The organism is Brochothrix campestris FSL F6-1037 (assembly GCF_000525915.1).
Classification (GTDB): Bacteria; Bacillota; Bacilli; order Lactobacillales; family Listeriaceae; genus Brochothrix; species Brochothrix campestris.
Genome location: NZ_AODH01000022.1, coordinates 57672 through 115342, shown reverse-complemented (window position 1 = coordinate 115342; position 57671 = coordinate 57672). Strand labels below are relative to the sequence as shown.

Sequence of the window (57671 nt, the reverse complement as noted above, 5' to 3'; positions counted from 1 at the left end):
GTGCCAAATATCGCTGATACAAAAACGTTATTTGCGATTTTAAGAGAACTCGGGGGTATCGTTACACAGTTGTCTGCGGGTGTTTTTGAGATTGACCCGCGCCCAATGGTCGCGATGCCTTTGCCTGAAGGGAATGTCAAGAAACTACGTGCTTCTTATTATTTAATGGGGGCGATGCTTGGTCGTTTTCATGAGGCGGTTGTCGGTTTGCCGGGGGGGTGTTATTTAGGGCCGCGCCCGATTGATCAACACGTTAAAGGGTTTGAAGCGCTCGGGGCGAGGGTCACAAACGAGCAAGGCGCCATTTATTTGCGAGCGGAACATCTAGAAGGTGCTCGTATCTATTTGGATACAGCAAGCGTTGGGGCAACGATTAACTTAATGCTAGCAGCTGTTAAGGCGGATGGTCAAACTGTGATTGAGAATGCTGCGATGGAACCGGAAATTGTTGATGTGGCCTCGTTGTTGAACCAGATGGGTGGACGCATTATTGGTGCGGGAACAAATCGTATTCGGATTATCGGAGTTCCCCGTCTCCATGGGTGCGAACATACTGTTATTCCCGATCGGATTGAAGCGGGTACTTATTTAATCATGGCTGCCGCAACGAATGGTGACGTCCGTCTTAACAATGTGATTGCAGAACATCTTGAGCCGGTGGTTGCAAAACTACGCGAAAGTGGTGTGCAGATTGAACGAGGCGAAGATTTCATTAGCGTTCATCCGCGAAAAGCTCCGTTAAAGGCGGTAGATATTCAAGCGATGGCTTATCCCGGTTTTCCGACGGATTTGCAACAACCCTTTTTAACTTTGCTAACACAGGTAGAAGGTACTGCGTTAGTGACCGATACGATTTATTCGGCCCGTTTTAAACAGGTTGATGAATTGAAACGGATGGGTGCGGTTATTAATGTGGAAGGTCGAACTGCGATTGTTCGCAGTTCGCAACGACTTTCAGGTGCCATTGTGACGGCATCTGATTTAAGAGCTGGTGCAGCGCTTGTAACAGCCGGATTGATGGCTGATGGTGTTACAGTAGTACAAGAAATTGCTCATATTGAACGAGGGTATGCACATATTGTTGAAAAATTGAGTGGTTTGGGTGCCGACATTGAGCGGATACCTTTTTGAAAATACTTATAAAGGTGTGAATTGAATGGCAGAGATGTCAATGAGTCAATTAGAACGACAAACGGTGAAGGAATTATATACATTGGCAAAGTCATTTGGCTTATCGAATGTTAGTAAGTTATCGAAACGTGAACTTATTTTAGAAATCATCAAAGTGAATGTTGAAAATGATGGCTTTGCCTTTATGGACGGTGTGTTAGACATTATTCCGAATGAAGGCTTTGGTTTTTTACGACCGATTAACTACGCGTCGAGTGCAGCGGATATTTATATTTCGGCCTCGCAAATAAGACGTTTTGAATTACGTAATGGTGATAAGGTTCAAGGGAAGGTCAGACCGCCGAAAGAATCGGAACGGTATGCAGGTTTACTTAAGGTTGTTGCCGTTAATGGTGAAAATCCTGACGAAGCGAAGAAACGACTGCATTTCCCAGTGTTGAAGGCGCTCTATCCCGACAAACACATGGTGCTTGAATCTGACCCAGGTGCAGTGTCGGCGCGAATGATTGATATGGTTGCTCCGATTGGCTTTGGGCAACGCGGCTTGATTGTCGCCCAACCAAAGGCAGGGAAAACGATGATGCTGAAGGCAATTGCAAATGCTATTAGTGTGAATCATCCGCAAGCCGAGTTAATCATGCTTTTAATTGATGAACGCCCCGAAGAAGTGACTGACATTGAACGGTCGGTTAATGCGGAAGTGGTGAGCTCGACTTTTGACGAATTGCCCGAAAATCACGTGCGGATTGCTGAATTAGTACTTGAACGTGCAAAGCGTTTAGTCGAACAAAAGAAAGATGTTATTATTTTAATGGATAGCATTACCCGACTTGCTCGGGCCTACAACTTAGTTGTTCCTCCTAGTGGTCGAACGCTATCTGGTGGGATTGATCCGGCAGCCTTTCATCGACCGAAGCGGTTCTTTGGAGCTGCGCGTAATATTGAAGAAGGTGGCAGTTTGACGATTATTGCCACTGCCTTAGTTGATACAGGTTCACGGATGGACGATATTATTTATGAGGAGTTCAAAGGAACGGGCAACATGGAACTTCATTTAGCGCGGCAATTAGCTGAACGGCGTATTTTTCCAGCGATTGATATTAAATCTTCAGGTACGAGACGTGAAGACTTATTATTACCGAAAGATAAGTTAGAACAGCTGTGGCAGTTGCGTAAGGCAATGCCGTTTCAAGGCGATAGCTTAGAATTAACGAATCGTTTTATTACATACATAAAGAAAACGAAAACAAATGAGGCTTTTTTTGAACGAATCAACAAAAAATAGCGAGGGTTCATCTTTGTTGATATGATTGTAGAAGTGAAACGTTTATTTGCAAATTTGACGTGCGCATAGTATAATCATATTATGTGCCAATTGGCCGTAAAATAACTCTGTTTCAGATGATTCAGGGCAAAGGAGTGAAAACAATCATGAAAAAAGGTATCCACCCAGCTTATAATAAAGTAGTATTTATGGATTCATCGACGGACTTCAAATTTTTAACTGGTTCTACTCGTACTTCAGATGAAACAATCGTATGGGAAGATGGTAACGAATACCCAGTAATTCGTGTTGAGATCAGTTCTGATTCTCACCCGTTCTACACAGGTAAACAAAAACATGCTGCTGCTGACGGACGTGTTGATCGATTCAACAAAAAATACGGCATCAAATAATTATCGTCTAAGTGATGATAAGGGCTTCTTGCATATAGCCTAATTAAGAACACCTCTTATGAAGGGAGCTACCTACATAAGGGGTGTTCTTTGTTTAGTTTAGTGGGGGAGCCAACAGTGCGTGATGAATAAGGGGTAGTTATCCGTTGCTATAGCTTGTATAATAAAGAACGAGAATAGATGACGTAAGGGGTCGAGAAGATGGCGCAATTATTTTTCAGATACGGTGCAATGAACAGTGGTAAAACAATTGAAATTTTGAAAGTGGCTCATAACTATGAAGAACAACATAAAAGAGTGTTGATTTTAACGTCGAGCGTGGATGATCGCGATGGAGTTGGTTACGTGTCGAGTCGTATTGGGATGAAACGTGAAGCGATAGCTGTGGGTGAAACGACCAATATTTATGACATTGTTAGCGCATTGGGTGAAAAAATATACTGTGTGCTTTTTGATGAAGCGCAATTCGTTACGAAACAACATGTCGAACAAATGGCACGCGTCGTCGATGAATTGAAAATTCCGGTCATGTGTTTCGGGCTGAAAAATGATTCGCGCAATGAATTATTTGAAGGCTCAAAATACTTGCTGGTTTACGCTGATAAAATCGAAGAAATTAAAACGATTTGTTGGTTTTGTGAAAAGAAAGCGATTATGAACTTACGTATCAGCGCCGATGGCCAACCGAATTACGGTGGCGAACAAATACACATTGCGGGTAATGAAAGTTATTATCCGGTGTGTCGACACTGTTACAAGTGTCCACCAATTGATAAAGAAGGAGCGATTAGCTAATGTACGATCGATTACAGATGGTAGAAGACCGTTATGAAGAATTGAATGAATTATTAAGTGATCCAGCCGTAACGAGCGATTCAAATAAATTACGTGATTATTCAAAAGAACAGGCATCACATGCCGAAACGGTACGTGTTTATCGCCGTTATAAAGAAGTGCAAGAACAATTAGCGGGTGCGAAAGACATGTTTAATGAAAAATTAGACGATGAAATGCGAGAGCTTGTGAAAATGGAAGTGGCTGAACTGGTTGAAGAAAATACCGAGCTAGAGCAAGCGCTCAAAATTCTCTTGTTACCAAAAGATCCAAATGATGATAAAAACGTTATTATTGAAATTCGCGGCGCAGCAGGTGGGGATGAAGCTGCTTTATTTGCAGGTGATCTTTTTAATATGTACGCGCGTTATGTAGAGAGCAACGGTTGGAAAATTGAAATCTTAGATTCAAACGAAACTGGTGTCGGTGGCTACAAAGAAGTATCTGCAATGATTACTGGGCAAGGGGCATACTCGCGTTTGAAATACGAGAACGGTGCGCACCGTGTACAACGTGTGCCTGAAACCGAATCTGGTGGTCGGATTCATACGTCGACAGCAACAGTAGCTGTGATGCCTGAAGCGGAAGAAGTCGATATTCAAATCGCTGATAATGATGTACGGATTGATATTTATCATGCAAGTGGTGCGGGTGGTCAGCATGTTAATAAAACAGCTTCGGCTGTTCGGTTAACGCACCTTCCGACGGGGATTGCTGTTGCGATGCAAGATGAACGGTCGCAATTGAAGAACCGTGAAAAAGCCTTTAAAGTATTACGGGCCCGTGTGTACGATAAGATTTCTTCTGAAATTCAAAGTGAAATTGATGAAACACGTAAGTCAGCGGTAGGGACAGGCGATCGTTCAGAACGGATTCGTACATATAACTTCCCGCAAAACCGTGTAACAGATCACCGGATCGGATTAACGATTCAAAAATTAGATCAAATTTTAACAGGTAAAATTGATGAGTTCATCGATGCGTTAATTTTAGAAGATCAAACGAGTAAACTTGAAAGCTTAATGAAATAATGACAGTTTTTGAATGGCTTCGCCAAGCAAAGCAACGGCTACAAGAGGCAGGGCTTGAACAGTCGATGGCCGACGTGCTACTGCGACAACTGTTGGACTGGACCAACACTGAGGTGATGATGAAGCGCGGTGTGGCATTGGTTCACGTCCAAATTGACGCATTAGAGCAAGCTTTATCCCGTGTATTAGACGGTGAACCGGTGCAGTACGTCACTGGTAGTGAGTGGTTTTATGGCCGTCGTTTTAAGGTGAGTCCAGCGGTGCTAATTCCCCGACCCGAAACAGAAGAACTTGTCCAGCTGGTGTTAGCTGAAATGGCAGCGATGCGTCTGGAGACAGTTGTTGATGTGGGTACCGGTAGTGGTGCAATCGCACTGAGCTTAAAAAGTGAGCGCCCGGATTTGTTGGTAACCGCAACGGATATATCCCCAGAAGCACTTGCGGTTGCGCGTATAAACGCAGCTGAACTTGCTGCTGAGGTAACCTTTTTAGAAGGGGACTTGTTACAGCCGCTAATTGATCAGCAACGAAAAGTGGCGGTGATTGTATCTAATCCACCGTATATTGCTGCTGCTGAAACAGCGGTGATGGATCAATCGGTCATCGCGTACGAGCCGCATTTGGCTTTGTTTGCTGCGGATGATGGGCTGGCGTTGTATGAACGGATGTTACAACAACTGCCATTGGTGTTATTGCCAGGTGGGATTGTGGCATTTGAAATCGGTTATCAGCAAGGTGAGGCATTAACTCGAATGGTGCATCGTTATTATCCGACAGCAACTGTAACGGTGTTAAAGGATTTAGCGGGACATGATCGGATGTTGCTAATTAAAGAAGTGTTAACATAAATGGACAGAAATGTTAGGGGAACTCCCCCTAACTTTTTGTTTTATTTGGAGAAATCCACAGGGTTATCCACAACCTAGGTATAACTGAACTAATAATGTTATTTATGATAAAGAGAGACCGTTTTCTTTGGTGGTTTTGAGCAGCTATTAATGGCTTCAAAGTTGGATATAATAGGTTCGTGGAGTTATACACAGTATTATCCACATGCAATTGACAACCGGCCGGAAGTTATCCACAGCCTGTGCATAAGCTGTGTGTATTGTAGGAGTTGTTTGTTAATTCACTGGAATGGTAATTGTTCGTTTTATATCTTTTTATAGTAGTTAAAAACAACTCCTGGAGTAGCTTTTAGTTACTAAACACGAACGATGTCAAGCGTATTAGTTTGGGGATGATGTTTTTTTGGTTAAAAAGACTTAAATTTAGTGACAAATGAAATAATCATCGTTAAAATAGAATGTAGACGAAGGGATGTATGAAAAATGGAGACAGTATTTTTAAAGGCGAGCACAGCGGCGGTTGCGACAGCGGCGCAAACGCTGCAAGCGGGAGAGTTGGTCGCTTTTCCGACCGAAACAGTCTACGGGCTTGGTGGTGATGCGACGCAATCACGCAGTGTGAAAAAAATATATAAAGCTAAGGGTCGTCCATCAGATAATCCACTGATTGTTCATATTGCTGAACGTCATCAGTTAGATGCATTTGTAACGACAGTATCGGACCAAGTGGAACAATTGATGGAGTCGTTTTGGCCCGGGCCGTTGACCTTGCTGATGCCGGTAAAAGATGGGGCGTTAGCACCGGAAGTAACGGCGGGACTAGCGACTGTGGCGGTGCGAATGCCTTCACATCCATTAGCTCTAGCTTTGTTAAAAGAAACAGGATTGCCGATTGCTGCTCCGAGTGCTAATACATCAGGAAAACCTTCGCCCACAAAGGCACGCCATGTTCAAGAGGATTTAAATGGTCGCATCGCTTGTATTTTAGATGGTGGTAGCACGGGTGTCGGTGTTGAATCGACGGTGGTAGACTGCACGGGTGAAAAACCGGTGATTTTACGACCAGGTGGTGTGACAAAAGAGGCGTTAGAAGCGGTTATTGGACCGGTATTAACCGATGCCGGTTTGAAAAATGCCACTGAGAAACCGAAGGCACCAGGTATGAAGTATACGCATTATGCGCCACAAGCACCTGTTTATCTGGTCGATGGGACGTCTGCTTATTTTCAAGCGTGTATCGATCTCTTTCGACTTGAAGGCGAGGTAGTTGGTGTCTTAGCAACAGATGAAACATTAGCGGAGCTTAAAGGTGATGTCCATATTTCAACTGGTCAAGCCACTGATTTAGAGAGCGTCGCAGCCCATCTCTATGATGGTTTACGTGCGTTTAATCATCATGAAGAAGTGACCGTTATTCTAGCAGAGGTATATGATGAAGCTGGCATTGGTCAGGCGGTCATGAATCGTCTCGAAAAAGCGGCAGGGCATCGTTATTTACGGGCCAGCGCACGCTGATAAAAAGTAAACCAAGCTCATCAGGTGAGTGTCTCATGTTCTCGCCGCGCTGATGTCTTGTTACTATAGTAGTCAATAAACGCTCATTGGGCGTAATCCTAAGGAGGAACACATTACATGTCATTTTTATCACAAACTGATCCAGCTGTTTTTGAAGGGATTCAACACGAGCAAGAACGTCAACGCGCAAAGATTGAGCTAATTGCTTCAGAAAACTTTGTTAGTCCTGCGGTGATGGAAGCGCAGGGATCTGTCTTAACGAATAAATATGCCGAAGGTTATCCAGGTCGCCGTTTTTATGGTGGTTGTGAACATGTTGATGTTGTTGAAGATATTGCACGTGATCGTGCGAAACAATTGTTTGGCGCTGAGCATGCTAATGTACAGCCCCATTCAGGCGCTCAAGCGAATATGACTGTTTATTTTGCTGTTTTAGAACCGGGTGATACCGTTTTGGGGATGAATTTGGCGCATGGTGGACATTTAACACACGGTAGTCCGGTAAACTTTAGTGGGAAATACTACAATATTGCTGCCTATGGTGTTGATCCAGAAACAAAGGAAATCGATTATAATGATGTGCGTGAAAAAGCGCTTGAGAATAAACCGAAATTAATTATTGCTGGTGCAAGTGCGTATCCGCGTGCGATTGATTTTAAAAAGTTCCGTGAAATTGCTGATGAAGTCGGGGCGTATTTGCTAGTTGATATGGCACATATCGCTGGTCTTGTTGCAGCAGGAGAACATGAGAATCCAGTGCCTTATGCTGATTTTGTAACGTCTACAACACATAAAACATTGCGTGGGCCGCGTGGTGGTTTGATTTTATGTAAGGAAGAACATGCGAAGTTAGTTGATAAAACCTTGTTCCCTGGTGTGCAAGGGGGGCCGTTGATGCATGTGATTGCAGCGAAGGCAGTTGCCTTTGGTGAAGCGTTACAACCGGCGTTTAAAGCGTATGCTAAACAAGTAATCATTAATGCAAAAGCATTAGGTCGAGCGATTGCTGATGCGGGCGGTGAAATTTTAACAGGTGGTACCGATAACCATCTCCTATTAGTCGATACCCGTTCGTTTAATTTAACAGGAAAAGTCGCAGAACGAATTTTAGATGAGGTTGGTATTACGACGAATAAAAACTCGATCCCGTTTGATCCGGCGAGTCCGTTCATCACGAGCGGTATTCGGTTAGGGTCAGCTGCAATTACCTCGCGAGGCTTTGATGAACAGGCATCATACCAAGTGGGGCAATTGATTGCTAAAGTATTGTTGAATCCTGAAGATGAAGCTGTGCATGCTGAAGTTGCGGCGGCAGTAGCTGAATTGAACAAGACGTTTCCGTTGTACGAGAACGCCTAAAAGTGATAGACCGTTTTAGCAGGGAATACATTGGAAGGCGAAGAGTCTGACTAGTTGCTTTCGCGGTCGTTTAGTTTCAGTCTTATCATCTTGTAGCCAAAGTCGCTTGCATTAACGTTCAAAGTAAAAGTAGTTTAATGCGACTTTTGTTACAATCTGACAGTGAATCCGTGAAGGATTCACTGTTTTTTTGCTTAAAACCGTTCGCTAACAAAGCTGATTATCGTGGTGGTAGGAGCAGGGAAGGGGAGTCGCTAAAATAGTAATTTTATTAGACAAATGCGACTATTCTCTATACAATAGAAAAGAAGATTATTAGACGAACGGAGGAAATGACAATGGGTAAAGGTAAAGTAACGGTGATGGATCATCCATTAATTCAACACAAATTAACGATTATTCGTGACAAGGCAACGGGGACTAAAGTATTTCGGGAGGTTGCGGATGAAATCGCGATGCTAATGGCGTACGAGATTACACGTGATTTAGAGTTGGAAGATACAATGGTAGAAACACCAGTTGTAACGGCAAAAGCAAAAACGTTAACAGGTAAAAAATTAGGTGTCGTACCAATTTTACGTGCTGGTTTAGGAATGGTTGAAGGTGTTGTTAAATTAATTCCAGCGGCCAAAGTCGGTCACATCGGTATGTATCGTGATGAAAAAACGTTTGAACCAGTTGAGTATTTTATTAAAATGCCGTCTGATATTAATGAACGTACATTAATCGTTGTTGATCCAATGTTAGCGACAGGTGGTTCTGCCATCTTAGCGATTGATGCCCTTAAAAAGCGTGGCGCAACTAACATTAAATTTATGTGTATGGTAGCAGCTCCTGAAGGTGTGAAAGCTTTAACAGATAAACACCCTGATGTTGATGTCTTTATCGCGGCTTTAGATGAAGGTTTAAATGAAGATGGTTATATCGTCCCTGGTTTAGGTGACGCCGGTGACCGTTTATTCGGAACGAAGTAAGATGACAAATCAGGTGAAGAAACTCAAGGTCATGACAATTTTTGGAACGCGTCCAGAAGCGATTAAAATGGCTCCTGTAATTGCGGCCTTAAAGACGTGCGACGAGATTGAAACGGTTGTCGCTGTCACAGCGCAACACCGTCAAATGTTAGATCAAGTACTGACGATTTTTGATATTCACCCGCAGTATGATTTGGATATAATGCAAACAAATCAAACGCTCAGCGGTATTACGAGCCGTGCGTTGAGAGGTCTCGAAGAAGTCATTATGCAAGAATGTCCTGATATCATCTTAGTCCATGGTGATACAACAACCACTTTTGCAGCAGCCTTGGCAGCCTTCTATCAAAAAGTGAAGGTGGGTCATGTGGAAGCGGGCCTGCGTACATATGATAAATACTCGCCGTATCCAGAAGAGATGAACCGCCAAATGACCTCGTCATTAACGGATATCCATTTTGCGCCGACAGTAGCTGCGCGCCGAAATTTAGAAAAGGAAAACATACCGGCAGCAGCGATCTATGTGACGGGCAACACGGTAATTGATGCATTAGCGACAACGGTCGCGACCGATTATCAACATGAAGTGCTCGAGCAAATTGCGGAGGCGCCGTATCTTTTATTGACGGCTCATCGTCGTGAAAACCTCGGAGAGCCGATGCGAGCTATCTTTGCGGCGGTACGTGATATTTTGGTGGCGCGTCCGGATGTACATGTTGTGTTTCCGGTGCACTTGAATCCTACTATTGTTGAGGCAGCGCAAACGGCCTTTGGTGCTAATGAGCGTGTGCACTTAATTAAGCCACTCGATGTGTTTGATTTTCATAATATCGCGGCCCGTTCACAACTGATTATGACCGATTCTGGTGGGGTGCAAGAAGAGGCGCCGAGTTTGAATGTGCCTGTGCTCGTGTTGCGTGATACAACGGAGCGACCAGAAGGGATTGCGGCGGGAACATTGAAACTCGTCGGTACCGATCGAGGGTTGATTCGAGCTGAAGCGCTACGGTTGCTGAATAGTGAGGCGGCACATGCAGCGATGGCAAATGTTGCCAATCCTTATGGTGATGGTGCGTCGGCACAACGAATTGTGGCGATTATCCGTTATGCCTTTGGTTTAACAACGGAACGACCAAATGATTTTGTAAGTGGAAAGTAACGAAAACGACGATGTCTGACAAAGAGAAAGCTGTTTGTTAGGCGTCGTTTTTTTAGCGAAAAACCAGTGGTTTATTTGTCATAAATGAGCGCTAAATGCATTTTAAAGATAGAATGTTACCATTACGTTAAACTTTGCGGGATTCCTTGTTATATCGTGTTTAATTATGCTAGTATTACACAAGTAAACTGTCGTAATGAGCGACCCTTTGACAAAATAATGAACAAGCGAACACTTTATGAACAAATTGTGAAAACTTGCAATTGTGGCTGAATTGTGGCAAAGGTGTTATTGACAGAAACGCTCGGTTATTGTAAGCTGATAACATGGGAATTGTAACGCTTTCAACTGATTACAAGGGGATGTGTACGAGATATTGTATGTGTCTGAGGTAGCTGTTGAGGCTAATCAACAACATATGACACTATATTTCCACATGCTTGTTCTCGTGAATTTCTCAGGTAACAGGCATTTTTTGTGTGTAGAAGAAGTGTGATAATACAGTCCCACTTGATTGAGAAAAACACGAACAAGTTAGCTGATTGCAATAATTTAGAGGGGGTGAAAAAGAACATGGAACACGAACAACCCATATATTGGCTGGGTGACACGGGCATAGGATTCAACTTAGCGAACATCTTACCGATGGCAGCAACGTTTATTATTGTGCTGTTAATCGCCATTTTATGCACGAGAAACTTGAAATTAAAGCCAACAGGTAAACAAAACTTTATTGAATGGATTATGGATTTTGTCAAAAATATAATCAAGAGCAATATGGATTGGACAACTGGTGGACGCTTTCATGTGTTAGGAATTACACTCCTATTATATGTGTTTGTAGCGAACATGCTTGGATTATTTGTGAACATAACAATTGATGGCACGCAGTGGTGGAAATCACCAACAGCAGATCCATTAATTACGTTAACGTTAGCAGTAATGGTGGTTGGTTTAACCCATTTATATGGTGTGAAACATCACGGCATGGGCAAGTATTTAAAAAACACATATGCAACGCCATATGTATTCTTATTGCCATTCAAACTGGTAGAGGAATTTTCAAATACGCTAACATTAGGTTTACGGCTATATGGTAACATTTATGCCGGTGAAGTTCTACTGACATTAATCGCAACGCAATTGTCGCATATGAACACGGGTGTTTACATTCTGTCATATATCCCGTCAGTTGTTTGGCAAGGATTCTCCGTCTTTATCGGATCGATTCAAGCCTTTATTTTCACGATGTTGACCATGGTATACATGGCACATAAAGTAAATGACGAACATTAGGCAATAACAAAAAATTTGCAACATAAAATGAGGAGGAAATTTATTATGAGTTTAGGAGTAATCGCAGCAGCAATCGCAGTAGGTTTAGGAGCTTTAGGAGCAGGTATCGGTAACGGTTTAATCGTTTCGAAAACAGTTGAAGGTATTGCAAGACAACCAGAGGCACGTGGTGCTTTACAAACAGTTATGTTCATCGGTATCGCAATGGTAGAAGCTATTCCAATCATCGCAGTTGTTATCGCGTTCATGGTTCTTAACAAATAGTTTGAGAGAACACTTAAGTACTAATTAGTAATTGAAAGGAGTGGACTGCTCGTGTTAGGAACACAATTAACAATTGGGTCAACACCCGGCGTAATGTGGGGAGATATGATCTTCCTTATCGTCAGTTTCGTAATCTTACTTGTTTTGATTCGAATCTTCGCTTGGAAACCATTAATGGATATGATGAAAAAACGTGAAGATCATATTGCAACGGAAATTAATAACGCGGAAACATCACGTGTTGAATCAGCGGCTTTACTTGAAGAACAACGTAAAGTACTGAAAGATGCTCGTATTGAAGCGCATGAATTAATTGAAAGTGCAAAAGGTCAAGGCGCACAAGAACGTGAAAAAATTGTGGCTGCTGCTAAAGTTGAAGCAACACGCTTATACAACGAGGCAAAAGCTGACATCAATAGCGAAAAAGAAAAAGCTGTTACTGAAGTTCGTGAACAAGTTGCAAGTCTTTCAGTATTAATCGCTGCTAAAGTGATTGAGAAAAACTTGAATGAAGCGGATCAAAGTGATTTAATCGCAGGCTACATTGATGGGTTAGGAGATAACAAATGAGCATAAATATTGGGATTGCTAACCGTTACAGTACGGCACTTTTGGAAGTCGCGAAAGAGCGTGGAAACGTTCAAGAATTGGCAACTGAATTAGCAGAAATCAAGGGCATCCTTGAGCAAAACCCTGAATTCGTGTCATTATTAGCATCACCTGTCGTATCAAACACTACGAAAAAAGAGGCTGTCAAAGCAGCGTTCGCAACAGCGGATCAAGCGATTTCAAACTTGTTTTACGTATTGATTGATAACAAACGTGCGGGCTTAATGCTAACAATTATCGACCATTATCTTTCGAGCGTGCATGCCTTTTTAAACATTGGCGAAGCGGATGTTTATTCAGTTGTCGCTTTATCGGCAGCAGAAGAAGCGAAATTGGCTGCAGCGTTTGCGAAATTTACAAATAACAAAGAAATGATCTTACGTAAGCACATTGATGCTTCACTTATCGGCGGCGTAAAAGTTGTGATGGGTAGTGTTGTGTATGATGGCAGTTTACGTGCAAAATTAAATGGTTTAGCACATCAAATTAAGATGTCATAATAGCCGTGAGAGGTGAGACTAAATGAGCATTAATGCTGAAGAAATTAGCACGATAATCAAGAAACAAATTTCGAATTATCAAGCAGACATGAACGTAACAGAAGTGGGTACGGTTACTTATATCGGTGATGGTATTGCACGTGCACATGGTCTTGATAACGCAATGGCCGGAGAATTACTTGAATTCTCTAACGGCACAATGGGTATGGCCCAAAACTTAGACGAAAATGATGTCGGTATTATCATTCTTGGACCTTACACTGATATTTCTGAAGGCGACGAAGTTCGTCGGACAGGACGTATCATGGAAGTACCAGTTGGTGAAGCATTATTAGGTCGTGTTGTTAACCCATTAGGTATTCCAATTGATGGTTTAGGCGAAATTAAAACAACTAAAACACGCCCTGTTGAATTCCCAGCACCTGGTGTTATGGATCGTAAAAGTGTGTTTGAACCATTCCAAACAGGTATTAAAGCGATTGATGCCCTTGTTCCTATTGGCCGTGGTCAACGTGAGTTAATCATTGGTGACCGTCAAACAGGTAAAACATCATTAGCAATTGATGCCATCATCAACCAAAAAGGTCAAGATATGATCTGTGTGTACGTAGCTATCGGACAAAAAGAATCAACTGTTCGTGGTGTTGTTGAAACATTACGTAAACACGGTGCGCTTGATTACACAATTGTTGTATCAGCAAGTGCTTCTTTACCAGCACCATTATTATACTTAGCACCATATGCAGGTGTAGCAATGGGTGAAGAATTCATGTACAACGGCAAGCATGTTTTAGCTGTTTATGATGATTTATCGAAACAAGCGGCAGCTTACCGTGAACTGTCATTACTGCTTAAACGTCCGCCAGGTCGTGAAGCGTATCCCGGAGATGTTTTCTACTTACACTCGCGTTTATTAGAACGTGCAGCTAAGTTAAGTGACGCACTCGGTGGTGGTTCGTTAACAGCATTGCCATTCGTTGAAACACAAGCAGGCGATATTTCTGCATACATTCCAACGAACGTTATTTCAATCACAGATGGTCAAATTTTCCTTGAATCAAACTACTTCAACGCTGGTATTCGTCCAGCGATTAACGCGGGTCTTTCAGTATCACGTGTTGGTGGTGCGGCTCAAATTAAAGCAATGAAAAAAGTGGCTGGTACGCTTCGTCTTGACTTAGCATCATACCGTGAGCTTGAAGCCTTTGCACAATTTGGCTCTGATTTAGATGAACAAACACAATCAAAACTTGAACGTGGTAAACGGACAGTTGAACTTCTTAAACAAGGGTTAAACCAACCGTTAGCTGTTGAAAAACAAGTTGTAAGTCTTTTCTCATTAACACGTGGTCTATTAGACGATGTGCCGGTTAAAGACATTATGCGTTTTGAAGGCGAACTACTTTCTTACATTGGTAACAAACATCAAGCCTTATTTGACACAATCGTTGAAACTAAAGGATTGCCAAATGAAGATGACTTGAAAGCAGCAATTAAAGAATTTAAAGCAACATTTATTGCATCCGAAGCATAAACGGCGCAGTAAAATGAAAAGGTGGTGAAATGTTTTGGCTTCTTTACTTACGATCAAACAACGTATTTCTTCGACTAAGAAGACAAGTCAGATTACGAGTGCGATGAAAATGGTCTCGGCGTCTAAACTTGGTAAAGCTGAACGTAATGCCCGCAATTACGAGCCTTATGCCAATAAGATTCGTAACATTGTCGCGCATCTTGCGTCAAACAATTCAGCAAGCGATCCGATGCTTGAAAACCGCCCAGTTCATAAAGTAGGTTATATTGTTTTAACCGCAGACAGTGGATTGGCAGGTGCCTATAGTAGCAATGTCATTAAAACGGCTGTTAAATTAATTAAGGAACGTCATAATAACAATGCAGATGAGTACGAAATCATCACATTGGGGAATATGGGCTATAATTTCTTTAAAAACAACGGTTATAATGTTGCGTTACAAATTACAGGTATTTCGGATCACCCGAGTTTCAATGAAATTCAAGCGATTGCGAATGATACAATCCAATTATTCGTTAGTGGCAAAATTGATGAGTTACACATGGTGTATAACCACCACGTGAACCCAATCACCAATGAACAACGTGTGGTGCAATTGTTACCAGTTGTTTCTGTTGAAGCAACTGCAACTGACGCATTAAGCGCGTATGAATTTGAACCATCAGAAGAAGCGGTGTTACGTGCGATTCTTCCACAATATATCGAAAGTTTAATCTTTGGCTCTATTTTAGATGCCAAAGCAGCAGAACATGCGGCCCGGATGACGGCAATGTCGAGTGCGACCGATAACGCGCAAGAAGTTATTGGCGACTTAACATTACAATATAACCGTGCACGTCAAGCTGCAATTACGCAAGAAATCACTGAAATCGTTGGCGGAGCTGCCGCTTTAGAATAACGATTGGAACGAAACAAGGAGGAGAAAACATGACTGTAGGACATGTAACTCAGGTAATGGGACCCGTTGTAGACGTGCGTTTCCCTGAAGGTAACTTACCTAAGATTAATAGTGCGCTTCGCATTAAAACTGCGACATCTTCAATTACACTTGAAGTAGCGATTCAACTTGGCGATAACGCTGTACGTACAATTGCAATGTCATCAACTGATGGCTTACAACGTAACGCAGAAGTTGAAGATACTGGTTCACCAATTTCGGTACCAGTAGGTAGTATCACATTAGGTCGTGTATTCAACGTATTAGGCGAAAACATCGATTTAGCAGAACCAGTGCCAGCGGAAGCGAAACGCATGCCGATTCACCGTGAAGCACCAACGTTCGAAGAATTATCAACTCAAACTGAAATTCTTGAAACAGGGATTAAAGTTGTCGATTTATTAGCACCTTACGTTAAAGGTGGTAAAATTGGTTTGTTCGGTGGTGCCGGTGTTGGTAAAACCGTTTTAATCCAAGAATTGATTCACAACATCGCTCAAGAACACGGTGGTATTTCGGTATTCGCTGGTGTTGGTGAACGTACGCGTGAAGGTAACGATTTATTCTTCGAAATGACTGACTCAGGCGTTATTGCTAAAACAGCAATGGTGTTTGGTCAAATGAATGAGCCACCTGGTGCGCGTATGCGTGTTGCCTTAACTGGTTTAACAATTGCGGAATACTTCCGTGATGAAGAAGGCCAAGATGTGTTGTTATTCATCGATAACATCTTCCGCTTTACTCAAGCTGGTTCTGAAGTATCTGCCTCTTAGGACGTATGCCTTCAGCAGTTGGTTACCAACCAACATTAGCAACAGAAATGGGACGTTTACAAGAACGTATCACTTCAACTAAAAAAGGTTCTGTTACATCAATCCAAGCGATTTACGTGCCAGCCGATGATTATACTGACCCGGCTCCAGCAACAACTTTCGCCCATCTTGATGCAACAACTAACTTGGAACGTAAATTAACTGAGCAAGGTATTTATCCTGCGGTTGATCCGTTAGCGTCTTCTTCTCGTGCACTTAGCCCTGGTATTGTTGGCGAAGAACATTATGAAGTAGCAACACAAGTGCAACAAGTCTTACAACGTTATAAAGAATTACAAGATATCATCGCAATCTTAGGGATGGATGAAATTTCTGATGAAGAAAAACTCATCGTTAACCGTGCGCGTCGTATCCAATTCTTCTTATCACAAAACTTCCACGTTGCTGAACAATTTACGGGCCAAAAAGGGTCGTACGTACCAGTAGCTGAAACAATTAAAGGCTTTAAAGAAATTTTAGCGGGTAAATATGATCATGTTCCTGAAGATGCATTCCGTCTTCTTGGTGGCATTGCTGATGTTATCGCTAAAGCGAAAGAAATGGGTGTTGAAGTTTAGAACTTCAACAACAACCTCATTTTAAGGAGGAAATCGTATGTCTACTTTAAAAGTATCGATTGTCACTCCTGACGGTCCAGTTTTTAACGACGAAGCTCAAATGGTTAGCGCCGTTACTAAAAGTGGCGAACTTGGTATTTTACCAGGCCATATCCCGTTAGTTTCACCTGTAGATATTGATATCGTTCGCATCAAGTTGGTGGATGGTACTGAAAAATGGGTGACGGTTAACGGTGGTTTTCTTGAAACCGATGGTAACGAGGTTAACATTTTAGCTGAAACAAGTGAAGCTGACGAGGATATTGAATTGTCACGTGCTGAGCGCGCGAAATCGCGTGCCGAAGAGCGTCTCGTTCAAACACAATCGAATCACCAAGAAATGATTCAAGCACAATTGGCCTTGCGTCGAGCAATCAATCGTATTAACGCTGCCTCGCATCGTTAATCCCTGTGTCTGATGATGTTTTGAAAGTTAGAATAATACTGTAAAATGAAAGTTGGGGGCTAAAACCCCCAACTTTTTTTGTTATGATAGAAGATATAGAGAAGAAGGAGGTGCACGATGGATTTAATTTCGCAAGCTGCTATTATCACGTTAGTGTCTCATCTGCTCTTTATTGCTGTTGCTTTTTTTGCCTTGCAGGCGTTGAATTTTGAAAGTATCCTGAAAAAGAACAAAGTGTTACAGGCGCGTTTGTTATATTTGTTGTTAGCGATAGCTTTAGGTTATGGCGTTAGCGCATTCTTTTTGTCTTATTTACAAGCGTCTCAAAACATGCCGTCTTTTTGACGAAAAGTGAAGAAAATGAAGTGAATGTTGGAATTAAAAGTAGGAACTATGGAAAAAAAAGTGTCATCGTGATAGTATAAAGAAGTTAGAAATAAATTGAAACTTAACTTTAGACTAATAACTATAAAAATAATACAAAAAAGATAATCGATAAGGTTAATTTGCGGAGGGATTTTAAAGTGGAAAAAATTATTGTTAGTGGGGGTAAACAACTCGCGGGTTCCGTGCATATTGAAGGGGCTAAAAATGCAGTATTACCAATTATTGCAGCAACTTTATTAGCGCAAGAATCTAGCGTCGTTTTAACTAACGTACCGAAGTTGTCGGATGTGTATATGATCAATGAGTTGTTACGTTATTTAAAAGCGGACGTTACCTTTGAAGGTGATGTAGTGACAGTTGACGCAACACAAACAATCGGGTCGGAAGCGCCGTTTGAATATGTGAGCCAGATGCGTGCATCAATGGTTGTAATGGGGCCAATGCTTGCTCGTACTGGTCGTGCTCGTGTTGCATTACCAGGCGGTTGTGCAATTGGATCACGCCCGGTTGATTTACACTTAAAAGGTTTCGAAGCAATGGGAGCAACTGTCAAAATTGAAGATGGTTACATGGAAGCCGCAGCTGAAAAACTTGTCGGCGCCAACATCTACTTAGATTTCCCTAGTGTCGGCGCGACACAAAACATTATGATGGCAGCGACGATGGCAGAAGGAACAACGACCCTTGAAAACGTGGCTCGTGAACCTGAAATTGTCGACTTAGCGAATTTCTTAAACCAAATGGGTGCGAAGGTCGTCGGTGCAGGAACTGAAACGATTCGTATCGAAGGTGTTAAAGCACTACATGGTGCGACACATTCAATTATTCCAGATCGGATTGAAGCGGGAACATTTATGGTGGCTGCTGCCATTACAGAAGGTAACATTTTTATAGATAATGCCATGCCGGAACATTCGGTGGCGTTGATTGCGAAATTACGTGAAATGGGTGTGCAAATCATCCCAGAACAAGATGGTATCCGTGTCATTGGGCCAAAGGTATTAAAACCAGTGGACGTTAAAACAATGCCGCATCCCGGCTTCCCAACAGATATGCAATCGCAAATGATGGTTGCACAAATTTGTGCCGAAGGTACGTCAATGATGACAGAAACGGTCTTTGAAAATCGTTTTATGCACGTTGAAGAAATGCGTCGTATGAATGCCGACATGAAAATTGAAGGTCGTACAGTTATTATGAAAGGCCCTAATACCTTACAAGGGGCTGAAGTTTCTGCAACTGATTTACGAGCTGCAGCAGCATTGATTTTAACGGGACTTGTTTCGAAAGGATACACTCGTGTGACACATTTACAATACTTAGATCGTGGTTATACTGATTTCCATTTAAAACTCAAAGGACTTGGAGCAACAATTGAACGTTTTGATGATGCTGAAGTATCTGAAGAAACCGTCGTTGGTCAGCTTCAAACCGTTTAGGTTGTCGTCTGATAGCTGAATAATGTGAGTGGTCACGCGAAAATCTGATGCTGCATTGCGGTGTCAGATTTTTACGTCCGCTCCCATGTTCGGCACAATGTGAAGGACACTTATGTTATAATAATTAGATGTGAAAAGAGAAAACGAGTAGTTATAGGAGGATATTTAAAGATGGCAAAAGATATTGGGATTGACTTGGGAACAGCAAACGTCTTGATTTTTGTGAAAGGTAAGGGCGTTGTTTTAAATGAACCGTCAGTTGTTGCCTTAGATACAGCAACAAATAAGGTGTTAGCTGTTGGTGAAGAAGCTTATCAAATGGTCGGACGTACACCGGGGAGTATTGTAGCGATCCGCCCAATGAAAGATGGTGTGATTGCCGACTTCGACATTACACAAGCGATGTTACAATACTTTATTAATAAATTAAAGGTTAAAAGCATGTTTTCGCGCCCGCGTATTTTAATTTGCTGTCCGACAAACATTACGAGTGTCGAACAAAAAGCGATTCGTCAAGCGGCTGAATCAACCGGCTGTCGTAATGTTTACATTGAAGAAGAACCAAAAGTAGCAGCTGTTGGTGTTGGAATGAATATTTTCGAACCGAGTGGCAACATGGTCATCGATATTGGTGGTGGTACAACGGATGTGGCCGTTCTTTCAATGGGTGGTATCGTTACAAGTGAATCATTAAAAATGGCTGGTAACACATTGGATAACGATATTTTACAACACGTTAAACGTGAACATAATTTATTGATTGGTGAACGTACAGCAGAAGCGATTAAAATTACAATTGGTACTGCGACGCCGATTGAGAAAGAATCAGCAGAACCGGGCGCTCAAACGATGGATATCCGTGGGCGTGATTTGCTGACAGGGTTACCGCGTACGTTAACAATTACAGAAGCTGAAATTCGTGAAGCAATGCGTGAATCAGTCTATTCAATTGTAAGTACAGCCAAACAAGTGCTAGAAAATACACCGCCAGAATTATCAGCTGATATTATCGATCGTGGGATTGTTGTCACCGGTGGTGGTGCACTGTTGAAAGGGTTGGATCGATTATTATCTGATGAATTAAAAGTACCGGTTGCGATTGCCGATTCACCACTAGATGCTGTAGCAATGGGTACAGGAGTGTTGTTAGATCATTTAGTGAAAAGTAAAATAAAATAAACTGGAGGTAGATAACAATGATGACAAGTAATGAAATTAAACAAGCCTTGCCCCATCGTTACCCTTTTTTGTTGGTCGATCGTGTGCTTGAAGTGGAACATGGTAAAAGTGCAACCGCTTATAAAAACGTCTCTCATAACGATCCATTTTTCGAAGGTCATTTCCCGCAGTATCCAGTGATGCCGGGTGTATTGATTTTAGAAGCCTTAGCTCAAACGGCAGGCATCGCGATGACGTCAGTAACAGCGGAACCAACAGAAAAAAACACAATTGGTTTGTTTGCTGGCGTAGATAAATGTCGCTTTAAACGTCAAGTTGTTCCAGGTGATCAATTGCAACTAGCGGCTGAAATCACCCGTCAAAAAGGAACAATCGCGAAGGCTCATGTGATCGCAACTGTGGATGGTACTGTTGCGTGTGAAGCGGATATTATGTTTGCGATGGTTGAAATCTAACGACGTTTATCTTCAGTCTCAAAGCAAAGAAACTATCTTTTCTTTGTCTACAATTAGGGTAGTTACGATGCGTATCGTGACTGCCTTTTTTTGTGACTTTAAAAATAAGTAGTGAAGTATCAGCCCTATTACAGGGTAATTGTTTATCAGATAATGATAATTATGATAAACTAAAGGTGAATATAAGAGAACGGTGGTTGAAAAAAGTGGGACGAACAGTAACTGTATTGGGTATTCCGTTTTATCGAACAACAAAAGTTGAAATGGTGGCAACTTTGACAGAGCGCGTAAGGCAACAACAGCGCACCTTTGTAGTGACTGCTAATCCTGAAATCGTGATGAAAGCTCGTGGAAATCAACAATTAAATGAAGCGATTATGCAGGCTGATTATGTCACCGCGGATGGTATCGGCATTGTAAAGGCGACCCAGCATTTGGCGGATCCACTCCCCGAACGTGTCACTGGATTTGAGTTGTTCAGCGACTTGTTAACTGCGGGAAACAAACAGTCGTGGTCGCTTTATTTAGTAGGTTCCTCAGATGAGGTTATCAATAAGACAGTGCAAGTTATTGCTGACCAATACCCCAACTTGCAATTAAAAGGTTACCATAGTGGTTTTTTTGATACGGAGATGGAACGAACAGCTATTCAAACCGACGTGATTGCCAGTCAGGCAGACCTCGTGTTTGTTGCGATGGGAAGTCCTTATCAAGAAGTGTTTATTACGGAGATGTTATCACAGCTTCAAAAAGGTCTTTTGATAGGTATTGGTGGTAGTTTTGATGTGTTCAGTGGAACCGTGAAACGAGCGCCGCTCATCTGGCAAAAGTTTAATTTAGAGTGGGCTTATCGTGTGCTGACACAACCGTCACGCATTTGGCGAATGAAAGATTTGATTCGTTTTTATATAGCGACAATTAAACGGTGATGGGGGTGTACTATGAAGTTAAAAGAGCTTGAGGTGTATCGAATGTCAATGCCGCTAGTGGAGTCCTTTAGCAACTCGCAGATGACGGTGAAAACGCGCGTGTTTGATTTAGTGAAACTAACAACGTCGACAGGTATGAGTGGTTGGGGTGAAACGGTTGCGTTTGAGACGCCTTGGTATACAACAGAAACACTTGAATCATGTCGTTATAGTATCGAGCATTATCTATGGCCATTGATTCGGGGGAAGGATGTTGCGAGTCCGAAAGAGTTGGTTCAGTTGTTTAGTCGAGTCAAAGGCCACCAGATGGCGCAGGCTGCGATTGAAACGGCTTTTTGGGGTATTTATTCACAGGATAAAAAAGTGCCTTTAAATCGCATGATAGGGTCGGTTAATGACGAGGTAGCTGTGGGCGTTAGTTTAGGGCTTGATACCGCTGAAAATCTTCTGCGAAAAGTGGCTGAAGTAGTAGATAAAGGCTATACCCGTGTTAAAATTAAAATTAAGCCAGGACAAGATATTGAAACAATTCGTCTAATTCGAGAAAAATTTCCTGATTTAAAATTAATGGTTGATGCTAATGGTGCGTATAGTATGGCAGATGCTGAGCTACTCGCGCGTTTGGATGACTATCATTTAGAGATGATTGAACAACCGTTGGGTGATGATGATTTTATCAATCATGCCACACTTCAAAAACAGTTACAAACAAAGATTTGTTTGGACGAAAATATTCATAGTCTTGAAGATGTTAAAGTTGCGTTTGCACTCGGAAGTGCCCGTGCAATTAATCTGAAATGGGGCCGTGTCGGTGGAATAACAAAAGCGCTTGAAATAATCGCCTATTGCCAGGCTCATAATCTGGAAGTATGGTGTGGTGGCATGTTTGAATCCGGTGTTGGCCGCGCATATAATTTAGCACTTGCGTCTTTATCGGGGATGGAATTCCCTGGTGATATTTCGGAGTCAAGTCGTTATTGGCGTGAAGACATTGTTAAACAACCGCAGAAACTCCATCAAGGGAAATTGACGGTGAGTGAAGGTGTTGGTGCGGGATTTGAGATAGATAGTCAAGCGGTTCAAAAATATTGTTTAAAAAAAAGAACGGTTCATCTAAAGTAGAGTAGGTGGCTTGAGGAGGAAACAAAGTGGTAACAATTACGTTGGTTGTCGTATTTTTAGCGTCTGTTATTTTGACACCGCTTGTTCGTAAATTCGCTTTTGCAATTGGAGCGGTCGACAATCCGAATAAACGGCGTGTGAATAAAAAACCAATGCCAACCTTGGGTGGGCTTGCAATTATACTGAGTTTTTTAATTGGATTTGTGATGTTGCCAATTGATTTGAGTTCGTTTTGGCCGATATTGGTCGGTGGTTTAATCGTCACCTTAGTGGGTGTGTTTGATGACCGCTTTGAATTGACAGCAGGAATGAAATTGTTTGGTCAGTTTTTAGCGTCGTCAGTGGTCGTGTTTGGAGGTAATTTGATGATTAACTACATAACATTGCCGTTAATTGGTCAAATTAATTTTGGGTGGTTTGCCGGTCCGTTTACGATTATTTGGATCATTGCAATCATGAATGCGATTAACCTTGTTGATGGTTTAGATGGTTTAGCGGGTGGCATTTCGTCGATTGTATTAATATCGATTGCTGCTATGGCTTATGTGTTAAATGATTTTATTGTGTTTCCAATTTCAATGGTATTGGTGGCAGCGATTCTTGGCTTTTTGATTTATAATTTTCATCCGGCCTCGATATTCATGGGAGACACCGGTGCCTTGTTTCTAGGATATATGATTGGTGTTCTATCGGTGATGGGATTTAAAAATGTCACGTTTATTTCTTTAATCATACCGATAATGATTTTAGGAGTGCCATTTTCGGATACTTTTTTTGCAATTATTCGCCGTGTATCGCAAAAAAAAATCAATCTCTGAAGCGGATCATTCCCATCTACATCATCGGCTGTTAGCACTTGGTTTTACACATCGACAAACAGTTATTTTAATCTATGCATTAAGTGCGATGTTTGCCTTAGGTGGCTTTATCTTCTTCATATCTTCTTTTGTGGGCTCAATCTTCTTATTGATATTATTGTTGTTGTCGTTGGAAATTTTAGTTGAATTTATCGGTTGGATTAGTCCGGAATATCGTCCGATTATTCGCTTCTTCCAACAAAGGATGGCTAAAATAACGGCCTATCGTAAACAGAGACGTGGGCGGAATAAATAAAAAGAAACCTCCAAAAAAGGAGGTTTCTTTTTTATTTATTCCGCGCTAATGGCAGTTGCATCGTCAGCAACCGTATCGTCAGTCGTTGCTGCAGCAAATGGCGGTGTGAAATCTAACTCTTTTGCTAATTCATTTGCTGTTACGTGGAGAGCTTCTTCATCTAATGTGTAATAATAGGTACCGTCAATCGTTGAATCGCTACCGGCTAACGTTTTTGTTTTAACGTTAACGCCCTTTGTTAATGCGTATTGAGCGAGTGAAGTAATATCATCTTTTGAAAGGTCTGTTTTCATGTTATCCCCAATTGTTTCGATTAATTTAGGATAAGTGGTAATAGATGTTGTTTTCACAGCTTTTTGGATGATTGCTTCAATCACAAGTTGTTGCCGTTTGCCACGTTCGATATCGTTATCAATGTGGCGTGTGCGGGCAAGTGCTAGGGCTTCTTCGCCGTTGAGTGTTTGCTGTCCTTTTTTGAGTGTAATCGCGCCAGCTTTGTCTTTGGAGTCTTGTTCAGTGAAAGTGACAGGGACATTAATATCAATGCCACCTAGGTTATCAACGATGTCTAAGAAAGAGTCGAAGTTGAAACGTATGTAGTGATCGACCGGTAACTGTAAGGTATTTTCGACCGTTTGGACACTTAGTTCCGGCCCGCCGTATGCATGGGCGTGTGTAATTTTGGTCCATTGTTCAGAACTGTTGTCAGTACCGGGTACAAGAACGTATGAATCACGTGGGATGCTTAACAAAGTAAGGTCATGTGTTTTGACATTTAAGGTGCCGTAGATTAAGGCGTCTGATCGTGAATTTCCTTCGAACTTACGAACATCGCTATCATCAACTCCGATGATTAAGAAGGACATGTTATCTTTTGTTGGATCAATCTTTTGAGTTCGTAAACTAGAGCCTTTTCCATCACGGATTGAAGAGAAGGCTTTATCTAGGGCGTTTTCACCTTTTGAATATAGGTATGTAGCGTAAACAGAAACGACTAAAATAATTGCCATAATCGGTAGCATGATTGAAAAAAGAATGATTTTTCGACGTTTATGTTTGCTTTTTTTGGGTTGTCTCGATTGGGACATGATAAAACTCCTTTGTATACGTTCGTTATTTTTACAATCCAGTGTCTAAAGATACATCATTGTTTCATTATACATAAAAGCCTTGTTTAAATATAGAATAATTGGATTAAAATTTGGTAAGAAAATTCTTTTTTTTCCAAAATGTAGTAGTAGAGGTCGACTGTTTCCTCTCGTTCGACGCAGTACTCTTTTGTAGAGAATACGCGATTTGCCTGCAGTGATTCAAGTAGTTTGAGTGAGGCGTAATTAGCGGTATCCACCTTTGCGTAAATGTCGGCATCGGTTTGATTCCATATATTGTATAGAAATGCTGTTAACGCCTCAGACATATAGCCTTGTCGTTTGTAGCGAGGTAATAATTCAAACCCGATTTCAATCCCTTTGGCGGTACAGTCGTTAATGCCGACTGTACCAATCAATGTATAATCTGTCAAAGTTCGTAATGAAAACCGTTGAAAGTAGGGATCTGCTGCAATTGCTTCGACAACCGCAGCGACCATTGTCGGTGCAGTGAGCTTTGGACTATGTAAATAACGCGTTGTTTCTAGGTTGGACCAAAGTGTGTAAAGTTCGTCATTATCCGCGGGAATTAGCGGCGCTAATAATAAGCGCTCGGTTATTATTGAAGTAGATAAAAGTGGTATTATCATGATAGAGACCGTTCGAGATAGCGGTTTTCTCCCATGACAATCTGAGCAGAACCGTTAGTGATATCGGTTAACCATGCTGATGTGTTTGGAAGTTCGCTTTGTTTAACAAAGATAGTGAAGGTCACGAATTCATTGTAATTGACATTTTCGATGGCAAGTTCCTTTTTCGAAAGTGCATGCTCGACAATTGGTTGTAAAGGATAGGTGACAGTACATGAAAGCAATGTCATCAATTGACATTCAACTAAGCCAATCGCTATCAGTGCGTCACTGACACTGTGACTATATGCCCGGACTAAGCCGCCTGCGCCTAACTTTATCCCGCCAAAATAGCGCGTGACGACAACGGCGACATTTTTTAAATGACGTTTTTTCAAAACGTCTAACATGGGTACGCCGGCAGTTCCGCTCGGTTCGCCGTCGTCATTTGCTTTTTGATATTGGTCGTGCTCTCCAATTAGGTAGGCTGAACAATTATGATTTGCTTGCGAATGTGCTTTTTTTATCGCTTGGATGAATCGTTTTGCTTCTTGTTCTGTCTCGACTCGTTGGATATGTGTAATGAAGCGTGACTTTTGTATCGTTGTTTCGTAGTGAGCATTTTTTTTTTATTGTGATGTACTGTTCTAACATGAGAAACCTCCTTCATTTGAATTGACTTTGGATGTGTCGATGAGGCGTTAGTATTTTCTATAGTATAGTTGTTATTTTGGAACAGTACAAATGATTTATGATGTGTAAATAGTCATAAAAGTGTCTAAAAGATGAAAAGGTAAAAAAAGAATGGCATGTATTTTTATAAAATAAAATGTATAACATATTGATTGGGTAGGATGTTTTGTTGCTAATTTATTGGCTTTAGGAACAATGTTAATGTTAAATATGGGTTTGAAGTATTGTATTTTTATTCACATGTAAGGAAAAATAACCAGTAACAAGACGTTTTTGTAGTTAAATAACTGATTAAAATGTTTATCTTCTGTGTATTATAGGTTATATTTACTTATATAGATTATTGCAGAAACTCGCTTTATGGGCTAAAAGAATTAGTGGTGGCCGTTGAGAATGAGCGACAAATTGTAAATTAAATGAACGTGGGGATGGAACAAAAATGACGACAATAATGATAGTGGATGATCATCAATTATACAGAGAAGGTTTGCGACATATTTTAAATGAAGATGTAAGTTTGAAAGTAACTCACGTTACAACCGTTTCTGCCTCGGTAATTGAAGAGTTGAAAAAGTATGAGCCACAAGTTGTATTTGTAGATGGGAACTCACAAAATAAAGAAATGCTAGAAGAGATGCTAGTGTATTTAAGTGGACGTCAGCAAATCCAAGTCGCTTTGTTGTCAGATTTTACGAGTAATCACGAACTCGCTAAGGCAATTAAGCGCAACGTAGTCGGTTTTTTATTAAAAGATATGGACAGTGCGGAATTTATTACAGCTGTTAAAAATTTGAGTGTTGGCAATGCTTATATTCATCCGCAAATCAGTAAACGATTGCTCGGATTGCTAGCGCATGGTGAGAACGATAAGTTGAGTTTGGGTCGGATAGCGGGTACGGATATACAATATCCGTTGCATCTCTTGACACAGCGTGAGTGTGAAGTGTTACAATTGTTGGCGGCAGGAAAAAACAATCGTGATATTGGTGTGGATTTATATATTAGTGAGAAGACGGTTAAAAACCATGTCAGCAGCATCTTGAAAAAATTAGAAGTTGCTGATCGGACACAAGCTGTCTTAAAAGGAATCCGTAACAATTGGGTCGCGATTAGTTAAAAGGGGATGACAAAGATGAAAATTGCACTTGTTTCTGATACAACCGCAGCGCTTGATGCGGCGACGATTGAAAAATATCAGATTCACACGGTACCACTGATGATTAATGTGGGCGGTAAGTCATATCGAGAACAACAGGACTTAACAAATAAAGACTTTTACAGATTGATGAAAGAAGCAGCAGAAATTCCGACAAGTTCGCAGCCGGCTCCAGGTGTATGGTTGGAATTATACAAAGAATTAGCTCAAGATTATGATGCGATTCTTGTGTTAACCTTATCATCAGAAATAAGCGGAACGTATCAAACTGCAGTAGCAATGGCGGCAGAACTACCCGAAGTTAAGATTGAAGTTGTTGATTCATGTTACAGCAGTACACCACAAGCTTATTTAGTTGAAGAAGCGGGACGGATGATTGCTGCAGGTGCAGAATTGCCAGCTGTTTTAGCGAAAATAGACCGAATGATTGAAGCGATGGATGCTTATATTGTGGCTGATGATTTACATCATTTAGCAAAAGGCGGTCGTACGTCAGGTGCGTCAGCTTTAGTTGGCAGTATGTTGAAAATCAAACCAGTGATTCGATTTACGAATAAAACACTCAATATTTTTGATAAAATTAGAACACAGAAAAAAGCGCTGAAGCGGATTGAATTGATTTTAGCTGATGTGTATGCAAAAACACCGAAATTACATGTTTCAGTCTTACATGCGGATGCGCCGGAAAAAGCACAAGAAGTGTATGAAGAAATGGTTGCAAAATATCCGGAAGCTAATTGGGATGTGCGCGAATTCAGTCCAGTCTTAGGTACACATTTAGGTCCGGGAGCGATAGCGCTTGTTTGGACGATACAATAACATCATGCCATTATAACGTTACTATATTAATCGTATTTTCTAGACATCTTATTTATACCTCAAAAGTGTTATCATCTCGTAGCCAAAGTCACATGACCACTTTTTACGGAAAAAGCAGTTTGATTCGACTTTTTCTACAGCCTGGAGCTATCTCATACATGAGATAGCTCCTTTTTTGGTGAGGGAAAAGCGGCGGTGACCGTGAATAAGTAACTTATGAAGGGGGTGCGATGATGCAAAGAGGGGTATTGCATTTAAAGGCGTTTGATGCACGAGTCCCAAAAGGATGGACATCGTTTCCAGTAATCGAAAAAAAGGGAGGTGTTCTTCGGTGTTGGCGGTGTTCGTGTATGAAGCGGTCAGCGATTGTTTATGTGAAGCAAGCGCGCCAACAACCGTATTACTATTGTCGTGAATGTGTAATGATTGGTAGTGCACGATCAACGCAAAAATTCATCTGGCGTTCGTTACCTAAGTTAAAAGTAGCGATGGTTCCGTTACGCGAGGTGAGTATATTAACGGAAAAGCAACGACAAATCAGTTCTGAAGTCGTTGAAACACTGAGGTTGAAGCAATCATTTCATTATGTTTGGGCAGTGACTGGGGCGGGAAAAACGGCAATGCTATTTGCTGCGATGCAACAAGTAATTGCGCAAGGGCAGTATGTTGCCTTCGTTTCACCTCGTCGCGAAGCCTGCAAGGCAGTTTCGGAACAGGTGACGCAAGTTTTTACGACAGTGCCACACGTCGTGTTGCATCAAAAAAGCGGAGCGGTCTATCAGGGAGAACAGTTAGTGATTGGAACAGTGCAACAGCTGCTTCGTTTTCATCGTAGTTTTAAATTACTTATTGTTGATGAAGCGGATGCGTTTCCATACAGTAGGAATGAGTCGCTTCACTATGGCGTCAAACAAGCGTTAACGAGTGATGGTCTGTTGGTCTATTTAAGTGCTACACCATCTGCTAAACGACAAAAACAGCTGAGGCGGGGGTGTTACCGTTCTTCCGAGTTACATCGGCGCTATCATGGCAAAGACATGCTTGTTCCCAGAGAAGTATTGGTGCTCAATTGGTATGAGAAAATAGCGACCGGGCGCTTGCCACAAAAGGTAAGTCGTTGGTTAACAAGGGTCGTTTCTGAGCGGCAGACGCTAATATTTGTGCCAGAAATAAAGCAGGTTGATTTAGTCGTTTCCGCGGTTCAAGCGCAACTGTCAGTTCGTGTGGCGGGGGTGTCTGCCAAAAATGGACAACGAGAACAGCATATTTCGGCATTTAAAGAAGGGGAGATAACGGTGCTCGTAACCACACTTGTTTTAGAACGCGGCGTGAACTTTCCTAATGTTAACGTTGCAATCATTGGCGCGGAACACCGTCAATTTAATCGAGCGACCTTACTGCAAATTAGTGGACGTGTGGGGCGTAATCCGTTATATCAAGAGGGTGAAATTGTGTTCTTTCATGGTGGGATGACCAAGGCGTTGCGTCAAGCGCTTGCTACGGTTAAACACTTGAATCGGGAGGTGTAATAGATGCTTTGTATTCTTTGTGACGCGCCATTGTTAACTGCAACCTGGTGTCTGTTTTCGCGAACAACACAGCCATGTCGTGACTGCTTAGGTCAGTTTGAGCGCGTGGATCAAACTGATGTCATGCAAATGCAGCAGGCACAGCGAGAATTGCAGCTTCGTCATGGTCGTCTGTTATTAATTCAGCCACTGTTTAAGTATAATCAAGCAGCTGCCGACTTTATGTTGCGTTATAAGTACAGCGGTGATTGGTTACTATCATTCTGTTTTAGTCATGAATTAAGGACATTGTTGCGTCAACCGAAAGCAATTACAATTGTGCCAATCCCATTGTCGGATTATCGGCAGAGGGGATTTGCGCAAGTTGAAGCTTTATTAAACGCAGCAAGGATCCAATATGCACCGGTATTACGGACAGATAACCAGCATCGTCAAGCTAGTAAAACACGATTGGAACGGCTGTTATCACCACCTGCTTTTACGATACAAGAGCCGGATGATTTGGGGAAAGTTGTATTGTTTGATGATGTCAGTACAACCGGAGCGACATTGTATGCCGCCTGCCGTTGCCTTGAAGAAGTAGGTGTTGAAGTCTGTGGAGCCTACGTGTTATTTGCAGTGCAAGAAAAAGGGGTTGAATACGTGTAAATATTTGCATAACTCAGCAAAAAAAGGTACTATTAAAGCAAGGATAAGTATAGCTAATCAATAGTTATATTTACTTATCTGGCTTGCATTTGAAGGAGGAGTTATTATGTTAAATTATAATATCCGTGCTGAGAATTTTGAAGTGACAGAGGCTATCCGTGCTTATGTTGAAAAGAAAATTTCCAAGTTAGAACGTTTCTTTGAAGACGCGCCAGACGCGAATGTTAATGTGAAGATGAAAACGTACACTGATAAAACAGCTAAAGTAGAAGTGACCATTCCTTTACCACGACTCGTGTTACGAGCAGAAGAAAAAAGTGAAGAGTTATATGGTAGTATTGACCTCGTATCCGACAAATTGGAACGACAATTACGTAAACATAAAACGAAAATTAATCGCCGCCCTCGCAGTAAAGGTGCTGACGCAATAAAAGTAGAAGTAACGAAAGTTGAAGAGAGTGAAAAAGAGTTTGAAATTGTACGAAACAAGCAATTTCAATTGAAGCCGATGAATAGTGAAGAAGCAGTTTTACAGATGAATATGCTTGGTCATGACTTTTTCATTTATAATGATGCTGATTCAGAAACAACCAATATTGTCTATAAACGAAGAGATGGAAAATTCGGGTTGATTGAAACCGAATAACAGACTTTCTTAGCCATAAACCATTCATACCAACTGAGATCTTTCGTTGCGTTGCTGCAATTGGAAGGTCTTTTTTGATACCGATTACTTCTAATCGTAAAATATTTGTGTAGTCGTGAGAGTAAGTGTTATTATGAGTAGTAGATATAGGACGCATTGTTTCCGAGAGTGTGGCACATTAAATGATAGAGGAGAGACATAATGGCTGGATTATTAAAAAAGTTATTTGAATCAGGTAAAAAAGATGAAAAGTATTTAGAAAAGAAAGTAGCATTAGTAGAAGCACGTGCAGATGAGATGGCAGTATTAACTGATGAGCAATTGAAACAGAAAACAATTGAATTCAAAGAGCGTGTACAACAAGGTGAAACACTCGATCAGTTATTACCCGAAGCATTTGCTGTTGCTCGTGAAGGGGCGAAACGTGTGTTGGGGATGTATCCGTTTCCTGTTCAAATCATGGGTGGGATAGTGTTGCACGAAGGTAACGTCGCTGAAATGAAAACAGGTGAGGGGAAAACCTTAACGTCGACCTTACCTGTTTATTTAAACGCGCTCTCAGGTAAAGGTGTACATGTTGTCACAGTCAATGAGTACTTAGTGCAACGTGATGCGCTTGAAATGGGACAGTTATATGAATTTTTAGGTCTAACCGTCGGTATTAATATTAATGCCTTATCAACTGACGAGAAACGTGAAAAGTATGCCTGTGACATTACGTATTCAACCAATAATGAATTAGGATTTGATTACTTACGCGATAATATGGTCGTTTATAAAGAGCAGATGGTTCAACGTCCGTTGTCTTTTGCGGTCATTGATGAGGTCGATTCAATCTTAATCGATGAGGCCCGTACGCCATTAATTATTTCAGGTGAAGCCGAGAAATCAACGTTAGGTTATAATCGTGCCTCTACCTTTGTTAAAACACTAACAGAAGACAGCTATATTTATGACTTGAAAACGAAGGCAGTGTCACTAAATGAAGATGGAATGGATAAGGCGGAGAAGTTTTTCCAAGTCGATAACATCTTTGATTTAGCAAATGCATCAATCTTACATTACATTGCACAGGCGTTAAAAGCTGAAGTGACAATGCATAAAGACGTCGATTACGTTGTTCAAGACGATGAAGTATTAATCGTCGATCAATTTACCGGTCGTATTATGGAAGGACGCCGTTTTTCTGATGGTTTGCACCAATCAATTGAAGCTAAAGAAGGCGTTGCAATTAAGAGTGAATCAAAAACAATGGCGACGATTACCTTCCAAAACTATTTCCGAATGTACGAAAAATTATCGGGTATGACTGGGACGGCAAAAACGGAAGAAGAAGAATTAACGGACATTTACAATATGCGAGTGATTCAAATTCCAACGAATAAACCGATTCAACGTGAAGATCATGCCGATTTAATTTACGGTTCGATTGCAGCAAAATTTGAAGCGGTCGCAGAAGACATTGCGGCTCGTCATTTAAAAGGACAACCAGTCTTAGTCGGAACAGTTGCGATTGAAACATCGGAATTGATTTCAGAAAAATTAACACGTAAGGGCATTCCACATAACGTTTTAAACGCGAAGCAACATGAGCGAGAAGCGGATATCATTACGAATGCGGGTCTCAAAGGAGCGGTTACAATCGCAACGAATATGGCCGGTCGTGGGACCGATATTAAGTTGGGCGAAGGTGTGATCGAAGCAGGTGGTTTAGCTGTTATCGGTACTGAACGTCATGAATCGCGCCGAATTGATAATCAGTTACGTGGGCGTGCGGGTCGACAAGGTGATCCAGGTGCGACGCAATTTTATCTTTCAATGGAAGATGAATTGATGAAGCGTTTTTCATCTGACAATGTGAAGCGGATGATGGATCGCTTTATGGGCGAAAATGAGGCGATTCAAAGTAAAATGCTGAGTCGTGCGGTTGAATCGGCGCAAACACGGGTCGAAGGAAATAACTTTGATTCACGGAAGCAAGTATTGCAATACGATGACGTGTTACGTCAACAACGTGAAGTCATCTATGGTCAACGCTATGAAGTCATCACGACAGAAGAAAGTCTCGATGAAATCATCTTAGGGATGATTGAACGTGTCATATCAAATCTTGTTGCAGATAATACAGCCGGACTTGAACGTGAGGAATACAAGTTGAAAAACATCGTTGAGTATGTCGATGCAAACTTATTGAGTGAGACTAAAATCAACCAAGCGGACTTAGAAAATAAGGATGCGGAACAATTAGAAACGTATATTTGGGAGATTGTCCAAGCAGAATACGAAACAAAACGAAACTTATTAGATGCTGAGCAATGGTTAGAGTTTGAGAAAGTCGTGATGTTACGTGTGGTTGATACAAAATGGACCGATCATATTGATGCGATGGATCATTTGCGTGAAGGTATCAACCTGCGTGCGTATGGTCAAATCAACCCACTACAAGAATATCAGGCCGAAGGTTATCGAATGTTTAATGCGATGGTTGAAAGTGTTGATGACGACGTCACACGCTATGTGATGAAGGCAGAAATCCGTCAAAACCTTGAGCGTGAACAAGTGGCTAAAGGCAATGCAGTATCAGGTGAGCAAACTGAAAAAGTGGCTAAAAAAATGCCAACGCAAAAGGATCAACATATCGGTCGTAACGATAGTTGCCCTTGTGGAAGCGGAAAAAAAATATAAAAACTGTCACGGACGTTAATAACTAACGCTATATAAAAGGAACGTGCTAGGGACACTTGTGTACCAGGCACGTCCTTTTGGCGTCAGATGCACCAATATAAAAGGAGCGAATAAAATGGAATTAGCAGAAATTAGAAACGCGTTACAAAAAAACACGCGAACAGGTCACAGAGTTTAGGGGGTCACTTTGACTTAGAAGAACTCGAAGCCCGTATTCAAGAAATCGATGAAATCATGTCAGAGCCTGGTTTTTGGGATAACCAAGAACAAGCACAGGTGAAAATTAATGAATCGAACAGTCTAAAGGCACAGTTCGATGTCTTTCATACGATTGATGCTCAACAAGAAGAATTAGAAATGATGTATGAAATGTTAAAAGAAGAGCCTGATGAAGAGCTACAAGCAGATACCGAAATTGAATTAAAAAAAATATCAAAAAGTGATTGCGGATTATGAATTGAGTCAATTGCTTGATGGCACGTATGACCGTAACAATGTCTTGCTCGAATTGCATCCTGGTGCGGGTGGCACTGAGTCACAAGACTGGTGTGATATGTTACTAAGAATGTATACGCGTTGGGCTGAAAAACACCGTTTTTCAGTCGAAACATTGGATTATCAAGCGGGTGAAGAAGCCGGTGTTAAAAGTGTAACACTGTTAATTAAAGGTGAAAATGCTTACGGTTATATGAAGTCAGAAAAAGGCATTCATCGTCTTGTTCGGATTTCACCGTTTGATTCAGCCGGTCGCCGTCACACCTCTTTTGTTTCGTGTGATATTATGCCCGAGCTCACCGATGAAGCTGCCATTGAGATTCGACCAGAAGATTTACGGGTCGATACGTATCGTGCATCTGGTGCAGGTGGACAACACATTAACAAAACGGATTCTGCCGTACGTTTGACGCATATTCCAACGGGGTTAGTAGCCGCGTCGCAGTCAGAACGCTCACAAATTAAAAACCGGGAACATGCGATGAGTATGTTAAAAGCACGGATTGCTCAAAAACAAGAAGAAGAAAAAGCACAACAATTAGCTGAAATTCGTGGCGAGCAGAAGGAAATTGGTTGGGGGAGTCAAATTCGTTCGTATGTCTTTCATCCTTATTCGATGGTCAAAGATCATCGCACCAATGCGGAGACCGGTAACGTACAAGCTGTAATGGATGGCGACTTAGATCTGTTTATTGATGCATATTTACGATTGGGATTTGCAAACTAAGAGAGTGTAGGGGGATTGAAAAGTGGGAGCGATAGAACGTCATGTTCCAAAGTTTATAATTGAAGCAGTATTAGTATTAATCGGATCGATGGTAATAGCTATCGGTTTTAATGGTTTTTTGTTACCGAATCAAATTGCACCTGGTGGTTTTACCGGGATTAGCGTCATTGGAAGCGAGCTAATTGGCTGGAAGCCGGCTTATATTTTATGGGTGCTCAACGGTGTTTTTTTCTTACTCGGGTGGATTATTTTAGGAAAGAGCTTTGCCGCTAAAACATTTTTAGGGACAGCCGTTCTACCGTTTTTTTTTCTTAATTACCGAAGGGATGCCGACTTTATCACATAATACGGTGGTTGGTGCCATTTTTGGTGGTGTTTTTGCCGGGTGTGGTTTAGGTATTGTCTTTTTAGCCAATGCTTCAACCGGAGGAACCGATTTAATCGCGATGGTGGTTCACCGTTACACAAAAATGCCGCTGGGAAAAGCAGTGGCGATGATTGATGGGTTGGTTATTTGTAGTTCAATGTTTGTTTTTAGTATCGAAAAAGGTTTGATTGCCCTGATTACCTTGTTTATGATGATTAAGGTGATTGATTATGTTCAAATCGGTTTGAAACGAAAAACAGCTAAAAATGTGATGATTATATCCCGCCATCAATCAGAGATCATGGCAGGTATCGTCAATAAGTTAAAGTTAGGTGTGACGCGACTAGAGGCACATGGAGGATATGCGCAAGAAAACCATGGTGTTTTGATGGTGATTATCCCGACTAAGCAATTTCAGCGCTTGAATGATTATGTTTTGAGCGTTGATGAATCAGCCTTTGTGGTTGTGATGGATGCGACTGAAGTCCAAGGATTGGGCTTTACAAAAGCACGGGAACTGTAAAATGACATCTCATTGTAATATGAATGAATTTAAAATGAAAATTTAGCATGTTATACTACGGAGAGTTGCAAAAAAATATCAATGAAGTCAGGAGACCATCTCAATGATAAAAATGGAAAATGTATTTAAAAAATACAGCAATGGTATTTCCGCAGCGAATGGGTTCAACATCGAAATTAAACAAGGTGAGTTTGTTTATATCGTTGGACCAAGTGGTGCCGGAAAATCAACCTTTATAAAACTAATCTACCGCGAAGAAGAAGCAACATCAGGCGTTGTTAATGTCAATGGTTATGATTTAACAAAAATGAAAAACCGTGAAGTCCCTTACTTAAGACGTGGTATTGGCGTTGTCTTTCAAGATTTCAAATTATTACCGACTTTGACAGTCTTTGATAATATCGCCTTTGCGATGGAAGTTGTCGAAAGTGACAAGGCCTCAATTAAGAAACGTGTGATGGAAGTGTTGGATTTAGTTAACCTCAAACATAAGGTACGGATGTTGCCGAGTGAGCTATCAGGTGGCGAGCAACAACGGATTTCAATCGCACGCTCAATCGTGAATAAACCGAAGGTCATCATTGCCGATGAACCGACGGGAAACCTTGATCCGGATACATCTTGGGAAATTTTAAATATTTTAGAAGAAATTAATCGTCAAGGCACAACTATCGTCATGGCGACACATAACCGCGAAATCGTTAATACGTTGAAACACCGTCTGATTGCAATTGAAAACGGTCGAATTGTACGTGACGAAGTGGAAGGAGTGTATGACTTTGAAGCCTAGAACACTCACGCGTCATTTTAGAGAAAGTTTTAAAAGTTTACACCGTAATGGGTTGATGACCTTTGCGGCGATAAGTGCAGTAACGGTAACACTTGTCTTAGTAGGATTCTTTATGATTACGATGTTAAACGTTAATAAGTTGGCGACAGATGTTGAGGATAATGTTAAAATAAATGCCAATATCGACTTAGCAGCCACTAAAAAAGATGAGGCTAAAGTTGAAAAAGAACTACAAAAACTTACTGGTGTTGAAAAGGTAACCTTTTCTTCGAAAAATAATGAATTAAAAAAAATGATCAAAGCATACGGTGATAGTTTTGAACTCTTTGAACAGTCGAATCCATTGCATGATGTCTATGTGATTGAAGCGAAAACACCGTCGGATGTTGAAAAAGTCGCGCTTGCCGCTGAAAAAGTAACCAATATTGATTCAGTGTCATACAACGCTAAAACAGTCGGAAAAGTCTTCGATGTTGTTAAATGGGTCCGTTACATTGGTGTATTCCTAATTGCAGCCTTATTATTAACTGCAATGTTCTTAATTTCTAATACGATTAAGATTGCGATTTATTCACGTCGGACAGAAGTGGAAATTCAAAAATTAGTCGGAGCAACAAACGGCTTTATTAGATGGCCGTTTCTATTAGAAGGTGCATGGATAGGACTCTTTGGTGCGATTATTCCAATCGGTTTAACGTGGTTAGTGTACTATCAAGTGTATAAATGGATGATGCCAACATTGGCGCCGACCTACTATTCCCTCTTACCAGTTGGTCAAATGGTTGGGATTGTCTCAATTACAGCCTTGTTAATTGGTATTTTAGTCGGGATGTTTGGTAGTGTCTTATCGATTCGTAAGTTCCTTAAAATTTAAAAGGACACAGTTTAAGTTGGAACCGCAATGAGCGGTTCTTTTTTTATTTAAAAAAGAAAAACTATTTCAAATACTTAAAGAGAGACGATAGTCCCGTTTGTTAACCAGTATTCTGGCGAAGTTAAGTGTGATGAGGCGTAGCTCTGTTAAAGTGACAAGAGAATGTTGTAACACAACTGTAATAAAAGACTTTGTAACGTAAATTGTAATGTGTATCGCTATGCCTTAGAATAGTAAGAGTAGATTACTGTATATATGAAATTAAACGAATTTAAAATAAAGATAAAAATGAGGAATATGAGAGGGGAAATAAAAATTTTGAAAACTTCTAAAATTATCGCTATCGCTCTAGCCGCTGCTATCACAGTCTCGCCATTTGCAGGTGTCGTATCAAGCACGAATGTTTCGGCTAATGAATCAAGTGCCAAAATCGCTGCAAACAAGGCTGAAATGAAATCCCAATTAGCACAACTTGTAGAAGAAGAACAATCTGTATCAGCTAAAATTAAAGCTGATCAAGCAACGTTTAAGAACTTAAAAGCTGATCAAGCGAAACTTGAAAAAGCAATGAAAGAAACTGAGGCTGCTATTGCGAAACGTAAAGCAAAATTAGATGAACGTGCACGTTCAATGCAAACATCTAATACATCATCATCGATCGTAGAAGCAATTTTTGAAGCTGATAGTATTACAGATGCCGCAGCTTCTGTAATGGCTTATTCGAAATTTCAAAATGCTGATGTTAGCATCGTGAAAGCGCAAGAAAAAGATGAGAAAAAATTAGCAGCAAACAATAAAACGTTAAGTGCTAAAGTGAGTAGCCAACGTTCGATTATTGCAGCTAACGAAGTGGCTGCTGGTAAATTAGCTGCTCAAAAAGCTGAAAAAGAAGTGTTAGTAGCCAAATTAGCAGATGACGAAGCCGCTGCTAAAAAAGCAGAAAAAGCAGCTGCAGCATTAGCAGCCGCAGCTAATGTAGAACCGATTAAAACGGTTGAAAGAGTTCAAGCTGATACTACAAAAGATACTGATGATAAAGTTGTAACTGTTGCAGTGCAAGATAACACAACTGTAACTCCTTCGAAAACAGCTTCTAAGCCAGCTAAAGACGAAGATAAAGCAACAAATAATGCAGGAAATGTACAAGCAGGTGTTGCTGGTGCAATTCAAGAAGCTTATAAATACGCAGGCCAAGCTTACGGTGGTGGAGCTGTCCCAGGAAACTTTGACTGTTCAGGACTTGTAATGTGGTCATATGCTAAAGCTGGCATTAGCTTGCCTCGTACTGCAGCAGCACAATATGGTGCAACAACACGTATTTCAGAAAGCCAAGCACAAGCGGGCGATTTAGTATTCTTCTCAGATGGTGGTATTAGTCACGTTGGAATTTATCTTGGTGGTGGACAAATGTTCAACTCACAAAATAACGGCATTCAGACAGATAATATCCACGGTGCATACTGGGGCGAACATTTAGCAGGGTTTGGACGTATTAACTAGAACGTCAAACTAAAAAGAGATATAAAAAAGGACTGACAATGACATTGAGCTAAAGTGGGCTTACAATATCATTATCAGTCCTTTTTTTCTTTTTGCGATAGTGCCAATATGGTATGATAGAAGCATATCTGATATGAGAAGGGGGATGAAGTCATGGAATCAATCGTGGTTTATATGACGGCAACCGTACTAATTGTTAATATGTTGCTAGCATTGTTGACTGTATTTCTTGAGCGTCGGGAATCATCTGCAATATGGGCCTGGTTATTAGTGTTGATTTTCATCCCAATCATCGGTTTTATTTTATACCTATTGATTGGACGAAATTTATCACGGCGTAAGATTTTTGATTGGAAGGCCCAAGAAAAAATCGGTATTAATGACGTGATTAATTCACAAATTAATTTAATAAAGGAAGGTGTGTTTCCATTTGGAACGGAAACATCACTGAAGCATAAAGAAATGGTTTATTTATTACTGGTTAACGATGGCGCACCATTAACGCAAGATAATGCAGTCGAAATCTTTACGGACGGTAACGAAAAATTCGAAAGCTTATTTGCTGATATTGAGGCAGCGACTGATCATATTCATCTCATCTATTACATATTCCGATTCGATGATTTAGGGACACGGTTAATTGATTTATTAATAGAAAAAGCAAAACAAGGTGTTGAAGTTCGGTTCGTATACGATGCGATGGGATCACGATCTGTTCGTCCAAAAGATTTTAAAACACTTGAACAACACGGTGGTAAAGCGTATCCGTTCTTCCCATCAAAGTTGCCGTTAATTAATATGCGATTAAATTACCGCAATCACCGAAAACTAGCGATAATCGATGGTAAAGTCGGCTATATTGGTGGCTTTAATATTGGTGATGAGTACTTGGGTAAATCGGAGAAATTTGGTTATTGGCGCGATACGCATTTACGGATTGAAGGCAGTGCTAATTTTGCGATGCAGGCCCGTTACATTATGGATTGGAACTCGGCAGCTAGAAAGCCTGAAGATAAAATAAAGTATGACAGCCGCTATTTTCCATTACCGGCAAAACAAGATAGTGAAGTTCCTGTCCAAATTGTATCGAGTGGTCCTGACACGGATTTGGAGCAAATTAAAAATGGGTACATTAAGCTCATCAACTCGGCTAAAAAAACCATATTCATTCAAACGCCTTATTTCATTCCCGATAATAGTGTTCTTGAGTCGTTGAAAATTGCCGCGTTATCAGGGGTGGATGTTCGTGTCATGATACCTTCTATCCCGGATCATCCATTCGTTTATTGGGCGACAACTAATCATGTGAGTGAATTATTGAAATGTGGAGCAAAGGTTTATCGTTACCAGAATGGTTTCTTACATGCTAAAACAGTTGTTGTTGATGGTGAAGTCTCTTCAGTTGGGACAGCCAATATCGATAATCGGAGCTTCCGTTTGAATTTTGAAGTGAATGCCTTTTTATACGATGAAAAAATCAGTCAACAATTACATCGCATCTTTTTAGAAGATTTAAAGTTGTCGAGCGAAATGACCTTAGCTCAATACGAAAATCGATCGCTGTGGATTCGCTTCAAAGAAGGGGTCTCACGGCTTGTCTCACCGATATTATAAAATGCTAGATTGGAGTGTCGTCGATGTTAAATGGAGTGACTGGGGTGTTATCCTTTTTTCTACATCCGCTTTTATGGATTATAATTTTGAGCACATTTATAGTAACAAATAAACGAATCAAACAAGAACGTCATCTGTTTAACAGCCGTATTTATTCCGGTAAAATGGAATGGATGAGACTGTTGTTTGTAGGGTTGCTCATAGGTATCAGCCTGTCGGCAATCATTTGGTACACGGGTGTGCTTGTTGATTTTAGCTGGCTTTTTACGCTTAATTTGATTACCTTGTTTATGTTTGTCTTATTAGGTTATCGTGGCCTTAGTAGTGCCTATACAATTGGTTTAGCGACATTAGTCTTAATCGGACTTAACTTCATCCTCCTTATTGCGAAAAGCAATGACTTTTTGGCGTTTTTTTCCAGTGGTTTAATGATGCAACCACGTATTTTAAATGGGCTGAGTGTGTTATTAGTTTTATGCTTGTTGGTAGAAGTTTTGTTAGTCTACTTAGTGTTACGTCGACCGATGCAACCGTCACGTGTTAAAATACGACGAGGCACCATTCAAGGTCAATTTAAGTATCGTAGTGCCTTATTACTGCCATTATTTATGCTGTTGCCTGTTAGTGAGGGCGGTGTGTTACATGCGACGAGTTGGTGGCCAGTCTTTGCTGTTGGAAATCAGAGCTTTATTCCTATCGTCGTTCCTGTTATTATTGGAATGGGTGCCCGTATTCGTTCCGATAAACCACAGCGTGTTTTGAAAAAACGAGTCGTTGCTATATTAGCTTTAGCATTAATGGTTGCTCTTGTTAGTGTCGCGGGCTACTTTTATAACTGGTTAACCTTCACACCATTTGTTGTTGCTTTATTAGGGCATATGGGGATTGATTTATATTTCTGGCTCGAAGATGATCCTGATTCAGATAAATATCATTTGTCACCGAATGGGATTCGTGTGATGGGGACGAGAGATACTTCAGCAGCCCGTAAAATGGGGATTGAACCAGGCGAAATTATCACGGGTTGTAATGGAAAGTCTGTTTATACACGTCAAGACTTATACGATGCAATGAATCTTAATCGAGCCTATGTCCGCTTGACAGTATTGGATGAGTTTGAAGAACCACGGTTTGTAGAAACCGCTTTGTATGAGGAAGATTCGTTTGAAATGGGTTTGTTATTTGTTGAAGAAAGTGTAATAGAGGAGATGACAGAAAGTGTTAAAAGTTGATGGAGATAATTTAAAGGTATTCGCCTTGAGTTCAAATGAACCGCTGGCCCAAAAAGTAGCCGATGAATTAGGTGTGCCCCTTACAAATATTGGGTTGCAACGTTTTAGTGATGGTGAAATTGCAATTAATATCGAAGAAAGTGTTCGAGGCGTAACCGCCTATCTAGTGCAGTCAACGGTTGATCCCGTCAATGATAATATTATGGAATTATTAATTATGATTGATGCTTTGAAACGCTCAGCAGTTAAAACAATCAATGTGGTGATGCCATACTTTGGTTATGCTCGACAAGATCGCAAAGCGCGTGCACGTGAGCCGATTACTGCTAAATTAGTAGCAAACTTAATCGTTGAAGCGGGTGCACATCGTTTGACGACGATTGATTTGCATGCGGCACAGTTACAAGGTTTCTTTAATATTCCGATCGATCATTTAACGACCGCTGACTTGCTAGCCTCATACGTTAATGAAAAATTCGGTGATAAAGACATCGTGATTGTCTCACCAGATCATAGTGGTGTTTCACGCGCGCGTGATTTTGCAAAGGACTATGGTTGGCCAATTGCCATTTTAAACCGTAAACCACGACCAAATAAAAATAAAATTTCTGAGGTTATCGGTGATGTGGCCGGTAAATTAGCCATTGTTGTCGATGATATAATCGACACGGGTTATCGGACAATTAGTTCCGCCGATGCTTTAATCGAAGCTGGTGCTAAAGAAGTGATGTCGTGCGCAACTCACGGTGTTTTGTCAGCCCATGCGAGCCAACGGATTGCTGAGTCAGCGATTAGTCAGTTAATCTTAACTGACACGATTCAACTGAAAGCAGAAGACATGTCAGATAAGATTACCGTCTTGACCGTTGCGCCAATGTTAGCAGAAGCAATTGAAGCGATACAAAACCAACATTCAATTCATTAGAAACAGTGATAATCATAGAAAACACCATCTTCTCGCACGTTGAGAGGGTGGTGTTTTTAAATCAACTCATAAAGTTATGAGCTGAAAAAAATAGTAGAAACATGGTATAGTGACAATAACAGTTAAAGATGAAAGTAGGATGATGCATTGTGGCTCACGTATTAGTTGTCGATGATGAACCGACAATTGTAAAACTATTAACATTCAATATTGAACAAGAAGGACACCGCGTTAGTAGTGCCACGAACGGTATGGATGCGCTGGCGCTGGTGGGTGCGGCCGAGAATGAGATTGATTTAGTCGTATTGGATTTAATGTTACCAGGAATGAATGGTATTGACGTCTGCAAAGAACTTCGAAAGCAAGAAAATTACACACCGATATTAATGCTCACTGCGAAAGACGATGAATACGATAAAATTATCGGGTTGGAACTTGGTGCTGATGATTACATGACAAAACCTTTCAGTCCGCGCGAAGTCATTGCCCGCATTAAGGCGATTTTACGTCGGGTTGAATTGGCACCAAAAATGACTCAAACGGAGAGTCTAGTGACAGCTGATTTTTTAGAAATTGGTGGCTTGCGGATTGATCGTGATCGCCATACTGTATACCTTCATGATAATCAGCTGACATTAACACCAAAGGAATATGAACTGCTTTGTTTCTTAGTGGAAAATAAAGGGAAGGTCTTTAGTCGCCATCATTTACTCGATGTTATTTGGAACTACGATTATGCTGGCGAAACCCGCATTGTCGATGTCCATATTAGCCATTTACGTGAAAAGATTGAAGCTGATACGAAGAAACCGCGTTACATCATGACGGTACGTGGATTTGGCTATAAAATGGATGATGCCCAATGACACCCTTATGGCGTAAACTCGTCCTGTTTTTTTGTTCGATAACGATTGTTGTTGTCGTCGTATTAGGCTTTTTTAGTGCGACAATTATTAAACATAATTACATCGAAAACCGCGAGCAACAGATGATACAAAGTGCACAGTTGATGATTGCGAACTTATCCGAAACGGGCACTGATTTGACGAAGGAGAATAAGGCATTGACCACTGTGTTAGTGAAAGATGCCAGCTTGCTCGATTCGCGGATTACATTGATTGATGCACAGGGGAAGGTAATTAATGATACCGATGAGCCTGCGGCAACGATGACCAATCACCGCAATCGACCCGAAATAAAAGCGTTGCTAACCGATTCACGCTTGGCGTCGGCCTCTGATCAACGTCAAAGTAAGAGTCTTGGCTACGGGATGCTTTATACGGCTGTTCCGATTATCGAAAAAGGGGAGCTTGTCGGTATTATCCGAGTTGCCGTGAGTTTACAGATGATTGAAAAAGCGATTGTGCAACTCCAGTTGAGCCTGATTGTCGTAGGAGGTCTCTTGGTGTTAGCTTCAACAGTGGTTATCATTTTGATGGTACGACGGATTACGCGGCCAATCACAACAATTACAGCCGTTACCCAAGGCTTAGCCGAGAAAGATTACGGGCAGCGTGTAATGTTGCTACCAAGTGGTGAAATTGGTGAGTTGGCGAAATCGGTCAATACACTCGGAGAGAAACTGCAAAAAAACGTGACAGAAATTCATGTCAAAGAACTGCGTTTAGCGGGAGTGCTTGATAATCTCGTGAGTGGCGTATTACTCGTTAATACAAAGAAGCGTATCACCTTAGCTAATCCAGCGATGTTTCAACTCATCGAAAAAAAAACTACTGCATAACAATTATTTTGAAGTGCTGCCAAGTTACCAATTAAGCAATTTGATTAAGGAAGCCTTTAAGACGGGTAAGAAACAGCAGGCAGAAGTCATTTTATACGGTCATTCGGCTGAAAAACGGGTCGATGCAAACGTGGTGCCCATCGTCGAAGATAATCAGCATTTATCAGGTGTCATCTTAGTGCTCCATGATATTACTGACATTCGTCATTTAGAGGCACTACGATCAGAGTTCGTCTCGAACGTGTCTCATGAATTAAAAACGCCGGTGACGTCGATTAAGGGCTTTGCAGAAACACTGCTTGATGGGGCAATGGCTGATGCCGACTTACGTAAAGAATTTCTCGAAATTATTCGTGATGAGAGCAATCGCTTAACGCGGTTAATTGAAGATATTTTACAATTGTCTAAAATCGAGCAACATCAGATAAAACCTCATTACAGCGAAGTTGACCTCGTTAACGTATTGACCAACGTATTGAAGGTGTTACGTAAAGCAATCGTTGAAAAGAACGTGACGATTGAGTTGCAGCTGCCGCAATCCTTAGTGTTAACGAGTGAAGCTGACGGGTTGCATCAAATCGCGCTCAACCTTATAAGCAATGCGATAACATACACACCGAATGACGGTTGTGTTACAATTCACGCTCATAAAAAGGGAACTGAGATAACTTTGCAAGTAGCGGATACAGGCATTGGCATTCCGGCAGCAGACCAGACACGAATCTTTGAACGATTTTATCGAGTCCACAAAGCGCGCGAACGTGAAACAGGTGGAACGGGACTCGGGTTATCAATCGTGAAACATCTCGTTGAACGCTATCAAGGCCGTATTGCACTTGATTCAATCGAAGATGAAGGAACGACCTTTACCGTCACACTACCGTGTGAACATATCGATTAAACATAAGACGACCTTTACAAAACCTTTACACATTCTCAATGAAGTAGATATATTCATTGGTTATGATGAGGTTAAGATAAAAGGGCGTCTTTTTTTTATACGCTATGAGAGAGTAGGGACGAAGATGAATGACAAACAATTGAATAAAAAAAAACTTAGAACAACTAGGAAAGTTCATCAGTTTTATTTGTGTGGCAACGATGGCTGTTGGGGCCCTCGTGATTATTTATTTTGTCGCTTCCAAGGGTTTAGCGACCTTCTTTGTTAATAAGGTATCTATCTGGTCGTTTTTATCGGGCCAAGACTGGCAGCCTTCAAAATTGGATGGTGGAGGTCATCCATTGGTTGGTGCGCTACCGATGATTGCTGGCTCGTTTGGCGTCACCTTATTGGCGGCGTTAATTGCGACGCCACTGGCAATTGGTGCCGCGATATTCATGGTCGAAATATCCCCTAAATTTGGGAAACGGGTATTGCAGCCAGTCATTGAACTGCTGATTGGTATTCCATCGGTAGTGTATGGCTTAATCGGTTTAACGATTATCGTCCCTGTCATGCGTCATTGGTTTGGGGGCACCGGTTTTGGGATTGCTGCCGGAACTGTTGTGTTAACCGTAATGATTTTACCGACGGTAACGAGTTTAGCAGTGGATGCGATTACTGCTGTCCCGCGTCATTACCGTGAGGCCTCACTTGCATTAGGAGCGACACGATGGCAGACGATTAGTGGCGTTGTTTTAAAAAGCGCCCGCTCGGGTTTGTTGACAGCGCTTGTGTTCGGGATGGCACGTGCCTTTGGTGAAGCGCTCGCAGTCCAGATGGTGATTGGGAATGCGGCGATTATGCCGACCTCATTGGTAGAGCCCGCGTCAACTTTAACGAGTATCTTAACGATGAGTATGGGGAATACGATTCCAGGTCAGCTTGAGAATAATGTCTTATGGTCATTGGCGCTTGTGCTGTTACTGATGTCGCTCTTTTTCATCATTGTTGTACGATTGATTGGAAAGCGAGGGAGCATTAAATGACATCAAAACTGAAAGATAAATTAGCAACAGGTATATTTTATAGTATTGCACTTATTATTTGTGCGATTTTAGCGAGTATCATCGGCTATGTATTAGTTCAAGGTGTGCCCCATATTAGTTGGGACTTCTTAACAAAACCGTCAGAATCATTTAGTGCAGGCGGCGGGATTGGTCCACAGCTGTTCAATTCGTTTTATCTCTTGTTTTTAACCTTGCTGATTAGTGTGCCACTTGCATTAGGAGCTGCGATTTATTTAGCAGAATATGCCAAAAACAATTGGATCACAAAAGGTGTGCGCTTAATGGTCGAGGTGTTATCGTCATTACCATCAATTGTTGTCGGTCTCTTTGGCTTTCTCGTGTTTGTGATTTACTTCGGTTGGAGTTTCTCGATTTTATCAGGCGCTTTGGCGCTGACGCTCTTTAACCTTCCGATTTTAGTAAGGGTAATGGAAGAATCACTCAAATCAGTCTCGGCTAGTCAACGAGAGGCGGGCTTGGCACTTGGTTTAACGCGTTGGGAAACGGTGTGCTTCGTTATCGTACCAACAGCGTTACCGGGTATTATCACTGGTGTTATTTTATCAGCTGGTCGTGTGTTTGGTGAAGCAGCCGCCTTGATTTATACGGCAGGTCAGAATGCGCCATCGCTAAACTTCGCTAACTTTAATATCTTCAGTCAAGAATCTCCATGGAATATTATGCGACCGGCTGAAACGTTAGCCGTTCATATTTGGAAGGTTAATAGTGAAGGGGTTGTGCCAGATGCCGCGGCAATATCAAGTGGTACGGCAGCAATTTTAATTATCGGAATCCTCTTGTTTAATTTAATAGCACGAATTGTTGGGAAATACGTTTACCGATGGATGACATCTTCATAAAGGAGCTTAGTATATGACAAACTTTGCGATTGAAACAACTAAATTGAATGTGTTTTATGGTCAAAAACAAGCGATTAAAGAGGTCAGTTTAGGCTTTCCTAAAAACCAAGTGATTGCCTTAATTGGACCCTCAGGCTGTGGGAAATCAACGTACTTACGTTCGCTCAATCGAATGAATGATGAGATTGAAGGCTGTCGCACAGAAGGGCCGATTTTATATCATGGACGTGATATTAACACACCTTCAGAAGATTTATATGAACTACGTAAAAATATCGGGATGGTTTTTCAAAAACCAAATCCGTTTACCAAATCGATTTATAAAAACATTACCTTTGCGTTGAAACGTCATGGGATTACTGACAAACGCGTGTTGGCTGAGCGAGTTGAAAAAAGTTTGCGGGCAGCCGCTTTATGGGAAGAAGTAAAGGACATCTTAACTAAGAGCGCCCTTAGTTTATCAGGTGGACAACAGCAACGGCTGTGCATTGCGCGCACGGTTGCAACAGAACCTGATATCCTATTACTCGATGAGCCGGCTTCAGCGCTGGATCCAATTTCAACCTCAAAGATTGAAACGTTAATTACAGCGTTGAAAGAATTTTATACGATTATTATCGTTACCCATAACATGCAACAAGCGGCGCGGATTTCAGATAAAACAGCCTTCTTTTACTTGGGTGAAGTGGTTGAATATGATGATACCGCTAAAATATTTACAAATCCAACACATGAAAAAACACAGGCATATGTCTCAGGTAATTTCGGATAGGAGGAACAGTGATGGCTATTATTGAAACAACGAAACTCAATCTTTTTTATGGTAAGAAACAAGCGCTATATAACGTCTCGTTACAGTTTCCACAAAAACAAGTGATTTCGTTAATTGGACCGTCAGGCTGTGGAAAATCGACATTTTTACGGACATTAAACCGTATGAATGACTTGATTCCGAATGTACGCACAGAGGGTAGTATTCAAGTGAAGGAGCTTGATGTCATGTCAGCCCGCACGGATATGGTTGATTTACGTCAGCGAGTCGGAATGGTGTTTCAACAACCGAACCCGTTTCCGTTCTCAATCTATGATAATGTTGCCTATGGACCACGCCTCCATGGGATGACTAACAAATGGGAACTTGATCAAATTGTGCAAGAAAGCTTAATGAAAGCCTCTTTATGGGAAGAAGTAAGTGATCGAATGCACACGTCGGCTCTAGGTCTTTCAGGCGGGCAACAACAACGTTTGTGTATCGCACGTGTATTGGCAGTCAAACCCGAAATCATTTTAATGGATGAGCCGACAGCAGCGCTCGATCCGATTTCAACGGCTAAAATTGAAGATTTAATTGTTGAGTTAAAGGAAAAGTACACGATTTTAATCGTGACACATAATATGCAACAAGCGTCGCGCATTTCTGACCGAACGGCCTTCTTTTTAAATGGTCGCGTCGTTGAGTATGCCGATACGAAAACAATCTTTTTAAACCCGGTGGAAAAAGAAACGCAAGACTATATTTCAGGCCGCTTTGGCTAAAGGAGGCAATACTATGAATGGACGTCAATTACTCGATCAAGAAATGAAGAGTTTGCAACAACAACTCTCAGAAATGGGCATGTTGGTCAATGAGAGCATTTTAAAAGCGGGACATGCGTTGATGACTAAAGATGTCGAACAAGCGAATGAAGTCATTGCAGGGGACGAGGTCATCAATGCTAAAGAACTGCAATTAGAACAACATGTGATTGAGGTGATTGCGCTACAACAACCCGTGACGTTGGATTTACGTCGTGTGATTACAATGATTAAAATTAGCGCTGATTTAGAACGGATGGGCGACCATGCCGTTGTGTTAGCGAAAGCGGGACGGTCGGCTGCTAAATATGAATTTGATTTGGATTTAGCGAAAAGCGAAAAAATCACCCAATTATTGAGTGAAGTTTTAACAGAGACGTTGGCCGCTTACCGTGATATGGATGCGAAAAAAGCCCGTGAAATTGCAAGTGCTATTTATACAATTCAACATATTTCCCATCAGTTCGGAAAGGAAATGTTAGCAAAAATAGTTCCTTATCCAGAGCATGTTAAACCGATTTCAAAACTATTTAATGCCATCAAAAGCTATGAACGAATCGGCGCCTATTTATTGAATATTTGTGAATGGGTCATCTATTTAAAAACCGGTGAAATGACTGAGTTAGAAGAAGATGAGGAGTGAATAGCTTTTCCTGTATTTTCGACGGTTAATAATCGACAATTAGGGTAGTTCCAATTGATATCGTTGTAACGACTTTTAAAATAAATTCACAGTTCGTCTTGGTGCACTGCTAATGAGCGGTGTGTCTTTTTTTGTAAAGAAAGGGGGATGGTTTGCCTTTTTAAAGCACGGGTGTTAATATATGAATGAATAATCATATAACCACATAAAGGAGGCAATGACATGACAAAACATCAACTAACAGGCCTTGATTGTGCCAATTGTGCCCGTGAATTAGAACTGGAAATCCGCCGGTTAGACCATGGAGAAACGGCTAACATTAATTATGCTGCCCAAACTTTAACAATCGCTGATACGGTGGATTTAACAGCAGTGAAGCGTATACTGGCAACTGAAGGGGCACAACTAGCAGCGCAGACAGATGCGATGAAACAACGACAACAGCAGCGGCGAGAACTGCTCGTACTCATAAGTGCCGCGCTGATTTTTGTTGCGACATTGAGCTTTCAACAGCACCTATTGAGTGGATTTGTTTTTAGCCTGTATGTGGCAGCTGCTGCTATTAGTGGCTATACGACCTTTATTAGAGGTTTGAAAAACCTACTAGTGTGGCGTTTTACGATTGATACGTTGATGACAATCGCGATGATTGGCGCTTTCTCGATTGGCGAATGGCGTGAAGGGGCGCTTGTGGCGATTTTATTTGGCATCAATGAATACTTAGAAGGGTTCGGTATGCGACGTGCACGTCAATCGATGAACAGTCTGTTGCAGCTAGCGCCAGAGACAGCCACCTTATATAACGATGGTGATGAGCAAGTCGTTGGGCTTGAGTCCTTGAAAATTGACGACGTGGTGATTGTTAAAGCCGGTGAAAAAATGCCGACAGATGGTGTTGTGTTGACGGGATATTGTCATATGAACGAAGCAGCGATTACGGGCGAAGCTTTACCAGTAAAAAAAACTGCCGGTGTCCCCGTATATGGTGGTGCAGTTAACCAAGATGGCACGCTTGTCGTACGCGTTACAAAAAGATATGAAGAATCAGCGATTGCTCGAATTTTCGCTTTGGTGGCAGAAGCGCAAAGTCAACAAACACCTCTTGAGTTAGCGATTGATAAATTCGCAAAAATATACACCCCACTTATTTTAGTGTTAGCGATACTTGTAGTTATTATCCCCAGTCTAATAACGGGTGAGTGGCAGAGTTGGCTCTATCAAGGCTTGGCCGTTTTAATTATCGGTTGCCCATGCGCGCTAGTGCTATCGTCCCCAATCGCTCTGATGGCAGGTATTACCCGTAGTGCAAAAAGCGGTGTCCTTGTTAAAAGTGGAGTATTCTTAGAACAACTAGCCAAAATACAAGAGGTTGTGATGGATAAAACTGGAACTCTGACGAAGGGTGAGTTGGAGGTTAATGCGACTTGGATTGCTGAAAATGCTAATAAGGCAAAGCTATATGGTTTAGTTGTCAAAATGGAAGGTGAGTCGAAACACCCATTGGCAAAAGCCCTTTTAACCGCTGCTTCACAAGAACTGACAACGGAAATTACCGCAGGTTCAGTAACAACACTGGCAGGAAAAGGTCTCCGATTAGAAGTTGCGACCACGCATTATTTCTTGGGAAATAAACGTCTTTTCACACCGGAACACTGGAGCACAACTAGTGAACGAGCGTATGAAGCGATGCTAGCTGACGGTATGACAGTTGCTATTTTAGGTGATGAAACGACGGTCTTAGCCATCTTTGGTATACGTGATCAGCTACGAGAAGAGGCGTCTGAGACCATTACAGCGCTACAAAAAAATGGTGTAAAACGGCTAACGATGCTAACAGGCGATAATGAACAGAGTGCGGCATTGATGTCGGCAGAAGCAGGGCTAACCGATTACCATGCCAACTTATTACCGGAAGATAAGGTTAGCTATATTAAAACAGCGAAAACCACACACACAGTTGCCATGATTGGCGATGGCATTAATGATGCACCTGCGCTTGCTACGGCTGATATTGGCATTGCAATGGGACAAGGGAGCGATGCAGCAATTGAGGTGGCTGACGTTGTTTTAATGCAAAATCACTTGAAACGTTTACCAATTGTACAGGGAATCGCACACCAGGTTCAGCGTGTGATTTATTTCAATATCGGGATTGCACTCAGCCTCAAACTCATCGCTTTGTTGTTAACAATTCCCGGCTGGTTGACCTTATGGTTTGCTATTTTAGCAGATATGGGGGCAACCGTAATCGTGACGCTTCTTAGCTTGTCACTGCTGATACCGGGTGCCGAAGAAAAAACATTACACACTACGGATGAAGCTTGAAATCGTAACAGACCACTACCCTAATGTTGAATAAATGTGATATGATAACAAAAATAACACGACAGAAGGATGTGGGCAGATGGGTATTCATCACTTTTTTGGCAGTTTAGCAGATTTGGAATTAATTGTACGATGTCCAGGCAAATTCAAATATCAACCACATAATGTGGCAGCACATAGCTTTAAGGTAGCTCAAATTGCCCAATTTCTAGGGTTGGTTGAAGAACAAGCCCAACAAGCGATTAATTGGCGGTCGTTATATGAAAAAGCATTAAACCATGATTACTCCGAGTTATTCATCGGTGACATAAAAACACCAGTGAAATATGCCTCGGTGGAACTCCGTGAAATGCTGAGTGATGTCGAAGAAACGATGACGACGAACTTTATTGAAAAAGAAGTGCCCGAACGTTTTCAAGCTGACTTTCAACGCTTCTTTAAAGAAGGCAAGGATGAATCACTTGAAGGGCAGTTGTTAGCAGTGGCCGACAAGGTTGATTTACTCTATGAATCATATGCCGAAATCCAACAAGGCAATAGCGAACCGCTATTTTATGACATTTATGCTGAAGCGCTCGAAACGATTTTGCGATACCGTCATTTAGCATCAGTTACTTATTTCATCGATGAAATCTTGCCAGATGTGCTTACGCAGGATGAGAAAAGTGCCAGTCAACTCATTGCGACAACCTTAAGCTTATTGAAGGCAAATAGCTAAGATGAGTATCGATGTTTTTTTATCCGCACTTATCTTACCATTTTTGATGGTGCTTCTATTGGCAAAAGTTACCTATAGCCGTGTTGTAGCAGTTAGTTTGACGGTAATACTGATTATGACGAGTGCCTTTTTAGGCTATACAACTGGTTTTTTATTAATACTGTTAGACGCTTTTTCAATTACGATGGGGCTTGTCGTTGTCAATTTAATCAAGCATAAAAGAGCAAAAGCAGAACACGATGAGCAGTGCTGACCAGCGTAAAGCCGTGCCTTGTGAGGAGCTAGAAAAAAGGAAGTTCAATTCGTCTTAGTCTACAAACTGAAGATAAACGTTGTTCTAGGTCGTTACGACTTGCTCGCTCGGGATTACGTACCATCAGTACGCGCACCGTCACTCGCTCGTCGTGCCTACTAGAACGAAAGTGAAATCAGCTCGTTCAACTTTGAAGATATTGGAATGGAATAGAATAGCGACTATTTCCCGTCGCTACTTTTCCATGAAATATCATAGAAGTTAGCTGATTAAACGAGAGGATATAACAACGTTTCTTTTCAGTCAAGTCATCTTGAAGCCAAAGTCACTTGAACTAACTTTCAAAGTAAAATCAGTTTAATTCGACTTTGTCTACAAGCTGGAGCCCCATAACATTTGTTATGGGGCTTTTTTTTGTGAAGGCGAACGTATTTTCGCTTTTTTTTGGTCGTTTCTGCTAAAATAACACTATGAATATGTAAAAAAAGGGGCGTTAAAAATGGCTAATGAAGCATTTAAACTAGTATCACCGTATCAACCCGCGGGCGATCAGCCACGCGCGATTGAAAAATTAGTCGCTAACCTTAAACAAGGCGTCAAACAACAAACCTTGCTTGGTGCGACCGGAACCGGTAAAACGTTCACGGTATCAAATGTGATTCGTGAAATCAATAAGCCGACGCTTGTAATTGCTCATAATAAAACATTAGCTGGTCAGTTATACAGTGAGTTCAAAGAATTCTTCCCCGATAATGCGGTCGAATACTTTGTCAGTTACTATGATTTTTTTTCAACCAGAGGCATATGTACCATCGAAAGATCTATACATTGAAAAGGACTCGAGCGTCAACGATGAAATAGATCAATTGCGACATTCAGCGACCGCCTCATTGCTGGAACGATCGGATACAATTGTGATAGCAAGTGTGTCCTGTATTTACGGTTTAGGCGATCCAAAATCATATTTTGATCGGCTTATTTCATTGCGGGTTGGAATGGAACTCGAGCGTAATACGCTGTTGCGAAAACTAGTCGACATTCAGTTTGAACGCAATGACATTGATTTTCAACGGGGACGTTTTCGTGTCCGTGGCGATGTCGTTGAAATTTTCCCGGCATCACGCAGTGAACGCTGTTATCGGATTGAATTTTTTGGAGATGAGATTGAACGGTTACGTGAAATTGATGCCCTCACCGGTGAAATTATTGGCGAACGTGAACATATGACGATATTTCCAGCGACTCACTTTGTGACAGCGCCTGAAAAAATGGAGCTTGCCTTACAAAACATTCGCACTGAATTAGCTGAACAATTGGCCTATTTTAAAGCAAATGGGAAGCTCCTCGAGGCGCAGCGTCTGGAACAGCGGACTAACTACGATTTAGAAATGCTTGAAGAAGTTGGTTATTGTTCGGGAGTGGAAAACTACTCGCGTCAAATTGAGCTGCGCGCACCGGGCTCAACCCCACATACGTTACTCGATTACTTCCCCGATGATTTTCAAATTATCATCGATGAATCGCACGTGACGATGCCACAAATTCGAGGGATGTATAATGGTGATCAGGCCCGAAAACAGATGCTCGTTGATTATGGCTTTAGACTGCCGTCAACCTTAGATAATCGGCCGTTAAAACTAGCTGAGTTTGAGGAACATGTCAATCAAATCACATACATTTCAGCGACACCCGGCCCGTATGAACTTGAACAAAATCCCGATGTGATTGAACAGATTATTCGACCGACCGGTTTACTTGATCCCGAAGTTGAAGTGCGCCCGATTGAAGGGCAAATTGATGACCTTATCGGCGAAATAAATGCCCGGATTGCAGCGGATGAACGGGTTTTAATTACCACCTTAACGAAGAAAATGTCAGAGGATTTAACCGATTACTTAAAAGAACTGGGCATTAAAGTACAATACCTTCATTCTGAAGTTAAAACAATCGAACGTTTAGAAATACTCCAAGACTTGCGTCGCGGTAAATATGACGTTCTCGTCGGTATTAACTTGTTACGAGAGGGCATTGATATTCCAGAAGTATCACTGGTTGCGATTCTCGATGCAGATAAAGAAGGGTTCTTGCGGTCAGAACGTTCACTGATTCAAACGATGGGTCGAGCGGCTCGTAATGCCAATGGACACGTCCTCATGTATGCCGATCGTGTGACTGATTCGATGACAAAAGCATTAGCAGAAACCGAGCGTCGTCGTATCATTCAGAAGGCTTACAATGAAAAGCACGGTATTACACCAACCACAATTAAGAAAGTGATTCACGACGTGGTCTCAGCCGGCAATACTGACGTTGAAGTGACTGAAAGCGAAGCGGTGACAGAGACACGTTCAGTTGCCGAATTAGAAGAAACGATGAAAGAGGCCGCACGGATGTTAGACTTTGAAACAGCTGCCGCCTTGCGTGATAAAATTATTGCATTAGGCCAAAGCGATGCATAAGGAGGAAAAAGAGAATGGTTAAGCAAAATGAAATTACGGTCAAAGGTGCCCGTGTCAACAACCTGAAAAACATTGATGTTGTGATTCCGCGTGATAAACTCGTCGTTATTACGGGGTTATCAGGTTCGGGGAAATCATCACTGGCATTTGATACCTTATATGCGGAAGGACAACGTCGCTATGTTGAATCGCTGTCTTCTTATGCACGCCAATTTTTAGGGCAGATGGAAAAACCCGATGTCGATATGATTGAAGGTTTATCGCCAGCCATTTCGATTGATCAAAAAACAACGAATCATAACCCACGCTCAACCGTGGGAACAGTGACAGAAATCAATGATTATTTACGGTTGTTATTTGCCCGAGTCGGACATCCAATGTGCCCGACGCACAACATTGAAATTAAGGCACAAACAATTGGTCAAATGGTTGAACGGATTATGCAGTTGCCTGAACGCACACGGATTAGTTTGTTGGCGCCACTCGTGCGCGGTAAAAAAGGTGAACATAAAAAATTGCTACAAGATATTAAAAAAGAAGGTTATGTCCGTGTTCGGGTCGACGGTATCATTTATGATGTCGCTGAAGAAATAACCATTGAAAAGAACAAAAAGCATACGATTGATATTATCGTTGATCGTGTGGTTGTGAAAGAAGGCATTGAAACACGCCTATCGGATTCACTCGAAGCTGCCTTGCGTCTTGCCGACGGTTATGCCGTTATCGATGTAGTTGATGGTGAAGAACTGCTCTTTAGTGAACATTACGCTTGTCCGTACTGTGGTTTTAATGTTGGTGAACTTGAGCCGCGTCTCTTTTCATTCAACGCCCCTTATGGCGCGTGTGAAACGTGTGATGGGTTAGGGCGCACCTTGAAAGCTGATGTCGAACTCGTCATACCAGACATGAATAAAAACTTGCGTGATGGCGCAATTGTAGCTTGGAATCCCATCAGCACAAAGTATTATCCGCAAATGTTAGCCAGTGCCTGTCGTGACTTTAACATTGATATGACTGTCCCTTTTGCTGAACTCGCGGAAGATGATAAAAAACTATTGTTGTGGGGATCGGGTGACCGCTTGTTCCACTTTCATTATACGAATGAATTCGGTAATACGAAAGATGTTGATATTGCGTTTGAAGGCGTCTTGAATAATATTGAACGCCGCTACAAAGAAACAAGCTCTGACTTTGTTCGTGACACGATGCTGACTTACATGGCTGAACAATCTTGTAAAGCATGTAAGGGTTACCGCCTCAATGAGAAAGCACGGTCAGTTAAAATTGCCGATCGTCACATTGGTGAAGTGTGTGAATTAGCAATTTCGGACTCGATTGACTGGATTAAAACGTTAGCATTGAGCGCACAAGATAGCCAAATAGCAGAACCAATCGTGAAAGAAGTGAGCAACCGGTTAGGTTTTTTAGACAATGTCGGCTTGGAATATTTGACGCTTGGCCGCACCGCCGGTACCTTGTCAGGTGGAGAAGCGCAACGAATTCGCTTAGCGACACAAATCGGTTCGAAATTGAGTGGGGTCCTTTATATTTTAGATGAACCATCGATTGGTTTGCATCAGCGTGACAATGATCGCCTCATCCAAACCTTAAAAGATATGCGTGACTTAGGCAACACGTTAATTGTCGTCGAACATGACGAAGATACGATGTTAGCAGCCGATTACTTAATCGATGTAGGTCCAGGCGCAGGTGAACATGGTGGTGAAATTGTTGCTGCGGGTACACCTGAAAAAGTGATGAAGAGTCGTAAATCATTGACCGGGAAATATTTAAGTGGCAAAGCCTTTATTCCGGTGCCGGCAACACGTCGCAGTGGCAATGGCAACTTCCTCACGGTCAAAGGGGCGACGGAGAATAATTTGAAAAATATCAATGTGAGTATTCCGCTTAATACATTCACAGTTGTAACCGGTGTATCAGGTTCGGGTAAGAGTACGCTTGTTAATGAAATTATCCGTAAGTCGCTTTCACGTCAAGTCAATCGGGCCAATGTGAAACCAGGGCAACATAAGAGTATCACTGGAATCGAACATATTGAAAAAGTGATTGATATTAACCA

At 41.5% G+C, this 57671-nt stretch carries 51 protein-coding genes and 5 pseudogenes (2 of these 56 cut by a window edge); 53 read left to right on the top strand and 3 right to left on the bottom strand.

What is annotated here, in order from left to right; translation table 11 throughout:
* The 25 genes and pseudogenes from BCAMP_RS05910 to BCAMP_RS05790 form a co-directional block, all read left to right on the top strand.
* A protein-coding gene (locus tag BCAMP_RS05910) for a UDP-N-acetylglucosamine 1-carboxyvinyltransferase (protein ID WP_035314426.1) crosses the window boundary here: on the top strand, window positions 1–1131 show its 3' portion. The gene continues 135 nt to the left of window position 1, outside the view; the window shows 1131 of its 1266 coding nt (coding positions 136–1266); the start codon falls outside the window, past its left edge; its stop codon occupies window positions 1129–1131.
* Between the two features lie 25 nt (window positions 1132–1156).
* Entirely contained in the window at window positions 1157–2416 is a 1260-nt protein-coding gene (gene rho, locus BCAMP_RS05905) for a transcription termination factor Rho (RefSeq protein WP_035314425.1), read from the top strand.
* 146 nt (window positions 2417–2562) lie between these two features.
* Entirely contained in the window at window positions 2563–2808 is a 246-nt protein-coding gene (locus BCAMP_RS05900) for a type B 50S ribosomal protein L31 (RefSeq protein ID WP_035314423.1), read from the top strand.
* A gap of 201 nt (window positions 2809–3009) precedes the next feature.
* Entirely contained in the window at window positions 3010–3603 is a 594-nt protein-coding gene (locus BCAMP_RS05895) for a thymidine kinase (protein WP_035314422.1), read from the top strand.
* The gene (gene prfA, locus BCAMP_RS05890; protein WP_035314419.1) at window positions 3603–4673 is read left to right on the top strand and encodes a peptide chain release factor 1; all 1071 of its coding nucleotides are present in this window, start codon (window positions 3603–3605) and stop codon (window positions 4671–4673) included. Before BCAMP_RS05895 ends, prfA begins: the two co-directional genes overlap by 1 nt.
* Complete coding sequence (gene prmC / locus BCAMP_RS05885; protein ID WP_035314418.1) at window positions 4673–5521, top strand: peptide chain release factor N(5)-glutamine methyltransferase; 849 nt, start codon at window positions 4673–4675, stop codon at window positions 5519–5521. The genes prfA and prmC overlap by 1 nt, the downstream gene beginning before the upstream one ends.
* 483 nt (window positions 5522–6004) lie before the next feature.
* Window positions 6005–7036, top strand: coding sequence for an L-threonylcarbamoyladenylate synthase (locus BCAMP_RS05880; protein ID WP_035314416.1), 1032 nt, complete (start codon window positions 6005–6007; stop codon window positions 7034–7036).
* A gap of 117 nt (window positions 7037–7153) precedes the next feature.
* Window positions 7154–8395 carry a serine hydroxymethyltransferase gene (gene glyA / locus BCAMP_RS05875; RefSeq protein ID WP_035314415.1) on the top strand — a complete coding sequence of 414 codons (1242 nt, stop codon included), beginning with the start codon at window positions 7154–7156 and terminating at the stop codon, window positions 8393–8395.
* A gap of 338 nt (window positions 8396–8733) precedes the next feature.
* Entirely contained in the window at window positions 8734–9369 is a 636-nt protein-coding gene (gene upp, locus BCAMP_RS05870; RefSeq protein ID WP_035314413.1) for a uracil phosphoribosyltransferase, read from the top strand.
* A 13-nt stretch (window positions 9370–9382) separates the two neighbouring features.
* Window positions 9383–10528 carry a non-hydrolyzing UDP-N-acetylglucosamine 2-epimerase gene (gene wecB / locus BCAMP_RS05865; RefSeq protein WP_035314463.1) on the top strand — a complete coding sequence of 382 codons (1146 nt, stop codon included), beginning with the start codon at window positions 9383–9385 and terminating at the stop codon, window positions 10526–10528.
* 573 nt (window positions 10529–11101) lie between these two features.
* Complete coding sequence (gene atpB, locus BCAMP_RS05860) at window positions 11102–11824, top strand: F0F1 ATP synthase subunit A (protein WP_035314411.1); 723 nt, start codon at window positions 11102–11104, stop codon at window positions 11822–11824.
* Window positions 11825–11869: 45 nt separating this feature from the next.
* A complete protein-coding gene (atpE, locus tag BCAMP_RS05855) occupies window positions 11870–12088 on the top strand; it encodes a F0F1 ATP synthase subunit C (RefSeq protein WP_035314409.1) in 219 nt (72 codons plus the stop codon).
* A 51-nt stretch (window positions 12089–12139) separates the two neighbouring features.
* A complete protein-coding gene (gene atpF, locus BCAMP_RS05850) occupies window positions 12140–12658 on the top strand; it encodes a F0F1 ATP synthase subunit B (RefSeq protein WP_035314407.1) in 519 nt (172 codons plus the stop codon).
* Window positions 12655–13197 (top strand): F0F1 ATP synthase subunit delta, encoded by a 543-nt coding sequence (locus BCAMP_RS05845; protein WP_035314405.1) that lies wholly within the window; start codon window positions 12655–12657, stop codon window positions 13195–13197. The genes atpF and BCAMP_RS05845 overlap by 4 nt, the downstream gene beginning before the upstream one ends.
* A gap of 22 nt (window positions 13198–13219) precedes the next feature.
* Window positions 13220–14731: a F0F1 ATP synthase subunit alpha gene (gene atpA / locus BCAMP_RS05840; protein WP_035314404.1), complete on the top strand. Its 1512-nt coding sequence runs from the start codon at window positions 13220–13222 to the stop codon at window positions 14729–14731.
* Between the two features lie 34 nt (window positions 14732–14765).
* Window positions 14766–15629, top strand: coding sequence for a F0F1 ATP synthase subunit gamma (locus BCAMP_RS05835; protein WP_035314402.1), 864 nt, complete (start codon window positions 14766–14768; stop codon window positions 15627–15629).
* A gap of 29 nt (window positions 15630–15658) precedes the next feature.
* Window positions 15659–17058, top strand: a pseudogene (gene atpD / locus BCAMP_RS05830) (F0F1 ATP synthase subunit beta).
* 37 nt (window positions 17059–17095) lie between these two features.
* Complete coding sequence (locus tag BCAMP_RS05825; RefSeq protein WP_035314401.1) at window positions 17096–17503, top strand: F0F1 ATP synthase subunit epsilon; 408 nt, start codon at window positions 17096–17098, stop codon at window positions 17501–17503.
* 117 nt (window positions 17504–17620) lie between these two features.
* Complete coding sequence (locus BCAMP_RS05820) at window positions 17621–17848, top strand: DUF1146 family protein (RefSeq protein WP_035314399.1); 228 nt, start codon at window positions 17621–17623, stop codon at window positions 17846–17848.
* A 179-nt stretch (window positions 17849–18027) separates the two neighbouring features.
* Window positions 18028–19329: a UDP-N-acetylglucosamine 1-carboxyvinyltransferase gene (gene murA / locus BCAMP_RS05815; RefSeq protein WP_035314397.1), complete on the top strand. Its 1302-nt coding sequence runs from the start codon at window positions 18028–18030 to the stop codon at window positions 19327–19329.
* A gap of 171 nt (window positions 19330–19500) precedes the next feature.
* Window positions 19501–20508 carry a rod shape-determining protein gene (gene mreB / locus BCAMP_RS05810; RefSeq protein ID WP_035314396.1) on the top strand — a complete coding sequence of 336 codons (1008 nt, stop codon included), beginning with the start codon at window positions 19501–19503 and terminating at the stop codon, window positions 20506–20508.
* 17 nt (window positions 20509–20525) lie between these two features.
* Entirely contained in the window at window positions 20526–20963 is a 438-nt protein-coding gene (gene fabZ / locus BCAMP_RS05805) for a 3-hydroxyacyl-ACP dehydratase FabZ (protein ID WP_035314394.1), read from the top strand.
* A 206-nt stretch (window positions 20964–21169) separates the two neighbouring features.
* Complete coding sequence (locus BCAMP_RS05800) at window positions 21170–21892, top strand: WecB/TagA/CpsF family glycosyltransferase (protein ID WP_232217930.1); 723 nt, start codon at window positions 21170–21172, stop codon at window positions 21890–21892.
* Window positions 21893–21904: 12 nt separating this feature from the next.
* Window positions 21905–23014 carry an o-succinylbenzoate synthase gene (gene menC, locus BCAMP_RS05795; RefSeq protein WP_035314392.1) on the top strand — a complete coding sequence of 370 codons (1110 nt, stop codon included), beginning with the start codon at window positions 21905–21907 and terminating at the stop codon, window positions 23012–23014.
* A gap of 26 nt (window positions 23015–23040) precedes the next feature.
* Window positions 23041–24127, top strand: a pseudogene (locus tag BCAMP_RS05790) (glycosyltransferase family 4 protein).
* 35 nt (window positions 24128–24162) lie between these two features.
* Here BCAMP_RS05790 and BCAMP_RS05785 read toward each other — a convergent pair.
* The 3 genes and pseudogenes from BCAMP_RS05785 to BCAMP_RS05775 form a co-directional block, all read right to left on the bottom strand.
* Complete coding sequence (locus BCAMP_RS05785) at window positions 24163–25215, bottom strand: LCP family protein (RefSeq protein ID WP_035314391.1); 1053 nt, start codon at window positions 25213–25215, stop codon at window positions 24163–24165.
* Between the two features lie 86 nt (window positions 25216–25301).
* On the bottom strand, window positions 25302–25865 hold the full coding sequence (locus BCAMP_RS05780) for a GNAT family N-acetyltransferase (RefSeq protein WP_035314389.1): 564 nt from the start codon (window positions 25863–25865) through the stop codon (window positions 25302–25304).
* Window positions 25862–26498, bottom strand: a pseudogene (locus BCAMP_RS05775) (YigZ family protein). Before BCAMP_RS05775 ends, BCAMP_RS05780 begins: the two are co-directional and overlap by 4 nt.
* Before the next feature lie 478 nt (window positions 26499–26976).
* On the opposite strand from BCAMP_RS05775, the gene BCAMP_RS13825 reads away from it, so the two are divergent.
* The 28 genes and pseudogenes from BCAMP_RS13825 to uvrA form a co-directional block, all read left to right on the top strand.
* Window positions 26977–27654: a response regulator transcription factor gene (locus BCAMP_RS13825; protein WP_035314387.1), complete on the top strand. Its 678-nt coding sequence runs from the start codon at window positions 26977–26979 to the stop codon at window positions 27652–27654.
* A 15-nt stretch (window positions 27655–27669) separates the two neighbouring features.
* A complete protein-coding gene (locus tag BCAMP_RS05765) occupies window positions 27670–28512 on the top strand; it encodes a DegV family protein (RefSeq protein ID WP_051456918.1) in 843 nt (280 codons plus the stop codon).
* Window positions 28513–28742: 230 nt separating this feature from the next.
* Window positions 28743–30041, top strand: coding sequence for a helicase-related protein (locus tag BCAMP_RS05760; RefSeq protein WP_084038602.1), 1299 nt, complete (start codon window positions 28743–28745; stop codon window positions 30039–30041).
* A gap of 3 nt (window positions 30042–30044) precedes the next feature.
* Window positions 30045–30689: a ComF family protein gene (locus BCAMP_RS12565; RefSeq protein WP_051456917.1), complete on the top strand. Its 645-nt coding sequence runs from the start codon at window positions 30045–30047 to the stop codon at window positions 30687–30689.
* 106 nt (window positions 30690–30795) lie between these two features.
* The gene (hpf, locus tag BCAMP_RS05750; protein ID WP_035314382.1) at window positions 30796–31335 is read left to right on the top strand and encodes a ribosome hibernation-promoting factor, HPF/YfiA family; all 540 of its coding nucleotides are present in this window, start codon (window positions 30796–30798) and stop codon (window positions 31333–31335) included.
* A 201-nt stretch (window positions 31336–31536) separates the two neighbouring features.
* The gene (secA, locus tag BCAMP_RS05745) at window positions 31537–34020 is read left to right on the top strand and encodes a preprotein translocase subunit SecA (RefSeq protein ID WP_408605179.1); all 2484 of its coding nucleotides are present in this window, start codon (window positions 31537–31539) and stop codon (window positions 34018–34020) included.
* A 115-nt stretch (window positions 34021–34135) separates the two neighbouring features.
* Window positions 34136–35242, top strand: a pseudogene (prfB, locus tag BCAMP_RS05735) (peptide chain release factor 2).
* A 22-nt stretch (window positions 35243–35264) separates the two neighbouring features.
* Window positions 35265–35588: a YitT family protein gene (locus tag BCAMP_RS14705; protein WP_051456916.1), complete on the top strand. Its 324-nt coding sequence runs from the start codon at window positions 35265–35267 to the stop codon at window positions 35586–35588.
* Entirely contained in the window at window positions 35569–36132 is a 564-nt protein-coding gene (locus tag BCAMP_RS14700; protein ID WP_051456915.1) for a YitT family protein, read from the top strand. Before BCAMP_RS14705 ends, BCAMP_RS14700 begins: the two co-directional genes overlap by 20 nt.
* Before the next feature lie 103 nt (window positions 36133–36235).
* Window positions 36236–36922 carry a cell division ATP-binding protein FtsE gene (gene ftsE, locus BCAMP_RS05725; protein WP_035314377.1) on the top strand — a complete coding sequence of 229 codons (687 nt, stop codon included), beginning with the start codon at window positions 36236–36238 and terminating at the stop codon, window positions 36920–36922.
* Complete coding sequence (gene ftsX, locus BCAMP_RS05720; protein ID WP_035314376.1) at window positions 36912–37796, top strand: permease-like cell division protein FtsX; 885 nt, start codon at window positions 36912–36914, stop codon at window positions 37794–37796. The genes ftsE and ftsX overlap by 11 nt, the downstream gene beginning before the upstream one ends.
* 318 nt (window positions 37797–38114) lie before the next feature.
* Entirely contained in the window at window positions 38115–39296 is a 1182-nt protein-coding gene (locus BCAMP_RS05715; RefSeq protein WP_035314375.1) for a C40 family peptidase, read from the top strand.
* Window positions 39297–39449: 153 nt separating this feature from the next.
* A complete protein-coding gene (gene cls / locus BCAMP_RS05710) occupies window positions 39450–40910 on the top strand; it encodes a cardiolipin synthase (protein WP_035314374.1) in 1461 nt (486 codons plus the stop codon).
* A gap of 86 nt (window positions 40911–40996) precedes the next feature.
* Complete coding sequence (locus tag BCAMP_RS05705) at window positions 40997–42142, top strand: PDZ domain-containing protein (protein WP_156921155.1); 1146 nt, start codon at window positions 40997–40999, stop codon at window positions 42140–42142.
* Window positions 42129–43067, top strand: coding sequence for a ribose-phosphate diphosphokinase (locus BCAMP_RS05700; protein ID WP_035314372.1), 939 nt, complete (start codon window positions 42129–42131; stop codon window positions 43065–43067). The genes BCAMP_RS05705 and BCAMP_RS05700 overlap by 14 nt, the downstream gene beginning before the upstream one ends.
* Window positions 43068–43216: 149 nt before the next feature.
* Window positions 43217–43933 carry a response regulator transcription factor gene (locus BCAMP_RS05695; RefSeq protein WP_035314371.1) on the top strand — a complete coding sequence of 239 codons (717 nt, stop codon included), beginning with the start codon at window positions 43217–43219 and terminating at the stop codon, window positions 43931–43933.
* Entirely contained in the window at window positions 43930–44808 is an 879-nt protein-coding gene (locus tag BCAMP_RS12550) for a HAMP domain-containing protein (RefSeq protein ID WP_051456914.1), read from the top strand. The genes BCAMP_RS05695 and BCAMP_RS12550 overlap by 4 nt, the downstream gene beginning before the upstream one ends.
* A 13-nt stretch (window positions 44809–44821) precedes the next feature.
* Window positions 44822–45709 carry a two-component system histidine kinase PnpS gene (pnpS, locus tag BCAMP_RS12545; RefSeq protein WP_084038598.1) on the top strand — a complete coding sequence of 296 codons (888 nt, stop codon included), beginning with the start codon at window positions 44822–44824 and terminating at the stop codon, window positions 45707–45709.
* Window positions 45710–45852: 143 nt separating this feature from the next.
* Window positions 45853–46737 (top strand): phosphate ABC transporter permease subunit PstC, encoded by an 885-nt coding sequence (gene pstC / locus BCAMP_RS05685; protein ID WP_051456912.1) that lies wholly within the window; start codon window positions 45853–45855, stop codon window positions 46735–46737.
* Window positions 46734–47618 carry a phosphate ABC transporter permease PstA gene (gene pstA, locus BCAMP_RS05680; protein WP_035314370.1) on the top strand — a complete coding sequence of 295 codons (885 nt, stop codon included), beginning with the start codon at window positions 46734–46736 and terminating at the stop codon, window positions 47616–47618. Before pstC ends, pstA begins: the two co-directional genes overlap by 4 nt.
* Before the next feature lie 13 nt (window positions 47619–47631).
* A complete protein-coding gene (gene pstB, locus BCAMP_RS05675) occupies window positions 47632–48390 on the top strand; it encodes a phosphate ABC transporter ATP-binding protein PstB (RefSeq protein ID WP_035314369.1) in 759 nt (252 codons plus the stop codon).
* An 11-nt stretch (window positions 48391–48401) separates the two neighbouring features.
* Window positions 48402–49154 carry a phosphate ABC transporter ATP-binding protein PstB gene (pstB, locus tag BCAMP_RS05670; RefSeq protein ID WP_035314368.1) on the top strand — a complete coding sequence of 251 codons (753 nt, stop codon included), beginning with the start codon at window positions 48402–48404 and terminating at the stop codon, window positions 49152–49154.
* 13 nt (window positions 49155–49167) lie between these two features.
* Window positions 49168–49836, top strand: coding sequence for a phosphate signaling complex protein PhoU (phoU, locus tag BCAMP_RS05665; RefSeq protein ID WP_035314367.1), 669 nt, complete (start codon window positions 49168–49170; stop codon window positions 49834–49836).
* A gap of 222 nt (window positions 49837–50058) precedes the next feature.
* Window positions 50059–52161 carry a heavy metal translocating P-type ATPase gene (locus BCAMP_RS05660; RefSeq protein ID WP_035314366.1) on the top strand — a complete coding sequence of 701 codons (2103 nt, stop codon included), beginning with the start codon at window positions 50059–50061 and terminating at the stop codon, window positions 52159–52161.
* 79 nt (window positions 52162–52240) lie between these two features.
* Window positions 52241–52879 (top strand): HD domain-containing protein, encoded by a 639-nt coding sequence (locus BCAMP_RS05655; protein ID WP_035314364.1) that lies wholly within the window; start codon window positions 52241–52243, stop codon window positions 52877–52879.
* A 1-nt stretch (window position 52880) separates the two neighbouring features.
* Window positions 52881–53132: a DUF2198 family protein gene (locus BCAMP_RS05650; RefSeq protein ID WP_035314363.1), complete on the top strand. Its 252-nt coding sequence runs from the start codon at window positions 52881–52883 to the stop codon at window positions 53130–53132.
* Between the two features lie 499 nt (window positions 53133–53631).
* Window positions 53632–55591: pseudogene (uvrB, locus tag BCAMP_RS05645) on the top strand (excinuclease ABC subunit UvrB).
* A gap of 14 nt (window positions 55592–55605) precedes the next feature.
* A protein-coding gene (uvrA, locus tag BCAMP_RS05640) for an excinuclease ABC subunit UvrA (RefSeq protein ID WP_035314361.1) crosses the window boundary here: on the top strand, window positions 55606–57671 show its 5' portion. It continues 799 nt past the right edge of the window; 2066 of the gene's 2865 nt are visible here — the first part of the coding sequence; its start codon is at window positions 55606–55608; the stop codon falls past the right edge of the window.

What these genes read in the sequence shown, in the direction of transcription:
- rho (WP_035314425.1), top strand. Translation starts at nt 1,157, where the DNA reads ATGGCAGAGATGTCAATGAGTCAATTAGAACGACAAACGGTGAAGGAA.
- BCAMP_RS05900 (WP_035314423.1), top strand. Translation starts at nt 2,563, where the DNA reads ATGAAAAAAGGTATCCACCCAGCTTATAATAAAGTAGTATTTATGGAT.
- BCAMP_RS05895 (WP_035314422.1), top strand. Translation starts at nt 3,010, where the DNA reads ATGGCGCAATTATTTTTCAGATACGGTGCAATGAACAGTGGTAAAACA.
- prfA (WP_035314419.1), top strand. Translation starts at nt 3,603, where the DNA reads ATGTACGATCGATTACAGATGGTAGAAGACCGTTATGAAGAATTGAAT.
- prmC (WP_035314418.1), top strand. Translation starts at nt 4,673, where the DNA reads ATGACAGTTTTTGAATGGCTTCGCCAAGCAAAGCAACGGCTACAAGAG.
- BCAMP_RS05880 (WP_035314416.1), top strand. Translation starts at nt 6,005, where the DNA reads ATGGAGACAGTATTTTTAAAGGCGAGCACAGCGGCGGTTGCGACAGCG.
- glyA (WP_035314415.1), top strand. Translation starts at nt 7,154, where the DNA reads ATGTCATTTTTATCACAAACTGATCCAGCTGTTTTTGAAGGGATTCAA.
- upp (WP_035314413.1), top strand. Translation starts at nt 8,734, where the DNA reads ATGGGTAAAGGTAAAGTAACGGTGATGGATCATCCATTAATTCAACAC.
- atpB (WP_035314411.1), top strand. Translation starts at nt 11,102, where the DNA reads ATGGAACACGAACAACCCATATATTGGCTGGGTGACACGGGCATAGGA.
- atpE (WP_035314409.1), top strand. Translation starts at nt 11,870, where the DNA reads ATGAGTTTAGGAGTAATCGCAGCAGCAATCGCAGTAGGTTTAGGAGCT.
- BCAMP_RS05845 (WP_035314405.1), top strand. Translation starts at nt 12,655, where the DNA reads ATGAGCATAAATATTGGGATTGCTAACCGTTACAGTACGGCACTTTTG.
- atpA (WP_035314404.1), top strand. Translation starts at nt 13,220, where the DNA reads ATGAGCATTAATGCTGAAGAAATTAGCACGATAATCAAGAAACAAATT.
- BCAMP_RS05825 (WP_035314401.1), top strand. Translation starts at nt 17,096, where the DNA reads ATGTCTACTTTAAAAGTATCGATTGTCACTCCTGACGGTCCAGTTTTT.
- BCAMP_RS05820 (WP_035314399.1), top strand. Translation starts at nt 17,621, where the DNA reads ATGGATTTAATTTCGCAAGCTGCTATTATCACGTTAGTGTCTCATCTG.
- mreB (WP_035314396.1), top strand. Translation starts at nt 19,501, where the DNA reads ATGGCAAAAGATATTGGGATTGACTTGGGAACAGCAAACGTCTTGATT.
- fabZ (WP_035314394.1), top strand. Translation starts at nt 20,526, where the DNA reads ATGATGACAAGTAATGAAATTAAACAAGCCTTGCCCCATCGTTACCCT.
- menC (WP_035314392.1), top strand. Translation starts at nt 21,905, where the DNA reads ATGAAGTTAAAAGAGCTTGAGGTGTATCGAATGTCAATGCCGCTAGTG.
- BCAMP_RS05785 (WP_035314391.1), bottom strand. Translation starts at nt 25,215, where the DNA reads ATGTCCCAATCGAGACAACCCAAAAAAAGCAAACATAAACGTCGAAAA.
- BCAMP_RS05780 (WP_035314389.1), bottom strand. Translation starts at nt 25,865, where the DNA reads ATGATAATACCACTTTTATCTACTTCAATAATAACCGAGCGCTTATTA.
- BCAMP_RS13825 (WP_035314387.1), top strand. Translation starts at nt 26,977, where the DNA reads ATGACGACAATAATGATAGTGGATGATCATCAATTATACAGAGAAGGT.
- BCAMP_RS05765 (WP_051456918.1), top strand. Translation starts at nt 27,670, where the DNA reads ATGAAAATTGCACTTGTTTCTGATACAACCGCAGCGCTTGATGCGGCG.
- BCAMP_RS05760 (WP_084038602.1), top strand. Translation starts at nt 28,743, where the DNA reads ATGATGCAAAGAGGGGTATTGCATTTAAAGGCGTTTGATGCACGAGTC.
- BCAMP_RS12565 (WP_051456917.1), top strand. Translation starts at nt 30,045, where the DNA reads ATGCTTTGTATTCTTTGTGACGCGCCATTGTTAACTGCAACCTGGTGT.
- hpf (WP_035314382.1), top strand. Translation starts at nt 30,796, where the DNA reads ATGTTAAATTATAATATCCGTGCTGAGAATTTTGAAGTGACAGAGGCT.
- secA (WP_408605179.1), top strand. Translation starts at nt 31,537, where the DNA reads ATGGCTGGATTATTAAAAAAGTTATTTGAATCAGGTAAAAAAGATGAA.
- BCAMP_RS14700 (WP_051456915.1), top strand. Translation starts at nt 35,569, where the DNA reads ATGCCGACTTTATCACATAATACGGTGGTTGGTGCCATTTTTGGTGGT.
- ftsE (WP_035314377.1), top strand. Translation starts at nt 36,236, where the DNA reads ATGATAAAAATGGAAAATGTATTTAAAAAATACAGCAATGGTATTTCC.
- cls (WP_035314374.1), top strand. Translation starts at nt 39,450, where the DNA reads ATGGAATCAATCGTGGTTTATATGACGGCAACCGTACTAATTGTTAAT.
- BCAMP_RS12550 (WP_051456914.1), top strand. Translation starts at nt 43,930, where the DNA reads ATGACACCCTTATGGCGTAAACTCGTCCTGTTTTTTTGTTCGATAACG.
- pstA (WP_035314370.1), top strand. Translation starts at nt 46,734, where the DNA reads ATGACATCAAAACTGAAAGATAAATTAGCAACAGGTATATTTTATAGT.
- pstB (WP_035314369.1), top strand. Translation starts at nt 47,632, where the DNA reads ATGACAAACTTTGCGATTGAAACAACTAAATTGAATGTGTTTTATGGT.
- pstB (WP_035314368.1), top strand. Translation starts at nt 48,402, where the DNA reads ATGGCTATTATTGAAACAACGAAACTCAATCTTTTTTATGGTAAGAAA.
- phoU (WP_035314367.1), top strand. Translation starts at nt 49,168, where the DNA reads ATGAATGGACGTCAATTACTCGATCAAGAAATGAAGAGTTTGCAACAA.
- BCAMP_RS05660 (WP_035314366.1), top strand. Translation starts at nt 50,059, where the DNA reads ATGACAAAACATCAACTAACAGGCCTTGATTGTGCCAATTGTGCCCGT.
- BCAMP_RS05655 (WP_035314364.1), top strand. Translation starts at nt 52,241, where the DNA reads ATGGGTATTCATCACTTTTTTGGCAGTTTAGCAGATTTGGAATTAATT.
- BCAMP_RS05650 (WP_035314363.1), top strand. Translation starts at nt 52,881, where the DNA reads ATGAGTATCGATGTTTTTTTATCCGCACTTATCTTACCATTTTTGATG.